54 protein-coding genes (1 of these 54 running past the window's edge) are annotated in these 56,831 nt (G+C 62.0%); 13 read left to right on the forward strand and 41 right to left on the reverse strand.

Annotated elements, in window-relative coordinates:
* The 5 genes from NKF25_RS21045 to NKF25_RS21065 form a co-directional block, all read right to left on the reverse strand.
* The coding region (locus NKF25_RS21045) for an ATP-binding cassette domain-containing protein (protein ID WP_253228603.1) at window positions 1-367 on the reverse strand (367 nt) is incomplete at its 3' end.
* A gap of 11 nt (window positions 368-378) precedes the next feature.
* On the reverse strand, window positions 379-1,362 hold the full coding sequence (locus NKF25_RS21050; RefSeq protein WP_066138443.1) for an ABC transporter permease: 984 nt from the start codon (window positions 1,360-1,362) through the stop codon (window positions 379-381).
* Between the two features lies 1 nt (window position 1,363).
* The gene (locus NKF25_RS21055) at window positions 1,364-2,362 is read right to left on the reverse strand and encodes an ABC transporter permease (RefSeq protein ID WP_253228604.1); all 999 of its coding nucleotides are present in this window, start codon (window positions 2,360-2,362) and stop codon (window positions 1,364-1,366) included.
* 39 nt (window positions 2,363-2,401) lie between these two features.
* Window positions 2,402-4,024 (reverse strand): ABC transporter substrate-binding protein, encoded by a 1,623-nt coding sequence (locus tag NKF25_RS21060; RefSeq protein ID WP_253228605.1) that lies wholly within the window; start codon window positions 4,022-4,024, stop codon window positions 2,402-2,404.
* Window positions 4,025-4,542: 518 nt separating this feature from the next.
* Window positions 4,543-5,298, reverse strand: coding sequence for a hypothetical protein (locus NKF25_RS21065; RefSeq protein WP_253228606.1), 756 nt, complete (start codon window positions 5,296-5,298; stop codon window positions 4,543-4,545).
* Between the two features lie 105 nt (window positions 5,299-5,403).
* Between NKF25_RS21065 and NKF25_RS24505 the strand changes: the two genes are divergently transcribed.
* The 3 genes from NKF25_RS24505 to NKF25_RS21080 are packed head-to-tail and all read left to right on the forward strand — an operon-like array spanning window position 5,404 to window position 7,510.
* Complete coding sequence (locus NKF25_RS24505) at window positions 5,404-6,672, forward strand: PQQ-binding-like beta-propeller repeat protein (RefSeq protein WP_253228607.1); 1,269 nt, start codon at window positions 5,404-5,406, stop codon at window positions 6,670-6,672.
* Window positions 6,669-7,160: a hypothetical protein gene (locus tag NKF25_RS21075; protein WP_253228608.1), complete on the forward strand. Its 492-nt coding sequence runs from the start codon at window positions 6,669-6,671 to the stop codon at window positions 7,158-7,160. The genes NKF25_RS24505 and NKF25_RS21075 overlap by 4 nt, the downstream gene beginning before the upstream one ends.
* 5 nt (window positions 7,161-7,165) lie before the next feature.
* The gene (locus NKF25_RS21080; RefSeq protein ID WP_253228609.1) at window positions 7,166-7,510 is read left to right on the forward strand and encodes a hypothetical protein; all 345 of its coding nucleotides are present in this window, start codon (window positions 7,166-7,168) and stop codon (window positions 7,508-7,510) included.
* A 6-nt stretch (window positions 7,511-7,516) separates the two neighbouring features.
* Here the strand turns inward: NKF25_RS21080 and NKF25_RS21085 are convergent, their stop codons facing one another.
* From NKF25_RS21085 to NKF25_RS21100, 4 genes are all read right to left on the reverse strand, one after another.
* Window positions 7,517-8,230 carry a DICT sensory domain-containing protein gene (locus NKF25_RS21085; protein WP_253228610.1) on the reverse strand — a complete coding sequence of 238 codons (714 nt, stop codon included), beginning with the start codon at window positions 8,228-8,230 and terminating at the stop codon, window positions 7,517-7,519.
* A 26-nt stretch (window positions 8,231-8,256) separates the two neighbouring features.
* Window positions 8,257-8,628, reverse strand: a complete 372-nt coding sequence (locus tag NKF25_RS21090) for a hypothetical protein (protein WP_253228611.1) — start codon at window positions 8,626-8,628, stop codon at window positions 8,257-8,259.
* 59 nt (window positions 8,629-8,687) lie between these two features.
* Window positions 8,688-9,299 (reverse strand): hypothetical protein, encoded by a 612-nt coding sequence (locus NKF25_RS21095; protein WP_253228612.1) that lies wholly within the window; start codon window positions 9,297-9,299, stop codon window positions 8,688-8,690.
* Window positions 9,300-9,633: 334 nt separating this feature from the next.
* Entirely contained in the window at window positions 9,634-10,836 is a 1,203-nt protein-coding gene (locus tag NKF25_RS21100) for a PQQ-binding-like beta-propeller repeat protein (protein WP_253228613.1), read from the reverse strand.
* A 42-nt stretch (window positions 10,837-10,878) separates the two neighbouring features.
* Between NKF25_RS21100 and solA the strand changes: the two genes are divergently transcribed.
* Window positions 10,879-12,069 (forward strand): N-methyl-L-tryptophan oxidase, encoded by a 1,191-nt coding sequence (gene solA / locus NKF25_RS21105; RefSeq protein WP_253228614.1) that lies wholly within the window; start codon window positions 10,879-10,881, stop codon window positions 12,067-12,069.
* Between the two features lie 11 nt (window positions 12,070-12,080).
* On the opposite strand, the gene NKF25_RS21110 is transcribed toward solA, so the two are convergent.
* The 6 genes from NKF25_RS21110 to NKF25_RS21135 form a co-directional block, all read right to left on the reverse strand.
* Window positions 12,081-12,749, reverse strand: a complete 669-nt coding sequence (locus NKF25_RS21110; RefSeq protein ID WP_253228615.1) for a dihydrofolate reductase family protein — start codon at window positions 12,747-12,749, stop codon at window positions 12,081-12,083.
* Between the two features lie 88 nt (window positions 12,750-12,837).
* Entirely contained in the window at window positions 12,838-13,968 is a 1,131-nt protein-coding gene (locus NKF25_RS21115; protein ID WP_253228616.1) for an FAD-dependent oxidoreductase, read from the reverse strand.
* A 125-nt stretch (window positions 13,969-14,093) separates the two neighbouring features.
* Window positions 14,094-14,492 carry a hypothetical protein gene (locus NKF25_RS21120; RefSeq protein ID WP_253228617.1) on the reverse strand — a complete coding sequence of 133 codons (399 nt, stop codon included), beginning with the start codon at window positions 14,490-14,492 and terminating at the stop codon, window positions 14,094-14,096.
* 69 nt (window positions 14,493-14,561) lie between these two features.
* Entirely contained in the window at window positions 14,562-15,128 is a 567-nt protein-coding gene (locus NKF25_RS21125) for a helix-turn-helix domain-containing protein (protein ID WP_253228618.1), read from the reverse strand.
* Between the two features lie 213 nt (window positions 15,129-15,341).
* Entirely contained in the window at window positions 15,342-15,938 is a 597-nt protein-coding gene (locus tag NKF25_RS21130; RefSeq protein WP_253228619.1) for a CoA pyrophosphatase, read from the reverse strand.
* Window positions 15,939-16,014: 76 nt separating this feature from the next.
* The gene (locus NKF25_RS21135; protein ID WP_253228620.1) at window positions 16,015-16,470 is read right to left on the reverse strand and encodes a hypothetical protein; all 456 of its coding nucleotides are present in this window, start codon (window positions 16,468-16,470) and stop codon (window positions 16,015-16,017) included.
* 133 nt (window positions 16,471-16,603) lie between these two features.
* Between NKF25_RS21135 and NKF25_RS21140 the strand changes: the two genes are divergently transcribed.
* Window positions 16,604-16,840 (forward strand): hypothetical protein, encoded by a 237-nt coding sequence (locus NKF25_RS21140; protein WP_253228621.1) that lies wholly within the window; start codon window positions 16,604-16,606, stop codon window positions 16,838-16,840.
* A 57-nt stretch (window positions 16,841-16,897) separates the two neighbouring features.
* Here the strand turns inward: NKF25_RS21140 and NKF25_RS21145 are convergent, their stop codons facing one another.
* From NKF25_RS21145 to dps, 11 genes are all read right to left on the reverse strand, one after another.
* The gene (locus NKF25_RS21145) at window positions 16,898-17,878 is read right to left on the reverse strand and encodes an isocitrate/isopropylmalate family dehydrogenase (protein WP_253228622.1); all 981 of its coding nucleotides are present in this window, start codon (window positions 17,876-17,878) and stop codon (window positions 16,898-16,900) included.
* Window positions 17,875-18,474: a 3-isopropylmalate dehydratase small subunit gene (gene leuD, locus NKF25_RS21150; protein ID WP_253228623.1), complete on the reverse strand. Its 600-nt coding sequence runs from the start codon at window positions 18,472-18,474 to the stop codon at window positions 17,875-17,877. Before leuD ends, NKF25_RS21145 begins: the two co-directional genes overlap by 4 nt.
* Entirely contained in the window at window positions 18,471-19,892 is a 1,422-nt protein-coding gene (gene leuC, locus NKF25_RS21155; RefSeq protein WP_253228624.1) for a 3-isopropylmalate dehydratase large subunit, read from the reverse strand. Before leuC ends, leuD begins: the two co-directional genes overlap by 4 nt.
* A complete protein-coding gene (locus NKF25_RS21160; RefSeq protein ID WP_253228625.1) occupies window positions 19,889-20,134 on the reverse strand; it encodes a hypothetical protein in 246 nt (81 codons plus the stop codon). The genes leuC and NKF25_RS21160 overlap by 4 nt, the downstream gene beginning before the upstream one ends.
* Entirely contained in the window at window positions 20,127-21,188 is a 1,062-nt protein-coding gene (ilvC, locus tag NKF25_RS21165) for a ketol-acid reductoisomerase (RefSeq protein WP_253228626.1), read from the reverse strand. Before ilvC ends, NKF25_RS21160 begins: the two co-directional genes overlap by 8 nt.
* 11 nt (window positions 21,189-21,199) lie before the next feature.
* Window positions 21,200-21,907 (reverse strand): acetolactate synthase small subunit, encoded by a 708-nt coding sequence (ilvN, locus tag NKF25_RS21170; protein ID WP_253228627.1) that lies wholly within the window; start codon window positions 21,905-21,907, stop codon window positions 21,200-21,202.
* Window positions 21,904-23,730 carry a biosynthetic-type acetolactate synthase large subunit gene (gene ilvB / locus NKF25_RS21175; RefSeq protein ID WP_253228628.1) on the reverse strand — a complete coding sequence of 609 codons (1,827 nt, stop codon included), beginning with the start codon at window positions 23,728-23,730 and terminating at the stop codon, window positions 21,904-21,906. Before ilvB ends, ilvN begins: the two co-directional genes overlap by 4 nt.
* Window positions 23,731-24,106: 376 nt before the next feature.
* Window positions 24,107-25,249: a 2-isopropylmalate synthase gene (locus NKF25_RS21180; protein WP_253228705.1), complete on the reverse strand. Its 1,143-nt coding sequence runs from the start codon at window positions 25,247-25,249 to the stop codon at window positions 24,107-24,109.
* 395 nt (window positions 25,250-25,644) lie between these two features.
* Window positions 25,645-26,262, reverse strand: coding sequence for a heme-binding protein (locus tag NKF25_RS21185; protein ID WP_253228629.1), 618 nt, complete (start codon window positions 26,260-26,262; stop codon window positions 25,645-25,647).
* 97 nt (window positions 26,263-26,359) lie between these two features.
* A complete protein-coding gene (locus tag NKF25_RS21190) occupies window positions 26,360-26,722 on the reverse strand; it encodes a 2Fe-2S iron-sulfur cluster binding domain-containing protein (protein WP_342766346.1) in 363 nt (120 codons plus the stop codon).
* A 63-nt stretch (window positions 26,723-26,785) separates the two neighbouring features.
* Window positions 26,786-27,412 (reverse strand): DNA protection during starvation protein, encoded by a 627-nt coding sequence (gene dps / locus NKF25_RS21195; RefSeq protein WP_253228630.1) that lies wholly within the window; start codon window positions 27,410-27,412, stop codon window positions 26,786-26,788.
* 444 nt (window positions 27,413-27,856) lie between these two features.
* On the opposite strand from dps, the gene NKF25_RS24295 reads away from it, so the two are divergent.
* Window positions 27,857-27,991, forward strand: a complete 135-nt coding sequence (locus NKF25_RS24295; RefSeq protein WP_256487781.1) for a hypothetical protein — start codon at window positions 27,857-27,859, stop codon at window positions 27,989-27,991.
* A gap of 9 nt (window positions 27,992-28,000) precedes the next feature.
* On the opposite strand, the gene NKF25_RS21200 is transcribed toward NKF25_RS24295, so the two are convergent.
* Window positions 28,001-30,070 carry a hypothetical protein gene (locus tag NKF25_RS21200; protein ID WP_253228631.1) on the reverse strand — a complete coding sequence of 690 codons (2,070 nt, stop codon included), beginning with the start codon at window positions 30,068-30,070 and terminating at the stop codon, window positions 28,001-28,003.
* Between the two features lie 93 nt (window positions 30,071-30,163).
* Window positions 30,164-31,057 carry a HalOD1 output domain-containing protein gene (locus NKF25_RS21205; RefSeq protein WP_253228632.1) on the reverse strand — a complete coding sequence of 298 codons (894 nt, stop codon included), beginning with the start codon at window positions 31,055-31,057 and terminating at the stop codon, window positions 30,164-30,166.
* A gap of 302 nt (window positions 31,058-31,359) precedes the next feature.
* Here NKF25_RS21205 and NKF25_RS21210 point away from each other — a divergent pair, with 302 nt between their 5' ends.
* From NKF25_RS21210 to NKF25_RS21220, 3 genes are all read left to right on the forward strand, one after another.
* Window positions 31,360-31,737 carry a hypothetical protein gene (locus NKF25_RS21210; protein WP_253228633.1) on the forward strand — a complete coding sequence of 126 codons (378 nt, stop codon included), beginning with the start codon at window positions 31,360-31,362 and terminating at the stop codon, window positions 31,735-31,737.
* 112 nt (window positions 31,738-31,849) lie between these two features.
* Window positions 31,850-34,168 carry a DEAD/DEAH box helicase gene (locus NKF25_RS21215; RefSeq protein WP_253228634.1) on the forward strand — a complete coding sequence of 773 codons (2,319 nt, stop codon included), beginning with the start codon at window positions 31,850-31,852 and terminating at the stop codon, window positions 34,166-34,168.
* 49 nt (window positions 34,169-34,217) lie between these two features.
* Window positions 34,218-34,664: a hypothetical protein gene (locus tag NKF25_RS21220; protein WP_253228635.1), complete on the forward strand. Its 447-nt coding sequence runs from the start codon at window positions 34,218-34,220 to the stop codon at window positions 34,662-34,664.
* A 1-nt stretch (window position 34,665) separates the two neighbouring features.
* Here the strand turns inward: NKF25_RS21220 and NKF25_RS21225 are convergent, their stop codons facing one another.
* From NKF25_RS21225 to NKF25_RS24510, 4 genes are read right to left on the reverse strand one after another with little or no spacing between them, the layout of a single operon-like run.
* On the reverse strand, window positions 34,666-35,676 hold the full coding sequence (locus NKF25_RS21225; protein ID WP_253228636.1) for a hypothetical protein: 1,011 nt from the start codon (window positions 35,674-35,676) through the stop codon (window positions 34,666-34,668).
* 60 nt (window positions 35,677-35,736) lie between these two features.
* Window positions 35,737-36,144, reverse strand: a complete 408-nt coding sequence (locus NKF25_RS21230; RefSeq protein WP_253228637.1) for a hypothetical protein — start codon at window positions 36,142-36,144, stop codon at window positions 35,737-35,739.
* A 38-nt stretch (window positions 36,145-36,182) separates the two neighbouring features.
* Window positions 36,183-36,920 (reverse strand): helix-turn-helix domain-containing protein, encoded by a 738-nt coding sequence (locus tag NKF25_RS21235; protein WP_066138353.1) that lies wholly within the window; start codon window positions 36,918-36,920, stop codon window positions 36,183-36,185.
* Between the two features lies 1 nt (window position 36,921).
* Entirely contained in the window at window positions 36,922-39,966 is a 3,045-nt protein-coding gene (locus NKF25_RS24510) for an MMPL family transporter (RefSeq protein WP_253228638.1), read from the reverse strand.
* Between the two features lie 241 nt (window positions 39,967-40,207).
* Between NKF25_RS24510 and NKF25_RS21245 the strand changes: the two genes are divergently transcribed.
* Complete coding sequence (locus NKF25_RS21245) at window positions 40,208-41,296, forward strand: hemolysin family protein (RefSeq protein WP_253228639.1); 1,089 nt, start codon at window positions 40,208-40,210, stop codon at window positions 41,294-41,296.
* Here NKF25_RS21245 and NKF25_RS21250 read toward each other — a convergent pair.
* Both NKF25_RS21250 and NKF25_RS21255 read right to left on the reverse strand, forming a co-directional pair.
* Window positions 41,293-41,499, reverse strand: a complete 207-nt coding sequence (locus NKF25_RS21250; protein ID WP_253228640.1) for a hypothetical protein — start codon at window positions 41,497-41,499, stop codon at window positions 41,293-41,295. The genes NKF25_RS21245 and NKF25_RS21250 overlap by 4 nt on opposite strands.
* Before the next feature lie 72 nt (window positions 41,500-41,571).
* A complete protein-coding gene (locus NKF25_RS21255) occupies window positions 41,572-42,294 on the reverse strand; it encodes a rhodanese-like domain-containing protein (RefSeq protein WP_253228641.1) in 723 nt (240 codons plus the stop codon).
* Between the two features lie 173 nt (window positions 42,295-42,467).
* Between NKF25_RS21255 and NKF25_RS21260 the strand changes: the two genes are divergently transcribed.
* Window positions 42,468-43,418 carry a phytoene/squalene synthase family protein gene (locus NKF25_RS21260; protein WP_253228642.1) on the forward strand — a complete coding sequence of 317 codons (951 nt, stop codon included), beginning with the start codon at window positions 42,468-42,470 and terminating at the stop codon, window positions 43,416-43,418.
* Between the two features lie 9 nt (window positions 43,419-43,427).
* Here NKF25_RS21260 and thiC read toward each other — a convergent pair whose 3' ends face one another.
* Window positions 43,428-44,882: a phosphomethylpyrimidine synthase ThiC gene (gene thiC, locus NKF25_RS21265; RefSeq protein ID WP_253228643.1), complete on the reverse strand. Its 1,455-nt coding sequence runs from the start codon at window positions 44,880-44,882 to the stop codon at window positions 43,428-43,430.
* A gap of 87 nt (window positions 44,883-44,969) precedes the next feature.
* On the opposite strand from thiC, the gene NKF25_RS21270 reads away from it, so the two are divergent.
* Entirely contained in the window at window positions 44,970-46,004 is a 1,035-nt protein-coding gene (locus NKF25_RS21270; RefSeq protein ID WP_253228644.1) for an NAD(P)-dependent alcohol dehydrogenase, read from the forward strand.
* 229 nt (window positions 46,005-46,233) lie between these two features.
* Complete coding sequence (locus tag NKF25_RS21275; RefSeq protein ID WP_066138334.1) at window positions 46,234-46,527, forward strand: hypothetical protein; 294 nt, start codon at window positions 46,234-46,236, stop codon at window positions 46,525-46,527.
* A gap of 207 nt (window positions 46,528-46,734) precedes the next feature.
* Here NKF25_RS21275 and NKF25_RS21280 read toward each other — a convergent pair whose 3' ends face one another.
* The 6 genes from NKF25_RS21280 to NKF25_RS21305 form a co-directional block, all read right to left on the reverse strand.
* Window positions 46,735-51,564, reverse strand: a complete 4,830-nt coding sequence (locus tag NKF25_RS21280; RefSeq protein ID WP_253228645.1) for a glycoside hydrolase family 2 TIM barrel-domain containing protein — start codon at window positions 51,562-51,564, stop codon at window positions 46,735-46,737.
* A gap of 177 nt (window positions 51,565-51,741) precedes the next feature.
* Window positions 51,742-53,022, reverse strand: coding sequence for an FAD-dependent monooxygenase (locus NKF25_RS21285; RefSeq protein ID WP_253228646.1), 1,281 nt, complete (start codon window positions 53,020-53,022; stop codon window positions 51,742-51,744).
* 5 nt (window positions 53,023-53,027) lie between these two features.
* On the reverse strand, window positions 53,028-54,104 hold the full coding sequence (locus NKF25_RS21290) for a phosphotransacetylase family protein (protein ID WP_253228647.1): 1,077 nt from the start codon (window positions 54,102-54,104) through the stop codon (window positions 53,028-53,030).
* Window positions 54,101-56,203, reverse strand: a complete 2,103-nt coding sequence (locus NKF25_RS21295; protein ID WP_253228648.1) for an acetate--CoA ligase — start codon at window positions 56,201-56,203, stop codon at window positions 54,101-54,103. Before NKF25_RS21295 ends, NKF25_RS21290 begins: the two co-directional genes overlap by 4 nt.
* Window positions 56,204-56,397: 194 nt before the next feature.
* The gene (locus NKF25_RS21300; protein ID WP_253228649.1) at window positions 56,398-56,802 is read right to left on the reverse strand and encodes a GIY-YIG nuclease family protein; all 405 of its coding nucleotides are present in this window, start codon (window positions 56,800-56,802) and stop codon (window positions 56,398-56,400) included.
* Between the two features lie 10 nt (window positions 56,803-56,812).
* Window positions 56,813-56,831: the end of a DUF4149 domain-containing protein gene (locus NKF25_RS21305; protein ID WP_253228650.1), read on the reverse strand. Its footprint extends 410 nt past the window's final position; only the last 19 of its 429 coding nucleotides appear in the window; the start codon falls outside the window, past its right edge; it ends in the stop codon at window positions 56,813-56,815.

The following is a 56,831-nucleotide window of genomic DNA, read 5'->3' on the forward strand; positions in this document are numbered from 1 at the left end:
CGGGATTCAGGCTCTCCATCGGGTCCTGGAAGATGATGGCGATTTCGGTGCCGCGAATCCGCTTCCGCATCTCTTCGTTCGACAGCATCTCCTCGCGTTCCCGCATCTCTCCATCCGGTCCCTCCTCGACGCCGAACAGCAGTTCGTCCCGGAAGCGGACTTCCCCGCCGACGATTTCGCCCGGCGATTCCACTAGTCGGAGGATGCTCTGTGCGGCGACGCTCTTCCCGGCCCCGGATTCGCCTACGAGACCGACGATTTCGCCCTCCTTTACGTCGAAGGAGATGCCGTCCACCGCACGGACGACGCCTTCCTCGGTGAAGAACTGTGTCTTCAGGTTATCGATGTGTAACAGTGTATCAGTCATTTTCGTCTCCGTCAGTTGTTGATTCGCGGATCGAGTGCGTCCCGCAGGCCGTCGCCGAGCAGGTTGAACCCCATCACGGTGACGAGGATGGCCAGTCCCGGCCAGAGGCTGAACCACGGGTCGGGTAGCATGTACCCGCGCGACTGGCTCAACATCTGGCCCCACGAGGGCGTCGGTGGCTGTGCCCCGAACCCGAGGAACGAGAGGCCAGCGACGATGAGGATGCTGATGCCGACCTGCAACGTGGCTTGGACGAGAACCGGTGCGAAGCTGTTCGGGATGACGTGACGCAGGATGATGTTCCGGTCGCGCACTCCCGCCGCTCTCGCCGCTTCGATGTACTCTTCCTCGCGCACACTCACGACCCGCGAACGGATGAGGCGGGCGAAGACGGGAATCGTGGTGATGCCGACACCGATCATCGCGAAGGTCAGGTCGCGGCCGAACGCGGCCATGAACGCGATGACCAACACGAGGAACGGAATCGCGTACAGCGTTTCAGCCAGCCGCATCAGTACGTCGTCGATCCATCCGCCGTGGTAGCCTGCGACCGCGCCGAGTATCGTCCCGCAGATGAGTCCGAAACCGGTCGAGATGATGCCGACCTGCATGGCGATGCGCGAACCGTAGACGAGTCGAACGAGGATGTCCCGTCCGCGGTGGTCCGTCCCGAGCGGGTACTCCCACAGCCCCTTCCCGAACGTGTTGCTCGTCATCGCCGGAGGGCGCAGGATCTTGGCGTTCGTCGGATCGTTCACCGGGTTGTGCCAGAAGCTGCTCACGATGGCGTAGTCGAACAGCTTCGCGTCGATCCACGCGAACACCGCGAGGACGACGATGAACCCGATGATGTAGAGGCCGATCCTCGCGGTGGTGTCCCGTCGGACCTGTTCGAGCGCATAGCGCCATCCGACGTTGGCCTCGACTTTCGCTTCCCCTCGGTCAGTCGCGTTGGCGTTTCGAACGTCCGTCGAATTTGCTTCTCCAGTTCCCATTTCAGTCCACCTCGTCGTAACTCACTCGCGGGTCGATGTACGCGTAGGAAATGTCGGTAATGACGACGCCGACGACGAACGTCAGGCCGAAGAAGATCGTCGTTCCCATGACCAGCGGGTAGTCCTGATTGTTGATTGCCGTGATGATGAGCCGTCCCATTCCGTTGATGTTGAACACCGTCTCGGTCAGCACCGCCCCGCCGAGCGCGGCGGTGAGTTGCAACCCGACGACCGTGATGACCGGCAGTTGGGCGTTCCGAAACGCGTGTTTTCGGACGATCTTTCGTTCCGCGACGCCGTAGGCGCGCGCCAGCTTCACGTACTCCTGCTGGAGCACTTCGAGCATCGAAGAACGCTCGATACGCATGATTGCGGCCATCTGGAGCGTGCCGAGCGTTATCGCCGGGAGCAACAGATGCATGAATGTCTGCCAAAAGACGCCGAGTTGCGTAGACGCACCCTCGACCGCGCTCGGTTTCTGCCATGGTTCGACCAGCCCCGTTGCCGGGAACCAACCGAGGTAGTAGGCGAAGACGATGATGAGCATCAGGCCGATCCAGAAGTCGGGCGTGCTGACGCCGATGAGCGCAACGATGCGCGTGACGTGGTCGGTCGGCTTGTTGCGCCGTTTCGCGGAGATGATACCGAGTGGAATCGCCACGACGAGCGCGAAGGTGAAGCTCGACAGCATGAGCAGGAGCGTCACCGGAAGCCGCTGCATGATCTTCGTCGTGACCGGAGTCCGGTAGTAGATGCTCTCGCCGAGGTTGCCCTGTGCGACGGAGGTGAGGTAGTGTACGTATCGCACCGGAAGCGGCTGGTTCAATCCGTACTGCGCGCGTATCTGGTTTACCATCTCGGCGCTCGGTGACGGTCCGAGCATGATCTGAACGGGGTCGCCCGGAATCGCGTTCGTCAAAAGGAACGTGATCGTCACGATGCCGAGCAGTACCGGAATGGCCTGTAGTAAGCGTCGAATCGTATAGCGAAGGATTCCCATGTGTATTGTCGTTGAATCGTATCGAAAGGGGGTGTCGCGTTACTGCTTCCCGATGGAAGCGTTGGTGTACTGCGTCGCGAGGACGAAGCTCAACACCGGATGCGGTTCGAACCCGTTCACCTTGTTTTTCACCCCGAAACTGTTCTTCAGGTTGTACGCCGGAAGGTGTGCCCGGTCGTGGAGCACCTTGTTGATGGCCTCGGTGTACAGCTTCTTCCGTTTGGCGTGGTCAGACGACTTCCGCGCCTCGACGATCTGCTTGTTGACCTTGTTGTAGTAGGTCCCGTCGTTCGTCCCGTGGGCGGACTTCGTGAAGAAGTAATAGAGGAAGTCGTCGGGGTCAGGGCCGCCCGACCAGCCGAGGGTGTACATGTTGTAGTCGCTCGTCTTGCCGGTGACGAACTTGTTGAGGAACGCACCCCAATCGAGCCGCTGGACGTTGGCGTTGTACCCCGCCTCTTTCAGTCCGTTGGCGACGGTGACGCCCAACTGTTGGCGTTTGTCGTCCGGGGGAACGATGATTTTGGCGTTCCAGTTGTCCGGAACGTTGTCCGAATTCTTGAGCAACTCCTTCGCCTTGTCGATGTTCTTGTCGTGTGGAATCTTCTTCCACTTGTCGAGCGGGAAGCCCCACTTCTTCGAAATCTGTTCCGGTAGCGGACTGTACTGTCGGACCCCGCTCGGTTCGACGAAGTTCGAGACCGCTTGGTCCATGTCGAAGCAGTAGTCGATGGCTTCCCGTACCTTCGGGTCCGTCGTCGGCCCGTTCTTGCAGTTGAAGGCGAGATAGAAGTAGCCCATCCCGATCTTCGACTCGATGGACGTATCGCTCATGTTCTGGACCTGTTTCCAGAGCTTCGGCGGGATTTCCTCGATGATGTCGTTTTCGCCTGTTTGAAGGCTCGTCAACCGGGTCGTCGGTTCCTCGACGGGAACCATTTTCACGTTTGCGAGGTTCGGTTTCGGCTTCCCCCAGTAGTCGTCCCACCGGGAAATCTTGACGTAGTTGCCTTCCTGCCAGTCATCGAATTTGAACGGTCCGGTGCCGATCGGATTCTTCTTGTTGAATTTCTTTTTGTCCTTCTCCCGAACCGACTTCGGGACGACGGAGGACGTCAGGACGTTCATGAACGGCCCGTATGGGTATTTCAAATCGAACTTGACCTTCCGTTTGCCCGCCTTCGAAACCGAGTCGATCATCGTGAACGTGGACGCGTTCTCGGTCTCCTCCTTGACGGGTGCCGTGAAGGAGTATGCGATGTCCTCGGCGGTCAATGAGTCGCCGTTCTGGAACTTGATCCCCTTCTGGTACTCGACGATGTACGTCTTGCCGCCGTTCTTGACCTCCGGCTTGCCCGTCGCCATCTTCGGAACGACGTTGATTCCGGAGTCGTACGTGTACAGACCCTCGAAGACGCGGTCTGATACCTGTGCGGAAGGAACGTCGTTGAGGACGATGGGGTCGAACTCCAGCGGGCTTTTCACCTGCGCGAGTTTCAGCGTCCCGCTGGTGTTGGCTCCGCCGCCCGAATTATTGCCGCCACCGCCAGAGTTATCTTGATTCCCTGAACATCCAGCCAGCGCCGCGATGCCGGTTGCACCGAGACCTTGCAGAAGCCGTCGTCGCTTGATCGAATCGGGTATCGTGCTTTTTTTCGTCATACTTTTTGTGATTTGTTGATGGGGGTCGCCGCTCGTCCGCAGTCCGCGGACATGTGAGCAACTGTCGAATATTTTTTACTGAGCCAACCATTGTTATTGGGTGCCTGAAACGAACTATCGGAAGCGGTAATCATTGCCTACGGAGGTGATGCTTCAAAATAAATTCGGGAAAGATTATAACTAAAATCGAGCGACAACTCGCCAACAGTTCACGAGTACTACTCCGGATACCAACCCCTATTGGCAATTTTATGATATTATTTCGGTCGGTCGATCACAGTGAGAAGGTTGAGCAAAAACGATCAATCGTATTGTATTTCATTCCGTCGAGAGTATTTAAAGACCGGACAGTTGATGCGAATTCCACACCACACTGTATGGTGTGCGTGAGGGTGAATCGATCCGTCGAAGACGGATACGAATCGGAAGCATCCCGGACTGGTACTGATCGCCATCGTCGGAATACGATGGAGTAATCCTGTCGTAAAAGTTGGATGACGGCCGCCGTTCAGTCATCGTCATCGAACACCGACCGAAGCTCCCATACGCCGGAATCGAAGAAGGGTGATTTCGGATAGCCCGCACCCCGCCAGAGTGCGTCGAGGGGGGGGCGCGAGTTGGGTTCGAACGTCGGCATCGAAGTTGTCGAGCGTGACGGGGAACGGTGCGAGCATCGGCTCTCGAATCGGGCGCGCGTCGTCGCTCGACTCGACCACACCGGTGTCGAGCAGACAGCCATCGACGCCGTACATCGTGAGCGTGACGTAAATCGGGGCCGTCCGCTGGTGGTACGCGAGCACGCGAAGGTACCGCCGGACGCTCCGTGTCAGGTCGAGTTCGAGCGCGCGTCCGTCGATTCGTGGCGGTTCCGTCCGGGATTCCTCGAACGGAATCGCGGCAACGGATTCGACGACACCGTTCGAGAAGAGATGTGCATACCCGGCACAGCCGTCCCGTTCATCCGACGGGACGACTGCCCCGAATCCGTCGGCGGTCCACGAACCGCGCGCACCGTCCCGCCCGAGTATGGGAAGCTGTTTCGGCCACATGGGATCGGCCTCGGGTAACACGCTGTGCTCGCCGAGGTCGATCGCGTAGCCGTCGTCGTACACGCCGGTCGGGACGACGTGAACGACGATACCCCGTGGCGCGTCGAAGTCGAAGTAGCCTTCCCCGTTCACGACCGCTTCGAGTCGTCGCTGATGAAGCGCCGTCGCCTGTTCGTTTGCCCCCCCGGCGTACTTGGCCGCCATGATCGCGTCTCGATAGCTCATTCGCTACCGACCAAACCCGGTGAAGATGGTTAAATGGACTGATATACCGAACGGACCTGTCGACAATGAAAATACTTTTTATTTCACCTAGAAATCTGACGCACAGTGACTGATCCCCGCCCTCCAAACGACAGCCCTCCCCGAAAGCGACCTCCCTCGCCCACCCGTCGACGATTTCTCGGCCTCACTTCGACTGCCATTTTTGGCACCCTCGGTGGGTGTAGCGCGCTGTACCCCGCCGCTTCCCGACCGGTTTCCGCGGACGATTGGCCGCTCGTCGGCTACGATTCGGCGGGCGCGGCATACAAACCGGACGGCCTCTCGCTCCGAGCGAAACCCGCGGTTCGGTGGAAACGGAAGCTTCCGAACGTGACAGGACGTTCGCCGACGCCGCTCATCTACGACGGGACCGTCTACAGCACGGCCGGGAGTTTCCTCACCGTCGATGCGACGGACGGAACGACGCAAACCCATCGGCGACAGCCGTTCGGGGTGACGCCAGCCATCGCAACGGAGACTTCATACCGCAACGAGACGGTCGTTTCGAACGACGGGCGTCGGGTTTGTGGCGTCAACCCGGGCACCGGCCCGCGCGGTGACCTCCGCTATCGCTGGCGGACGCCCAACCCGAAGTCGTCGTTCATTCAGTCGTTGTTACCGAGTGGTGACGCCGTCTCGCCGGTCATCGCCGATGGACACGTCTTCGTTCCACACGATACAGGTGTCGAGAGTAGCGTGCGCGCGCTCGACCCGAGTGACGGACGGGAACGGTGGCGCTATCGGTCTGACGGCCTGTCCTCACGAGTTTCCGTCTACGACGGCGTCGTCTACATCGCGACGTGGGTCAACGAATTCACCGCGCTCGACGCCGAAACAGGGGACGTTCGCTGGCGACGACAACCGTTCAAAGAGGTGCTCACGTGGGGGTACGTGACCGCCGCCGACCACGGCGTGTACGGGACGCGTGACGACTACGCCATCGCCTTCGACAGGAAGACCGGGAAGCGTCGGTGGCTCCGTCACCTCACCGGCGACGGAAAGTACGCGAGGATACAGGGAACACCGACCGTCACCGACGAGACGGTGTACGTCCAGATCACACGGGACGACGAGGACCACCTCCTCGCGCTTGACCCACGCTCGGGAACGACTCGATGGGAGAAGTCGGTTGGCGAGTACAAACGAACGCCCGTCGTCGCGGGCGACACGGTCTACGTCCCCGATTCGCGAGCCCTCCTCGCACTCGACGCGAAGACTGGAGACGAACGGTGGAAATCCGAGACCGAAAAAGCTCCGTCACCACCGGCAGTCGGTGCCGGGATGGTCGTCTTCACGGACGGGTTCGAACTGTACGCATTGGAGGCGTCCCGATGAGCCGAGACAAGCGAATCCGCGGCTCCGAGATCGATCGCGTCGGTTCCGATTCGCCGCCCGACGACTCCATCACGGCCTTCGGATTGCTCGTGGGTGTCCTACGGGACATCCGCTCGCGTCCCTCGCTCGCCGTGCCGTTTCTGGTGACGAGCATCGTGCTCGCCGCCTGTAACGTCGCCCGACTCCGTGACCCGGTAGCGACACAGGTCGCCACCGTCGCTCGGACGGGACTCGCCCATTTCGTCGTGCTGTTATATCCCGGTGACTCCTCCCTCGTTACCCGACCGGTCGGCGCGATTTTGGGGCTTCGGCTCCCGATCATGGCGGAGGTCGCCGCCATCTGGATCGTCACCCAGATAGCGATCGCAACCGCGGTTGCCGCCCTCGTGACCCGTTCGATGGTGATTCAGTCTCCGTTCGAAGCGTCGCGTCGCTCGTCGTCTTCCAATGTTGTCTGTCCGGTCTCGTCTGGGCGGTCGGCGCGATAGGAACGATGCTCGGCTTCGTCGTCCTGCTCGTCGGCGTACTCCTCGTCGCGTTCGTCTCGGCCCGACTGTTCGCCGTCCCGGTGTTGCTGGTTCGCGGGAGGTCGATGGGTACGGCGGTTCGGCGGAGTTACGGCTCGATCGCCGGGAACACCCTGTCGGTCGTCGTCTTTGCGGGAATCATCGGGACGCTCCAGTACTGGGTTGGGAGCGTTCCGATGCTCGACTCGCTCGCCTCGTACGGTGGACCCGAACTCCACGTCGCGCTCGGGACGGTTCTCGGAGTGTCTATCTTCGCCCCGTTAGGAGTCCTCGGCGCGATACGTGTAGCGGTGATCGCAACCGACGAGTGAGCTTCGTCAACCGTAGGTTTCCACGAGGTGGTCGAGCAACTCGTCCACCGTCGTCGGGTTGTACGTCCAGAATCCGAAGAATTCACCGTCGTCACGTTCCTCGGCGACCAACGCGCATTTCTGGTCGTCGTCACCGCCACCGTCGTAGACGAGGAACCACACCCGTCCGATCTCTCCCGAAGTTCTCGCACAAAACGTCGTGTTGGGAATTCGAGGCGGTTGCCAGTCCGCCCGTCCGTAAATGTGGATATCCAGATTCGTCTCGGACGCGAGTCGTCGATAGAGGTCCATCTGGTCCTGAAATGCCGAGAACGCCTGAAATCCGACGTGTAAGGAACCGACGGCGATACGCCACGCGCGGTCCTCGATTTCGCGGCTGGTCGACAACATCTGCCGTCGGTCGAACGACGTGAACAGGGTTTCATCGAGAAGAGTTCGCAGGTCGCGGAACGAGGACGGATCGAAATCATCGCTCCACGGGACGAGAACCGGCGGGGTGAGGAATTCCTGAAGCGCGGTCAACCCGATCGCTCCCTGAAAACCGTCTTCGTCCCGGATGACGAGGAATTCGTTCGGTCCGACGCTCCGAAGCCGTTTGTACTTCACCGTGACGTTTTTCGTCTCGAACTGCGCCGCGAGGTCCGTATTCGAGTCGCCACCGTACACTACGAGCGTCTTTCGTTCCCGCTCGACCGCGTCGATGGCTTCCCGGAAGTTCATCAGTGATTCCACTCCTTCGTCTCCACTCAATTCTCATACTCGTGTGCCAGCGCCCAATGGAGTAGCCGGACGACCGATGGGGAGAATTCGGACCTGACGAGCAGTTCTTCACGTGGATCGTAGTCGACGAGCCCCGACTTGCGTAGCATACGGATGTGTTGTCGCCGGAGTTCGGCCAGCAACTGTTCGCGGTCCTCGGCCGTCGCCATCCGATATTCGCTCGCGTACAGCCACCCCGTAAGCACGTCGGCCAGTTCGTCCAGCGAGATTCGGTCCCACTCCAAGAGCGTGTACAGCGTATATCGTCGAGGCGTACTCGACAGTGCTCGATACACGTCGTCGTCCAGCGACGTATCTAACAAAATTTCGTACAGAACGTCTTCGGAGTCATTCCCCATCTCGACTCCCCGATACTGCTACTATTCGGGAATGCCTAAATCTTCGGTCCCGACGTGTGTTACAGTCGTCGGGCGAGCAACCGACTGGTGACGAAGAGGACGGCGCTCATCGTGACCGAGGTGGCCGAGACGGCCAATACGCTCAGGCCGGTTCCCGACGCGTCAAAGGGACTTCGTCCGGCCGCCGTCGTGTACTGGTGGATCGTCTCCACGCCGTTGTAGCCCAGGAGGAACACCGCCAACGTGATGACGAGCAGGAGAGTGCCACCGATCAAGCCATAAAACGACGCTATCTCCTCGACACTCAGGAGCTGTTGCATCCGGCGCGTGCTCAGGTCCTCCTCGCCGGAGAGTATCGTCGCGGCGACGGCGACGTGTCCGGCCGCCGCTCCGAGTTCGAGGAGGAGGACGAGCGCACCCGGCATCAGGATGATCGGCGATGCCGTCAGTGGAGCACCACCCGGAAACAGCGCCGCAACCGAGTCGGAGTAGCTGAGCGTTATCGGTGCGATGAGGGCCAGCACGAGCAGCAGGGCGCTCTGCCAGGCGAGTTTCGTCGGGATTGATTGGTCGAAGAGGCTGTTCCGTCGGACGCGCAGTCGCTCGTAGGGCGAGCCGTTGAGAATTGCGTCCGCGATTCTGTCGTCGAGGTAGTCTGTCTGTTCCGTCACGGTACCACGACCGGGGAACGGTCGTTTTCAGCCGATATCATCCTCGGGGATATACCTGTATCGATTCGTCGAAACACCAATATTCGGACGTTTCAGAGCGTTAGGACAAAAATATCGCGTACCGTCGAATAGGGGACTGCGGTGGAATCGTCATCCAGAGGGGCCCCGAATCGCAGGGGTGAACGACGGATTTCGAGCGTCAGCACAACCACGACGTCCTGCCACGGCACCATTCCGGGATAGATTTAGCCGCGTCGCGGACGAGGTTCGGAAGTTCATCGACGGGAAATCGGATTCGGGGTCCGAAGTGTGATGCCGTTGATCGCGGAACCGTTCAGGCCGATTCCAGACAGTACAGCGCCGTCGATTCTCCCTTTCCAGGGCGGCAGGCCACGAACAAGGCACCGTCGGCGACGGCGAGTCCTTCGACGGCCAACGAGGTCGAGTGTGACCACTGCTTTGCGTCGTACCGGTACCCTTCCATGCCGATACCGCCGTCGAGCGCGAACCCGTGGACTGCATCGCCGCTGCTGACGTACAGGGTGTCACCGGCCGCGACGGGGTCGGCCCGATCGAACCGCCCGTTGTAGCGCCACTTGGTCTTCTTGTCGTAATCCCGGTGGGCCGAAAGGGAGTCGTATCCGGCCGCGAAGACTGTGTAATTGCCGTAAACGGGTGCCGAGTTCGCCTGCTTCGCGGGCACTTTCCACCGTGTCGTTCCCGCGTGCGCACCGTCTTGTAAACAGCGGAGCGGCCCACCGAACGTATCGACGAGAATGCCCTCCGAGGTGGGTACCAACCCCTGGATTTGTGCCCCGACTTTCCGTCGCCATTGCTCGCCGAACGGTCGGTCGGTACCGCGTTCGAAAAGCGCATACACTTCACCACTGGACGTTCCGACGTAGAGGATGGGAAGCCGGTATGCCATCGTCGTAATCTCGCCGAACAGGTCCGTCCGTCGGAGAATTCTGCCCGTCTTCAGATCGAGTTTCAGCAGTTTTCCGTTCTCTGTTCCCACGAACAGTTTCGAGGGAGAAACGTGCTCACCTGCGACGAGGTGTGGGGAGGTGTTGATGTCCTCGACATCGGTGAGCGACCACGCTTTCTCGCCAGTCTTCACGTCGAGAGCGTGAAGATCGCCGAGCGCGTTGACGTAAACGAGTCCATCGTGGACGACCGGGCCGTCGGACCATCCGTGGTCGAGGTCGAACTGCCACAGTACGCCCCCGCTACTCGAATCGAGCGCGACGAGCGACTTCCCAGTCGGGAGGAACACCCGACCGTCCACGATGGCGGGCGTGCCCGTCGCCGAAGCGCCCTCGAACGTCCATCGTTCCAGGACGCCGTGACGTGGGGCTTTCGCTTCGGGATTGTAGGCGGTGTTGGTCGTATCGAATCGCGGCATCGGCCAGTCGGTGTCCTTCGCGGTCCCGTTGTTGGAGGAGCCACCCGAGGACCCCGAATCGCCAAGACATCCGGCGAGTCCGGCGGTTAGCGCGCCGCCGACACCGGCGAGAACGTGTCGTCTGGAAGTCATTTTTGGAGTTTTAGTGCCGGATTAGATAAGTTTTCTGAAAATATGGGTGATGAAATCCTCCGCGCCGAACTACCCACGTTCATTGTCACCGCCGATCACGACACGAGTATGACCGAATACGATACCATCGTCGTCGGCGTCGGCGGCATGGGAAGCGCGACGGCGGCCCACCTCGCAAAGCGCGGCGAGAACGTTTTGGGCCTGGAACGCTACGATATTCCGCATTCGATGGGGTCGTCACACGGCGTGACGCGGATCATCCGGAAGGCGTACTACGAACACCCGGACTACGTCCCGCTGCTGGAGCGTGCCTACGAACTGTGGGACGAGTTGGATGCCACGCATCCCACGGAACTCCTCCACACGACCGGTTGTATCGTCGCTGGCCCGGATGGCAGCGAGAAGGTCGCCGGTGCGCGCGAATCCTGTGAGACACACGGATTGGCGTACGAACGGCTTTCCGCCGAGGAGGTGGGCGAACGATATCCGGGCTACGACCTACCCGAGGACTTCGTCGCGATTTTCGAACCGGACGGCGGTTTCCTCCACGTCGAACAGTGCGTCGTCGCGCACGTGAACGAAGCACACCGACACGGCGCGGATATTCGCGCCCGGGAGGGCGTCCTCGACTGGGAGCCAACCGCCGACGGCGGTGTCCGCGTCGAAACGAGGGAGGGAAGCTACACCGCCGACACGATGGTCGTCACGGCGGGCGCGTGGGCCGCGAACCTGCTGCCGATGCTGCGGGTCGAGGCGAGACCGGAGCGGCAAGTGCTGGGCTGGTTCCACCCCGACGACTCCGAGGCGTTCCAACCCGATTCGTTCCCGGTCTTCACCATGGGTTGCGAGGAGGGCTACTTCTACGGCTTCCCGGAGTACGGCGTGCCCGGGTACAAGGTCGGCAAGTACAACCACTTCCACGAGAACGTCTCCCCGGACGACGTGGCCGACCCGACGCCCGCCGACGAGCGCGTCCTCCGCGATTTCACGGAGCGCTACTTCCCCGAGGCGGCCGGACCGACGATGCGCTTGGAGACGTGTCTGTTCACCAACTCGCCGGACGAACACTTCATCATCGACACGCTTCCGGACCACCCGCAGGTCGTCGTGGGCGCGGGATTTTCGGGTCACGGGTTCAAACTGTCGAGCGTCGTCGGCGAGATTCTGGCCGACCTCGCCATCGACGGCGAGAGTCGCCACGATATCGAGTTATTCTCGCTCGACCGGTTCTGACTTCGATCCGATCACCGTTCGACGCGGTACCACAGGTGAGTCACGTCGGGCGAATCCACTACCCTCGTCTTTTCGAGTTCGAGCGGTTCGAAGTCGAGATGGTCGAACAAGCGAACCCCATCCCCGAGCAGGACGGGAACGATGTGAAGCCGAATCTCATCCAGAAGGTCCGCACCGAGAAACCCCTGAACGACGTTCGCCCCGCCCGCGACCGACACGTCGTCGGTACCCGCGGCCGCTCTTGCCCGTTCGAGTGCGCTCCCGACGCCGTCGGTGACGAAAGTGAACGTCGTGCCACCCCGTCGTTCCTCCGTTCCTCGATGGTCGTGCGTGAGGACGAACACCGGAACGTGAAACGGCGGGTCGTCACCCCACGGTTCCTCGCCGGTATCGAACATCCGTTTTCCCATCACGACCGCGCCGACGTTCTCGAACGATTCGGCGAGGATGTCGTCGTCGATACCCGTTTTCCCGCCGTCGAGACCGTGTAACTCGCGCCAACTCGCCAGTTCGTACACCCACTCGTGGAGTCGCTCGCCGCCGTCCCCCAGCGGGTTGTCGATCCCCGCGTTCGGCCCGGCGATGAACCCATCCAACGACGTGGACAGTTCTGCGACGACGTTTCCACTCGTTTCCTCAGTGTCGGTTTCCGACGACTCGGAAATCCCTCCGTTTGTCATCGTCTATTTCCCCCAGGACATTCGGGACGCCGGCAACCCCCTTAATTCTCGCCGCCGTGCGGCCCGGCCACTGGGGTCGTTCGTCCCGCTACTCGAACCGCTCCACGCTGAACCCCTCGATATCGACCGGTTCGCCCATGATCTGATCGGCGACCAGTTTTCCGCTGTAGGGGCCGAGTTGGAGTCCGGTCGCGCCGTGACCGGTCGCCAGGTGGACGCCCTCGACGGTCGGAATTCGCCCCAAAACGGGCAGTTGGTCGGCCGAGCGCGGACGGAGGCCGACACGGATCTCCTCGATCGCCGCGTCGCCGAGTCCGGGCGCGACGCGAAGCGCTTCGCCGAGCACCTCGTGAACACCTTCGGCCGTCGTGTGGGGTTCGAAGCCCGACCCGACTTCACGGGTCGCGCCGACGGCGACGCGGTTGTCCGACCACGGGACCATGTAGTGGCTGTGATACGGGCTGAGGATGGGCCACGAGGAGGTGTCGGTGTCGCCCAGATCGAGGTGGATGATCTGCCCGCGTTGGGGTTCTACTGGGATCGACACGCCGAGCGAGTCGGAAAATCGGTCGGACCACGCGCCCCCGGCGATCACGACCGCCGGTGCCTCGTAGGTCGTCGCGTCGGCGGTTTCGACGCCCGTGACGGTCCCGTCCTCGTGGTGAATCTCGGTCACGTCCTTTCCGAAAACGGTGAGTCCGTGTTTCTTCGCCCCCCGGAGCAGCGCGCCGGTGAACGTCCGGGCGTCCACCCGCGCGGCACCGTCGTAGGCGCGACAGCGCCGAGTTTCGGCGAGGGCCGGGAATCTCGATTTCGCCTCCGCGGACGATATTTCCTCCGTCGTTCCGGGTGCTGGCTGGCCGTATTTCTCCTGTCGCTCCCGAATCCGTTCGGATGCCGCGTCGTACTCCGGTACTTCGTCCTCGTCCACCGCGACCGAGAGCAGGGGACAGTCGGAGTAGCCCGTCTCTCCGTCCTGTTCGTTTTCGAGGTGTTCGACGATTTCCGGATAGTACGCCGCGGCATCGAGTGCGAACTCGAACCACTGGGTCGAGGCGGTTCGACTGCTGGTCGCTGGAGAGATGATGCCCGCACCGGCATCCGTCGCTCGTCCGGTGTCGTGGCGGTCGATGAGAAGCGTGTCCACGTCCTCACGTGCCAGGTGGTAGGCGACGGAGGCACCGACGATTCCGCCCCCGACGACGATTGCGTCGTACATGGGAGATGGTCGCATGCCGTTCACTTTGACGTATGGATACCGACAATCCGGACGGTGGGTCGATGCGAAAAGTATGCCCTGATAGTCACGGGAGAGAATGCCAGCACCGATTGATACCCGATCGATTATTGACGAATACGTTCGATGATCAATCTCAACAGCGTTGAGACGGCGAGCAGGACGCCGGTAATAAGTGGGAAAAATCCTGCCCAGTAAACCCCACCAGGGGCAGTGTTCAGGTTCCAGATCGCATACAGACAGAGTATGAGCGTAATGGCCGCGAACGCCGTGAGCGCGCGGCGACCGATTCCACGCGGATTGGTGGAGCGTCCCCTGAATAGAAGTATGGCTATCGAGAGTATCATCGGTGCAATGGCGCTTGGCGGCAGTGTGAGTGGTCCGGTATGTATCCATTCCGGATACCACGGGTTGTAGTCCAGGGACAGGTCAGTGCTAACGAGGGTGGCGAGCGCGAGGAGTGTTTCGAGTAGATGCGTAGTGCGGTCGGACGGCCAAGTACTCATATGTTCTTTCGGCGAGTTGGAAGGAAATACTTCTGGGAGACGTAAAACGAATTTTAAGCCCGAAACGAACTAGCGGAGTCGCGCCCAGATCCCCCAGCAGAGCACGAGCACAAGAACGAAGAATCCGCCTGTGAAGAACGTGATGAACGAGATATCGAGGAGGCCGTGAGATGTCGGATCGCTCCCGGGTGGCCCGCTGCTGTACTCGAACGTCCGGTAGAGGACGTAGATAGTCGCGCCAAGGAGTAGTATCCCAGCACCAAATACGCGCGCGAACAGATCACGCAGGCCGTTTTTCCGGTTTTCGGTGCCGACGAAAAGCACGACCGGATCGTCGGGTGCCGCGTACACCGCCATCTCTCGCCCTTGATCCGAGTACCGAGTATCTGCGACGCGAACGAGACCTGCGTTCTCAAGCTTCCCCAAATGATACGAAATCGTTTGCAGCGAGTTGTCAGTACGGTCGCGCAGGTCACTAGGAGTTACCGGATCGCTGTAAATCTCCGTGAGTAGTGTGCGAGCAGTGGCCGAAGAGATCGCGTCGAGTGCTTCGTCGATATTCTCGTCGTCAAGGCCGATGAGACGTGGATCACCACGTTGTGTCCCATCCACATCGCGGGCGGGCAGCCAATCCATATCCAAGATGGTTGGTTAATTGCCATAAAAATATGGATGCTTTGGATGGATACTTCCATCACTGTACAACCGCTACTGGCGACGAGTCTCATAGCCTGGATACACCCTGTACTCAACACGGGGACAACCTACCCGACCAAGAGACAAAACACGGACGAGAGTTGCCGATCAGTTTATCCGAGTTCTGGGATTCGACTCTCTGAAAGCCGACTGTCAACTCAAATCCGGGTCGGTGTCGACGAACCGGTCGATTTTCTCCGGCGCGCACCAATCCGTCGCCAGTTCCAGCAGTTGCACCAGCATCCGTCCCGTCGCGCCCCAGACGGTGAAGCCATCGACGTGGAAGTAGTGGATTACCACCTCGCCGTAGTGGGGGTGGTCGCGGTGTTCGTTCTCGTAGTTGTCGAAGTTCGTCAGTTCCGACACCGGGAGGATGGCGATTTCCGCTACCTCGCGCTCGTCGGGGTCGTACTCGCGGTCCGGGATTCTGACGACGAACGGGCTGATGGAGTAGCCCGTTATCGTCCGGATGTCGTCCAGTCGCCCGACGTGCTCGACTTCCTCGGGTCGAAGTCCGATTTCCTCGTGTGCTTCCCGGAGTGCGGTCTCCCAGAGGTCGTCGTCGCCCGGTTCGTGTCCCCCGCCGACGAAACTCATCTGTCCCGGATGTTCGCCGAGGTGGTCCGCGCGCTTGGTGAAGAGGAGGGCGGGACCATCGTCGCGGTCGATAATCGGCACGAGGACGGCCGCCTCGCGTTGCTCGTCCGTGACCAACCGTGGTTCGTGGTCGGCCACCCGACCGAGGTTCATGTGTTTTCGTCGGTCCGTCCGGCCTTAATTTGCCCGGTCGGCGTGCGACTCGTTCTCGGAGCGCAATCGTTCGACCTCATGACTCGTCCAGTCTGTCACGCACGTTGCCCGCCTCCACGGGTGCCCACGCTTCGAGGTCGTAGCTCACGTCCACGAGGTACTGCGCCCGCTCCTCGTCGGCCGTTTCGGCCTCCGCGGCGAGTCGCTCCTTCACGCGTTCGCCCAACCCCTCGCGGTCCGTGGTCCGCTCCGGGACGTCCATGATATGCGGCAGGTCCTCCGCGTTGTCGGGCAACGCCGGGAACGCCACCGGACCGGGCACAAGAACCGTTTCGCCGGTGTCGGTATCGGCGCGTGCTTCCACGAGATAGAAGTCCCGCACGCCGTCCTCGATGACCGACTCGAACGCCGATTCGTCCACCTCTTTTCCCTGCTTGAACGCCAACTCGGCGAGCGCCTCGGCCAGTTCCGCACGTGTCAGTGCCCCGAACAGGTCCACCACGCCCGCGAGTTCGTCTTTCGTCTCACTCATTTCGTCTCACTCGTTACCGGGAAGCATCGGGCCACCGATATTAGTGTTCACTTTCCGGCACCGGGAACGATGAACCCGGTCGACCTTCGTTCAGAACAGAAAGCATTTATTGAAATGGAAATATGGACTGAATATGGTCTCCCTCAGCATGATGCTCACCGGACTCGGTGTGCTCGCCCTCGGTGCCCTCGGCGTTAGATACGGGTACCAACTGTCGACGCCCGACGAGCAATCCGACTCCATCGGCAGTACGAACCCGGTCGATGAGGTCGAACCTGCGGGTTGGCGGGTGGCACTCACGCGACTTTGTTTCGGAATACTCGGTACGACCGGCGCGGGGATGATCGTCATGTCGATGTTTTCCTTCTGACCCGCGAAAACAACGATCGAACGAACAAAAAGAGCGATCGAACGAACAGTAGAGAAGCTACATCCGAGACAGCACTGCCTCGGTGACGTCCGCGGTGGTCCCGTCGCCGCCGAGGTCGGGCGTTCGCGGCCCGTCCGACAGCACGGATTCGACCGCCTCACGAACCGCCGCGCCCTCCTCGTCGTACCCCAGATGCTCCAGCAGCATCGCGGCCGAGAGGATGGTTGCCGACGGGTTCGCCACGCCCTCGCCCGCGATGTCCGGCGCGGTGCCGTGGACGGGTTCGAACAGCGCGTTGTCCGGCCCGATGTTGGCCGAGGGGAGCAGTCCCAATCCGCCGACTAATCCGGCGGCGAGGTCCGACAGCACGTCGCCCGCGAGGTTCGGGCAGACGATGACGCCGAACTCGTCGGGGTGCAAACAGAGGTGAGTCGCCAGCGCGTCCATCAGCATCTCGTCGTGTGAAACGCCCTCGCCGTCCGCCACGCGGTCCACCGTGTCGCGGAACAGGCCGTCGGTCTCGCGCATCACGTTCGCCTTGTGGGCGATGGTGAACTCCTCGTCGTCGCGTCCCTCGACGTACTCGCAGGCGAATTCGGCGAGTCGCTCGGACGCGGATTCGGTGACGACGCGGGTCAGTGTCGTCACGTCGTCGCTCAGGTTCGACTCGTGGCCCGCGTAGACGCCCTCCGTGTTCTCGCGGAGGAAGACGAGGTCGGTCTCGGGTCGGAGCGCTTCCGTTCCCGGATACGCCCTCGCGGGGCGCACGTTGACGAACGAGTCCACGACGCCGCGAAGCGGCAAGATGACCTCCGCCGCCGTCTCGCCCGCCGCGCCGAACAGCGTCGCGTCGGATTCCGACACGAGACTTCGGGTTTCCTCCGGCAACGCTTCGCCGGTTTCCGCCTTCACGGCGTCGCCCGCGTCGCCTTCCACGAACTCGAACTCCGGTCCGACGGCTTCGAGGACTCGCCGTGCCGCTGGTACTACTTCCTGTCCGATTCCGTCACCGGGGATGACAGCGATTTGTTCGCTCATTGTTCGACGTAAGGGAGGCTCTCGGCCGTTTTCTCGATTTCCGCTTCGTTCGACTTCATCAGCGCCGTCGTGTCCCAGACGCCCTCCACGAGCGCCTGTCGCTGGGCGTCGTCAACGTTCGCCTCGACGGTTCGGCCGTCGTAGCGTACGGTTTCCTCCGCCACGTCGACCTCGATTTCGGCGTCTGGGTTCTCCTCGACGAAGTCCTGCAACGCCTCCACGGTCTCGGCGTCAGCCGTGACGGTCGGGATGCCCAGCGCGAGGCAGTTCCCGGCGAAAATCTCGGCGAAGCTCTCGCCGACGATGGCGTCGATTCCCCAGCGAGCGAGCGCCTGCGGCGCGTGCTCGCGCGAGGAACCACAGCCGAAGTTACCGTTGACGACCAGTATCGACGCGCCCTCGTGATCGTCCTCGTTGAACGGGTGCGGTTGCGGGTTGTCGTCGGAATCGAACCGCTGGTCGAAGAACGCGAACTGTCCCAGGCCGTCGAAGGTGACGACCTTCATGAACCGCGCCGGGATGATCTGGTCGGTGTCGATGTCGTTGCCGCGCACCGCGATGCCGGTTCCGGATTCGTAGGTGATCTCTTCGGTCATGCGCTCACCACCTCCGACAGTTCGCGTACGTCGGTCACTTCGCCGCGAATCGCGGCGGCCGCGACCATCTCGGGACTCATCAACACCGTCCGGCCGTCCGGACTGCCCTGTCGTCCAACGAAGTTACGATTCGAGGAGGACGCGCTGGCCTCGTCGCCGTCGAGTTGGTCGTCGTTCATACCCAGACACATCGAACACCCGGCCTGACGCCAGTCGAAACCGGCCTCGCGGAAGATTTCGTCCAACCCTTCCGCCTCGGCGGCGGCCTTCACACGCTGGCTGCCGGGGACGACCATCGCCCGTACGTCGTCGTGGACTTCGCGTCCCTCGACGACTTGCGCCGCGCGGCGCAGGTCGGGCAGTCTGGCGTTGGTACAGGATCCGACGAACGCCACGTCGATGTCGTAGCCCGCCATCGTATCGCCGGGTTCGACGCGCATGTGTTCCTGTGACTGTCGCGCCGTCTCCCGCTTCTCCTCGGGCAGGTCTTCTGGTGCGGGAATCGGTTCCGTGATGCCGACGCCCTGTCCGGGCGTCGTACCCCACGTCACCATCGGTTCGAGTTCGTCGCCGTCGATGACGACCACGTCGTCGTACTCGGCATCCTCGTCGGAGCGCACGGACTCCCAGTAGGATTTGAGTTCCTCGAATTTTTCAGGATTATCCGCGAATGCGTCCGTTTCCCGCAGGTACTCGTAGGTGGTCTCGTCGGGGTTGACGTAGCCCGCGCGAGCGCCGCCCTCAATGGACATGTTGCAGATGCTCATCCGGCCTTCCATGTCCAGATTTTCGATTGCCTCGCCCGCGTACTCGTACACGTAGCCGACGCCGCCGTCGGTGCCGAGTTGGCGGATGATTTCGAGGACGATGTCCTTCGCCGAGACGCCGGGCCCGAGTTCGCCCGTGACCTCGATCTTTCGGACCTTCTGTTTCTCCATCGCGATGGTTCCGGTCGCCAGCACGTCACGAATCTGGCTCGTACCGATACCGAACGCCAGCGCGCCGAACGCGCCGTGCGTCGCGGTGTGGCTGTCGCCACAGACGATGGTCATGCCGGGCTGAGTCAGTCCCTGCTCCGGACCGATGACGTGAACGATTCCTTGGTCGCCCGATTTCGGGTGCGAGAACTCGATACCCGCTCCCTGCACGTTCTCCTCCAACTCCGACATCATCTCTTCCGCTGCCTCGTCGGCGTACGGACGCGACTGGTCGGCCGTCGGGACGATGTGGTCCACCGTCGCGTGGGTGTTCTCGGGATACGCGACCTCCATGTCGCGCTCCTCCAGCATGCCGAACGCCTGCGGACTCGTCACTTCGTGGACGAGATGCAGACCGACGAACAGTTGGGTCTGTCCGGTCGGCAGTTCCGTTACCGTGTGGCGATCCCACACCTCGTCGTAGAGCGTTCCCTCACTCATCGGTACTGTACCCGATATTCGTGGCCGCGCTCGAAAACGCCCACCGAGTCAGCGGCACCCGTCGGCGGCTCGTGCGATATTTCGGCCATCGTCTTCATCGTCGATTCCTCGTCGTCCCCGCCATCGGTGGCGACCTGTCCACGGCTGAACAGCTGTGTCATCGCGCCGCGGTCGGCGTGGGGATGGACGTGGTTCACGTCCGCCATCGTTTCCGTCCGTCCGTTCCGGTTTTCCTCAGTCATCTGCTGTCACTCGCTCTTGTTCTCCTTCCTCGGATTCTGATTCCTCGTCTTCCGTTTCCGACCACGAGAACAGTTGGCGGAGACGGTCCCCGACCTCCTCGATTTCGTGGTTCTTCTCGGCCTTCCGCTTCTGACGGTACGACGGCCGCCCGGCCTGATTCTCGACGATCCACTGGCGAGCGAACTCGCCGTCTTGTACCTGCTGGAGGACCGTCTCCATGTTCTCACGGGCGTGGTCGTCGACGACGACCTCACCGCGCGTCAGGCCACCGTATTCGGCGGTGTCGGAGACCGAATCCCACATCTCGCCGAGGCCGCCCTCGTACATCAGGTCCACGATGAGTTTCATCTCGTTCAGGCACTCGAAGTACGCCATCTCGGGCGAGTAGCCCGCATCGACGAGCGTCTCGTACCCGGCTTTGATGAGTTCCGTCACGCCGCCACAGAGGACGGCCTGTTCGCCGAACAGGTCGGTTTCCGTCTCCTCCTGGAACGAGGTCTCGACCACGCCTGCGCGGGTACAACCGATGGCTTTCCCGTAGGCGAGCGCCTCCTCCTTCGCCTCGCCGCTCGCATCCTGATAGATGGCGAGCAGTCCCGGCGTTCCCTCGTCGGCCTCGTAGTTCCGGCGGACGAGGTGGCCCGGCGATTTCGGGGCGATCATCGTCACGTCCACGTCCTCCGACGGTTCGATCTGGCCGTAGTGGATGTTGAACCCATGGGCGAACTGGAGCGTGTCGCCGGGTTCCAGTTCGGATTCGATGTCGGCGTACACGGCCGGTTGAACGGTGTCCGGCACGAGCACCGAGACGACCTGTGCTTCACTGGCCGCCTCTTTCGGCGTCGCAACGCGCAGGCCGTCGGCTTCCGCGGCCTTGCGCGAGGACGAACCCTCTCGCAGGCCGACCACCACGTCCACCCCGCTGTCAGCGAGGTTCTGTGCGTGGGCGTGGCCCTGACTGCCGTACCCGAGTACGGCCACCGTCTTGTCGTTCAGATAGCTGTCGTCCGCGTCTTCGTCGTAGTAGATCGTTGCGTCGTATTGGTTCGTCATTGTCGTATTCCTCAGTTGTCTGCTTCGTCGTTCGTCGCGCTATGCGGGTCCTCGGGTGGTTGGGTCGAATGACCCGGTTCCTCGCCCGGCGTCGTCGGCGTGTCGCCGCGCGCCAAGGCGGTCTGGCCGGTCCGTGCGATCTCGATGATGCCGAACTGGCGGAAGGCGTCCACCGCGTCGTCGATCTTCTGCTGGTCGCCGGTGATCTGAACCGTGATGGTTCGCGGCCCGGCGTCCAGCGTCTGGCCCTCGTACATCTGCGTGATGGCGTGGACCTCGTCCGGCTTGTTGCCCCGAACTTTCAACAGCACCAGTTCGGCGCGCACGGCGGGGTCATCGACCTCGCCCACCTGAATGACCGGCTTGAGTTTCGCCAACTGTTTTTCGACTTGGTCGATACCGGATTCGGTCTCCTCGACCACGAGCGTGATACGGGCGTGGCCGTCCACGGTCGTCTTCCCGACCGTCAGACTCTCGATGTTGAACCGTCGCCGGGAGAACAACCCGGAGACGCGCGAGAGGACGCCCGGTTCGTGTTCGACCAGCGCGGAAACCACGGCGGTTCGCCGTTGCGGTTCGGCCTCCGCCTCCGGGTCGATGCGGATGCCCTGCTCGTTCCGGCGACCCTCGGGATGTGGTCGCTCGTCGGGAGCCGTGCCGGGCATGCCCGCGGATGAGGTTTGAGACGGGGCGTCGTCCGTCGATTCTTCGCCGCTCATAGTTGGTCCTCCGAGAGGGCGAACTTTCCGTTGGCACCGCCGCTCGGCACCATCGGATAGACGTTTTCTGCGGGATCCACGTGGAAATCGATGACCGACGGGCCGTCGTAGGCCAGCGCCTCCTCGATGGTGTCGGCCACTTCGTCGTAACAGTCCACGGCGAACCCCTTCGCGCCGAACGCCTCGGCCAGTTTGTCGAATTCGGGACACCAGTCGTAGTCGGCGGCCATCCGCCGACCCTCGAAGAAGGCGTCCTGCCACTGGCGGACCATCCCGATATACTCGTTGTTCAGGATGGCCACGGTGATGTCGAGGTTCTCGCGCACGGCCACGGAGAGTTCCTGCATCGTCATCTGGAAGGAACCGTCGCCGTCGATGCAGACGACCTGCTGGTCGTCGTCCGCTCCGAAACGTGCGCCGACTGCCGCAGGCAGTCCGTAGCCCATCGTTCCCAGTCCGTGACTGGACACCCACGTGCGCGGGCTTCGATACGTCCAGAACTGGGCGGCCCACATCTGGTGCTGGCCGACGCCGGTCGTGACGACGGCGTCGTCGTCGGTGGCCTCGTCCAGCGCCTCCACGACGAACTGCGGCTTCAGCGGTTCGTCCTCGGGCGTGTCGTAGGTCAGTGGGAACTCGTCCCGCCACGTTCGACACCGCTCGCGCCATGCCGTCCAGTCGTCTCGGTCTTCGTCCCCGTCCGTCGAGAACGCCGCATCGACCTGTTCGATGACGGTCCCCGCGTCGCCGATGAGCGGGTAATCCGCGTGGACGTTCTTCGAAATCTCGGCCGGGTCGATGTCGATGTGGACGACCTCTGCTTCCGGGGCGAACGTGTCGATACCACCGGTCAGTCGGTCGTCGAATCGGCAGCCGACGGCTATCAGCACGTCACAATGCGTGACGGCCATGTTGGCGTAGCCGGTTCCGTGCATGCCCGCCCACGAGAGACAGAGGTCGTGGTCTTCGGGCATCGAGCCGATGGCTGGCATCGTCGTCACCACGGGAATCCCGTGGTCGGTGGCGAAGTTTCGCGCTTCCTCGCAGGCGTTCCCTTTGACGACGCCGCCGCCGAACAGCAACAGCGGTTTTTCCGCGTTCTCGATGGCTTGCGCGGCGGCTTCGACGTTTGCCGCGTCGGCCTCCATCTGCGGCGAGCAGGTCGAAGGGATTTCGGTCTTCCCCGGTTCGTTCTCGGTCTCGCCCATCGTCGCGTCCTTCGGCAGGTCCACGAGCGTCGGGCCGGGTCTGCCGGTTTCGGCCAGCGCGAACGCCTCGCCGACCATGTCGCCGATGGCGTCCGACTCGTCCGCGAAGTAGTTGTGTTTCGTGATGGGGGCCGTCACGCCCGTGGTATCGGTCTCCTGGAACGCGTCGGAGCCGACCAGTTCGGACGGGACCTGTCCCGTCAGCGCGACCATCGCGTCCGAATCCATGTTCGCGTCCGCGATGCCGGTGACGAGGTTCGTCGCACCCGGTCCCGAGGTCGCCAGACAGACGCCCGGTTCGCCGGTGACGACGCCGTAAGCATCTGCGGCGTGGGCCGCACCCTGCTCGTGAGCCATCGTCACGTGATGGATGTCAGAGTCGTACAGCGCGTCGTAGACGGGCATGATGGCCCCGCCTTGCACGCCGAACATTGCCTCGACACCGGCCGATTCGAGCGTCGAGACGACCGCGTGAGCGCCAGTCACTCGCGCGGGCTCGGTCGATCCGTCATCGGCGGCCGAGTCGTCGGTTTTCGGGGCGGCCGAGTCCGTGACACCCGTTTCCGGGTCCTCGTCCCCCTCACGGGAGACGGGTTGTGCCGTGTGCTCGCTCACGCCTTCGTCACCTCTGTTCGCGTGTCGGCCGACGGCTGGTGGGCCGTCGGTCGATAGTCGTTCGTCGGTCGATACGTGCCGGTTTGCTGTCGTGTGCCTGTCATCGGTTTGGACCTATGCGTCGTGCTGTTGGGTTGCGATTCGTTCGAATTCGGGGTGAAGAATAGATGAGGGGTAGCTAGACCCCTACAATAATGAGCACGCGCTCCGCGGCCGCAACGCTCGACACCGCTGAACCGTGGGTCAAGCGTCCTCGTGGCATCTGTGTTATCACCGTTCGTGGTGATACCCAAATAATCCTTGCGTGACGGGCAATTCTTGCACCCGCGTGTCAGCGGCCGCTCTCCGTCCGTGTAAAAAACGCGAGGGGACATGGTTATGCCTTGACCTCCTCGTGAGAATCGACGCCCAGTTCGCGGGCGAACCGTTGTACGTCGCTCACCGTCACGCGGTTCTTCGCCGCGCCGCGGTCCTTGACCTTGCGGGTGATCTGCCGGACTTCGGCCTCCGTCGGGACGAACCCTGACTGCCGGAGGTGTTTTCGCACGGCGTGCGTTCCGGTGTGTTTGCCGAGGACGAACTCGCGTTCCGCCCCGACCATCTCCGGCTTCATCACGCCAGTCTCGAACGTGTCGCTGTTCTCGATGACGCCCGCCGCGTGAATCCCGCTCTCGTGAGCGAACGCGTTCGCGCCGACGACGGGTTTGTTGACCGGTGTCTCGACCTCGCTGTACTCCGCGATCATCTCTGACAGCTCGGTGATTCGTTGCGTGTCGATACCGGTATCGACACCGTAGACGCTCTCGACGGCCATGACGACCTCCTCGAAGGCCGCGTTTCCGGCGCGCTCGCCGATGCCGTTGACGCTGACCTGAACTTGGTCGGCACCGGCCTCGACGCCGGCAATCGCGTTCGCCGTCGCCATGCCGAAGTCGTCGTGCGTGTGCACGTCGATACGCGCATCGGTGTGCTCACTGACGTGGGCCACCAACTCCGCGAAGCGACTCGGCGTCCCGACGCCGCAGGTGTCAGGGATGTTTATCCACTCGGCACCCGCCTCGCTAACGGCCTCGACGATCTCGGCCATGTATTCGGGATCCGTTCGCGTGGCGTCCATCGGCGAGAACATCGGAATCGCGCCCGCCTCGGCGACGCGTTCGACCGAGCTGACGGCGCGTTCCAGCACGTCCTCGCGCGTAGTGTGCATCGAATCCTCTATCTGCACGTCGCTGGTCGAAGCGAAGACGTGCACCATCTCCGCGCCGGTGTCCAGCGCGGTTTCCACGTCGCCGTCGACGATTCGTGCCAAAGCACACGTCGTGGCGTCGGTGGACTCCGCGATGTCGCGGACGGCCGCGAACTCGGCGTCGCCGTTGGCCGGGAAGCCAGCCTCGATGACGTGGGTTCCCATCTCGTCCAGCATCGCCGCGATCTCACGCTTCTCGTCGGGCGAGAACGAGGTGCGTGGCGTCTGCTCCCCGTCGCGGAGCGTCGTGTCGAAAATTCTAACTGATTCAATCTCGTCGGTGTGGGCTAGTGTGCCCTCGAAGAACTCGACCCCCCCTTTTGGGGGTCATGTCGTTGTGTGACATTGTACTCGATGTGAGAGCCATCCTCCTATTTATAAGTAACGCTAAGACAGGAGATGACAATGAATTTTAATTTGTGGTGCTCCAGCCCGGAGTGTGGAAACCGCACGACATCGTCGTGATGGTATGTGTATAAGGTAACTAAGGTACTCCGGACGATGCGGCAGTATTCATACTGCCGACACCGCCCTGATCACGCTCCAGTCCCCGATATTCCGACTATATTTGCCGTGAAAATCGTCGCGCGCACAGTGCGCCCTCGCCGAGGACGACACACATCGCCCACGTTAGCACAACTCGTATCAGCGAAAGTTGGATCCCAGTTTCACTCCAACTCAACGGCAATCTCGTTCCGGCGCATGAACGGCGGTGTCCACGGGTCGTCGTATCGCAACAGGAACGGTTCTCCGTTCGGCGTCAAGTCGTGTGCCGAAAGGGTGTCGAACAACCGCCGTCGGTTCTCCTCGACCCGATCCGCCGTCGCGTACCACGAAAACGGGCGTACCGCGAGGGTTCGCGCGCCGACGGCTTCGACCGAGACGTCCTCGTCGGTCGGTTTGGGTGCGCCTTCCGCCGTGTACTCGCCCGGCAGGAAGAATGACATCTCCATGCCCGCTTCCGATCGTTCGGACGCGACGGGTGCCGTCATTTCGATCGTCTCGGAGTCGGTGGACACCGGCGCGGTCATCTCGATCTCCTTCCCCAACCGGTTGTCCCCCTGAATGTAGCGGAACAACCGTTGGAACGCTTCGTTCTGGGTGTCGGCCGTCGTCCGCGCCACTACGGTGTCCGGATACCGTCGAATCTCCACCCCATCGACGTGTAGCGCGGTCGTGTACGGCACTTGATCCGTCTTCCGTCGAATGTACGCCCCCCATCCGACCCACGCGGCACCGAGCGCCACGGCGGTCCCGAGCGCGAGCGTTCTGCTGATTCGTGCCATCGAATGGCATACGCCGGGGACGGGCAAGTACCTACTCCCCAACTAGAACGAGACAGAAACGGCGACCGAATCTTTTCGAGAGGTCGGTCTCACATCGTCATCGTTTCGAGGTGCCGGGCGGCTTATCGTGTTCGGCCCGATGATCCAGCATCTCCTCGTACTGGCAGGCTTCCAGCGAGAGGTCCGAGCAGGGTTTCGCGGTGCACGGGAGGATCATGTCCTCCTCGCGGTCCACGTCGAAGTAGCGCTGGGAGTCGGACTGGTCCACATCGCCGGAGAGCAGTTCGGCCGCACAGGTGGTACACCACCCCTGTTGGCAGTCGGCGGGGAGCCAGATATCCTGATTTCGGGCGACGGCGAGGATGTACTCGTCCTCTGGAACGTCGATTTCGACCGTCTCGCCTGCCTGTTCGATGTCGCAATCGGCGGGGACTTCGATTTCGACGGTGTAGGAACTCACGGGCACAGTTACGGACGGGAGAAAATGTGGTTGTCGGCCGGAAATCGGTCGGGAGCCGAACGCTTACGCGGAGTCGTTGAACGAACGGTTCTTGGAGTAGGGCGCGTCGCCGGGCTGGTCGCGGACGAAGTGACCGGCGGGGTTGACCTCGCCGTCGCGCTCCATCGAGAGCAGTTCGATGAACCACGCCTCGTGGTCGATTTCCTCCTGCAGGATCCGGCTCGCCATGTCGTAGGTGCGCGGATCACAGTCCTGCGTCATATCACAGACTTCGGACCACGTTCGGATCGCACAGCGCTCCGCTTCGAGGAGGACTTCGAGGATGTTCTCCGCCGTCGGATCGTCCGGCAGTTCGGCGTGCGGGCAACTCGCGCGGTTCATGAAGTCGCCGATATCGACGGGGATGTGTCCACCAAGTTCGTACACGCGCGGCATCACGAGTTCGAAGTGCGAACGGTCTTCGAGTCGCGCGTCCTCGGTGATCTCCTTGTAATCCTCGTGGCCCGCGAGATGGGTTCGGAGATTGGTGTAATAGTAGTACGTGGAGAACTCCGCCCCGATGGCGTCGATGAGCGTCTCACGGATCTCCTCCGGATTTCCACCCCGCTCACGGATTACCTGCATTCCCACTCGATCGCTCGTGTCCGCCGGCGATACGCTTCCGGAGCCGTGATTTTTACTATCTGACATAGTTTCTAACCCCCAAAAACCACAATTGGTTCCCATTTCCTTAAAATTTTCTTCGGAAATCTGGGCGAAGTTTTGAAGTACTCCTACTTTTTTGGGCGATATACGTTTTGGCGGGTCGTCGTGATTCGAGACGTTACCGACCAGTAGTGGAACGTGGAACGGCACGAGTCCCACGTTGAGCGGTCCCCTTATCCCGAAAGGGGGCGCGACAGCCAGACAACGTGCCGTAATCGGTGGTTACTCAAGGGGATAGCCAACATTAGGGGATACACAGCATTGAGAACGTCGCGTCGAAAGGGAAATCACCCCATTCGAAACGTCCGTGAGGGGCTACTTCCCGGCACGGTCTAGTTTCTCTTGGTATGGGTGGACATATTCCAATTTATTTCCTCTAGTTATCATTTAGAAAAAGCTATTCTTCCTGGGTGCCTGGGGCTATATACGATGTCCGAAAGCAATGACACGTTAACGACGTACCTGACTGAGAACCCGCGAATGATCGGCGTGCTGTTCACCATCTGCCTGCTGCTCACCCAGACGGGGAACGTGGCCGCCGCTGGCGGCGGAACCATCCGATAACGGGCGTTTTTACAGCGATTCGAGATTTAATTCTGTCGACCACGTGAGTTCATCGTCGATAACGACTGGAGACTGTTCGAGGCGGAGGAACTGGACCAGCGTCTCCTCGTCGACGTGGAACGTGTCTATGACCCCACCGCTCAAGAAATATTGCTCGATGTCGGTGATGAAGGGAGTAAACAGGGAACCCATTCCCGAATCGACGGTCGGATAAGTCATCAAACGCAGTTCGTATCCTCCCTCCGGGTCGACGTCGAGACGACAGAGGTACGGCGTCCCACTTTCGCTCTGAGCGATCTCGATGCTGCCGTCGCCGACGACGATGTACTGATTGCCGACCAGTTGCTGTTCCCGAACGACCACGAGAGCGGATCGAAGCGAGAAGCCCCGGTTGAGAAGGCGCGCGATGGTTCGACCGATGGGTATCGCGCTTTTGTTCGCGATTTCGCTGTAGGTGACGATGCCGCCGATGCTCCCGGAGTTGATGAGTTGGATTCCCGGTTCGTACGACCGACAGCCGTTCAACAGGAACGTATCGACCGCGACATCCTCGACCGATTCGATATCGAGTTCCCCGTCGGCACAGATGAAACGGCCCTCCTCGATGTGACCGATGTAGTGAAGGAAGTCGGTGGGGGTGGTAAGCACCGACTCCAGTTCGTCGGTCGAGAGGTTCCGATGAACGTCGATATCGAACGCGAGTTCGTCCCGTTTGCCGTAGAGGTCGTCCCCGGCGTCGAACTCCGGACTCATCTCCTGTTCGTTACAGACCACCGTGATGTCGATACCGTCCGTCGATGACGACCGCTCAAATTTGTTCTCGAAGGCGCGTTTGATCAGTTTGTTCGCACCGATAGGCATCCCGTGACCGAGCCACGCGTGTTCCAGTGCGTCCGTCGACGTCGGTGCGACGTACGGGTCGGACGTCGTTTGTTGTTGCCCTCTCTGTGTTTCCGTTCCTCGCAGGAAACTGTCGATCGGCTCCGGCGTCTTCGGTATCGACCGGCGATGGTTCTCGTCCGGCGTCGAGATGAGCGACAGGTTGTTCACCAGATACGGAATCGTCTCGACGTTGGCGATATCGTTCGTGACGGTCGTCGATAACAGCCACGTCGGCACGTGTTCTCGGATAACGTCGAACGGGATGTCGAGATAGGTCTCGACTTGTTCCGCGAGGTCGCGTTCGTACAACTCCTCGAACGACACGTCGAGGAACGGTTCGACCACCTGCCGCTCGTGAAGCGGTATCTGGTACAACCCTTCGGTTCGCGTCACACAGTCGAAGAACAACGATTGGACGAGCACTCGTTCGATTTCACCCTCGTACCCCCGTTCCGGGTGGTCGAGCGGATGAACGAAGCCCCGGTCCGTCACGAGCCTCGGTTCCTCGCCCGGAACGATGGTCGCTCCCAGATAATAGGCGAGCGAACTCGCCGAATAGATCATCGGCAGTTCCGGAGGGAGTTCTATCCGAACACCTGTCTCCGGCGGCGTCAGTTCGTCCGGAACGTGTAGTTCGTCCCCGAGTTCGATCTTCGGGGGATGTCCCCTGAGCGACGGCAACGACCGCTCACAACTCAACGTCTTCAGCGACGATCCGAACGTGGAGACGGCGGCCATCACGTCCGCCGGTTCCGCCGTCGTCGTAACGGTCCCCTCGGGGTGTTCGTGATACGACCGTGCCCCGATTCGGACCACCGTCTCCGTCCCGAAATCGAACTCCATCCGGTCGGCCGATGACGCGATGGTCAACTCACCGGCAACCCGCAGATAGATTCGAATCGGTGCGTTCAGTTCGACGAGATACTCGCCTTCGGGGAACTGTTCGTACGAAAACTCACCGGCTTCCGCCAGAACCGTGCCGTCCAACGAACGGACGTGCGTGATGACGATGTACGGGAGGACGAGTTTGTCCGTCCTGATTTCCGCCGCGTTGTCGACCGGGAAGTAGAACTGGTCGTCGTCCGCCGGAAGCGGACTGACGGAGGTCGGCGTCCGAATCGGGAACTGGCGTCGGTGAATGGGGTCGACGATGGTCAACCCCGTTTGCTCGACACTCTGTCGAAATATCGGTTTCATTTCACTTTGAGGGCTCGGTTTCGGGCTGTAGCGCTACGACGATACCGTCGACGGTGGGGGTGCGAACTCCGTCGGCACCCCGGCCGAAAAACGTCAGAGCGGGAACCACGTCGTCGTGTGGCTCGTCTCGTGCAGATGCCATCGCTGCTTCGGTCCGTCCGGGTCGAGCTTCAGTTCGATCGTTACGTCGAACAGCGGCTCTACGGCTTGAACGGAATCCGAATCGAACGCACCCGGGAAGATGTACTGACCGATTCCGGACAGTTCCTCGACGGTTTCCGTGATCTTCCGCAAGGAACGTTCCACAGCAACCGACCCTTCCTCGTTCGAAAGCAACTGTAGCGAATCCAAACAGAACCGTAGCTCCCCGGGCTCGAATCCCCGATTCCCGTACTGGAGTTCCAATAATTCGTCCTGTATCGCGGTTTGGAAGTCGTCGAGTGACCCCTCCACGGACGAGGCGGACGGTCGGTCCGGATACGCGTTCGATTGTGCTTGTGTCGCCGAGCGCACTGCCACTTCGTGGGTCAGGATGTGCGCTTGAGCGGGGTCTGCGTTGGCACGTGAAAGACGCTTCCGAGCCACGTCCACATCCCGCCCGAACAGCGCGAACAGGTGGGTCCTGTCGTTGGACGGCGCGCCCAGGAACTGCACGCTCAACTCCTCGAACAGATCCGCCGGAACGTCGCCGGTGAGCAGTAGGTTCCCACCGGTCCGTTTCAACCGACCGAGTTCGGATTCGATTTCGACCGTCCCGTCGCTGCTGGCGGTGATGTAGTGACCTGCGAACATGAACGTCAGCTTTCCGCTCGCGCGGGCCGTTCCGTCGGCGAGCGGTTGGAACAACTCCTCCAACGCGTCGGGGTCGATACACCCGTACAGCGGCTCCGGAATTTCGGTGGAACTCACCCCCGAACACTCAACCATTCGCTGAACGATAAACGAACCGAGCGCTTCCTCACTTCCCCAATCGTAGTGGAACCTCATCGGCTCCTCTACACCACACATGAACGGCGATGTAGCACTCTCCTCCATTGAACCCATAGCTCTGTAATCGTACTACCCCGACAGTCAAAAGCGCTTTTGGTGTTTCAAATCGAGATTCGATACCGTATGAGTTCTCTATCCGATATGAAAACCGGTCCCAATTACTACCGTTTTGGATCGGCGTTTTCCGTCACCCCGCCACGCCATATTCGAATTCTATTCTAAAAAACCAATATTATTTGTTTAGCAAATAAATCCTCGTGTATCGGGTGATTCATACTTCCGAGCGTACTAAAACGGGTATGGGTAACACGTCGAACGACGGGCAGGGGACCCTCATGGAGTTACTACAATTTTTGGATACGGTGGGTCCAGACGTGCTCCTCTCCACACCGGACGCGGTGTACGAGTTGCTCAAAAACGAACAACGGCGCCACCTCGTACTGTTCCTTTCCGAGCAGGAAACCGCGACCCCGATTTCACTGCTCGCGACGAACGTCGCGAGTCGTTCCCAGGGAATACCCATGACGGACGTAACACAATCCGAGCAGGAATGGGTACGGATTCGCCTGGAACAGGAACACCTGCCGCGACTCGCCGACTACGGTATTCTCTCCTGGACGTACGGGGAGGATATGGTCGACCCGATTCCGTCCGTGTTGCCCTCGGACGAAGAGTGACGGCCGACGGTTCCCACTCAAACCGTTCCACAAATCGCGCTGTTACTCGTTCGTATCGTGTGGTTCACCAGTGACGAAACCGGTTAGAACGTTCACTACCAAACACCCCACAGTGCAGAACACCATCGACTGGCTGCGCGGGCGACCCTACTACGAGGGGCAAATCGCCCGCCACGAGACGCTCCCGGGGAACGACGGTGAATTTCGGGATATCCCGCTCGAATCGCGGTTGGAATCCGCCCTCGAAACCCGTGGCATCGACCGACTCTATCGCCACCAAGCCGAGGCAGTCGAGGCGGTTCGCGGCGGGGAAAACGTCGTCATCGCCACGCAAACCGCGAGCGGGAAGAGCCTGGGGTACACCATCCCGGCGTTCGAACGCGCGATGGACCACGGCGGGCGAACGCTCTACATCGCACCGCAGAACGCCCTCATCAACGATCAGGAGGAGACATTGGACGGCCTCGCCCGCGACTTGGGGTTCGGCAGTCGCGTCTCGGTCGCCCAGTACACCGGCCGACTCGACAAGAACGAAAAGCGGGACGTGCGAAACCGACAGCCAACCGTCGTCCTCACGACGCCCGACATGCTCCATTACGCCCTGCTTCCCTACGCCCACCGGCTCTGGGATTGGTTTTTCAAGGGCCTGGAAACGGTCGTCATCGACGAAGTGCACGAGTATCGCGGCGTCTTCGGGAGCCACGTCGCGCTCGTCCTGCGCCGACTCGCGCGGATCTGTGACCGATTCGATTCGAATCCGCAGTTCGTCTGCTGTTCGGCGACCATCGGCAATCCGGTCGAACACGCGAGCGCCGTGACCGGCAAGTCCGAGTCCTCGTTCGCCCTCGTGGACGAGAACACGAGTCGCACCGGACCGACCCACTGGCTCCTCTGGAACCCGCCGGAGTACGAGGACGACCGCTACGGCGGCGCGAAACGCAGAAAATCGAATCACGGCGAAACCAAACGCATCTTCGCCGACCTCGTCACCCGCGACTGCCAGACGCTCGCGTTCACCCGTTCCCGGCAGGGTGCCGAACGCTACGCGATGGAGAGCGCGGACGAACTCAGGAACAGAGGGGAGCGCTCGCTCGCCAACGACATCGCCGCGTATCAGGCGGCCCTGCGGAACGAGCGCCGCCGGGAACTCGAAGGAGGGCTTCACTCCGGCGAGGTTCGCGGCGCGTGGAGCACGAACGCGCTGGAACTCGGCGTGGACATCGGCGGCCTGGACGCCGTCCTCCTCGACGGCTATCCCGGTACGCGCATGGCGGCGTTCCAGCAGGCCGGACGGGCCGGGCGCGGAACCGAGGCCAGCCTCGTCGCGTTCGTCGCGGGCGAGGATCAGTTGGACCAGTACCTGATGGCAAACCCGGACGAGTTCTTCGCGGGCGACCCGGAGCGGGCGGTCGTCAACCCGGAAAACGAGGAGTTGCTCCCGGAACACGTGGTCTCCGCCGCCCGCGAAACGTGGCTCTCGCCCGAAGACCGGGCGTACTTCGGCGAGAACTTCCCCGACCTCGTCGCCGCCCTCGAATCGCGGGGGGAACTCGAACGCCGCCAAACGAGCGGTGGCATCCGCTGGACGTACGATGGCGACGGAAGCCCGCAACACGATATGAGCTTGCGAACTATCGACGACCGGGAGATCGACCTGTTGGACCGTTCGAACGGGAACGTCATCGCCTCGCTCCCGTTCAGCGACGCGCTGAACGACGCCCATCGCGGCGCGATCTATCACCAGCAGGGGCAGTCCTACGAGGTCGTGGACCTCGATCTGTCGCGGGACGTGGCCGAACTCTCGCCGACGTGGGCGGATTATCACACCAAGACGCTCACTGACAAGGAGATAACCGTCGAGGAGGACCTGTCGGAGAAGACGCTCTCGACCCGCGAGGACTGTACCGTCCGCTTCGCCGAGGTGACGATGCGCGAGCAGATCACCGGATTCGAGCGACGGGACGCGAAGCGAAACGAGACGCTCGGCCGCGAATCGCTCGACCTGCCGGAACTCACGCTCCGGACCAAAGCGCTCTACTTCACGATTCCGGACGACATCGAGCGCGAGTTACGGACGATGGACGGCGATTTCAACGGCGCGATTCACGCCGCCGAACACGGGATGATTTCGCTCTTCCCGCTGGATTTGCTCTGTGACCGTAGCGACATCGGCGGTCTCTCCACGCCGCTCCACCCGCACACCGGCACGAGCACGATTTTCATCTACGATGGCTATCCCGGCGGCGTCGGACTGACCCGAGAAGGCTACGAAACCGTCGAATCGCTCATGAAAAACACGCGGGAGATGATTCGCGCCTGCGACTGCGAATCGGGATGTCCCTCCTGCGTACAGTCGCCACAGTGTGGCAACGCGAACGATCCGCTCGACAAGGAACTCGCCGAACACCTCCTCTCAGATCTCACGGACTGAGTCGGAAGGCTTTTAGGCAACCCTAAACCTAAATTAGGTTAGCCTAAACATGGACGACATCCTCCGGCAAACCCGACGCGAGATCGAGGAGTTGGCCGCTGACTCCGGTTCGTTTTCAGTCACCTGTGCCGAAACCGGCGAATGCCCGACGCCGATTACGGGTACCCGATTCGAAACACACGACGACGCCGCGCGTGCCGCCGACCTCGCACGCGAGTACCGAACCGCGCTCCGAGAACACGACCCCGACGTTCCCGAATATCGGTTCGTCGTCACCGAACTCCCGACCGATTCCCTCCAAATGGTCGGCGTCCGCGAGCGAACGAACGACGTTCGAGCCAACGGGCTTCCGCAAACCGAGCGCTCGGTCACCGTCACCAGCGACCGTGACGGAGCGTGGCTTACGATGAAAAACGCGCCGCTCGTCCATCTCGCACGGGACTGTGGTCCGGTCGGCGACGCCGCCGTCGGTCGTCAGCTCGAATCGAAACTCTAAGCTATCGAATCCGCTCCCGAAGCTCCGGGATGAGGTCGAACTCCCCGTTCGTATCGCCCAGCACGAGCAGAGAGAAGTACCCGGTGTATGCCTGAATCGGCACTCGAACCAGCGCCAGTATGAAGATGGCACAGACGATGTAGGCGACGAGGAGCACGACAAACACGGCTACTATCGCCGGATTCGAAAACATCACAGCGAGCGCGCCGAACCCGCCGAACGCGACGATCAGCAGGATTGCGACGATGGCGAACGGAATGAGGACGACGATGGACAGAAAGCCGCCCACGAGCGAAACGACGAAACTCGCCGCGATGGCGATGAAAAACCGGAGGACGAGATATATGCCGTACTGTTTCCACTCGCGCTTGAGCGTCGGCCAGAACGCCTTCCACCCGGCGAGCACACCGCCTCCTCGAACCATCATCACGGGAACGACGAACGCCTTCGTCAGCGTGTCGACTAGCGCGACGAAGAAACCGAGGACGAACAGCACCGGCACGAGGAACAGCAACGGTCCGAGCGCGACGTTTTCCGGTCCGTTGAACAGTGCTGGAACGGTGACGAGTACGATACCAGCCACCGGCAGGAGGACGATGAGAAAGAGGACGAGTTGGAAGACGAACAGCGACAGCCCTTGGCCGAGATACGACTTCGCGTATCGGCGGACGTGAACCCGTTGCGTTCGAAGCGACTCCACGAACGCGAACTCCATTATCGCCCCGATTGCGGTGAAGAGCAGGCCCAAGAACACGGCGACGACGGCGAGGACGACGAGTACCGTCGCGACGCTTTCCCAGGGAATCGAGAGGTTACCAGGGGTGACGGGGAACGAACCGCCCGACTGTGGGGAGAACTGCATATTGGTTTGCACCGGCGACGCCGTACTCGTTCCTCCGAGAAAGAACACGATGACGGCGAGCCGAAGCCACGTTCCCGCATCGAAGGGGAAGAGCAATTCGCGTGTCCCTTCGATGGCGTCCTCTAACGCGTCGACGGCGTACCAAGACATACACAGCTGTTGTTCGTCATGACTGATAAACTATCGGACAGTCAGAGTCCGAAAACGCCCTCAGACGGAGCGATGCCACAGGTGAGCGATGTACTCCTCGGGCAACAACAGTACGTTGTAGGTGAACGTCGTCTGTACCCCGACGACGAGAAAGGCGAGCAGGCCGTGCAGCACGAACGTGAGGAGGTAGCTGACCAGCAGGTTACCGATGGTGGCGAAGACGTGGACGAACGACGTGGCCTTCGTCTTCTTGTCCATGTCCGGTTCGGCAGTTACGTCGCCGAACGTGAGGAGCGCAAGCAGTCCGAACGCCACGATGGCACCGCCGACGTACGCGAACACCTCGGCCGCCGACGGGGTGCCGAACTGGCTCAGCAGGAGCCCACCACCGCCCCAAATGGAAAGCGTGTAGCCATATGCCCGTGCTTCCGAGAGTAGGTTTCTGGAAAGCCGGCGCTGCGGGTTCATACCTGCTATTGATTCGACTGAAAGAAAGGCGTATTGGGTTATTCGCCGATCGCGTCTTCGATCTGTGAGCTGACCGTTTGACACAGGATCGCCGAGAATCCCGTTTGGGAACTCCAAATCGCACTTTCGTGATCACCGAGGATGCTGATGAGGACGGTATCGTCGTCCACGATGAGCATGCGTCCCGCGGGTTCGGCGTGGGGTTTGTCGTGGCGGATGACGACTCGGAGATCACTGAAGTGTTCCTGCATCGATGGGTCCTGGGAGATGATGAGGACATCGACGCCCGCATCCGACCGCTCGTGGAGGATCTCGACGAGCCGATCCGTATACAGCGACTCGTCGTGGAGACCGAAGACGATCCTCGATTCGGCCTCCTCCATCAGCTGTTCGATTCGACTGGTGACGGCGTTCTCGCCGTCGATGGACCAGACGTCCTCCCGCTCGCTCTCGGTATCGACGAACTCGTTCTGTGCCGATTCGAGATAGTCGAACGCGCGTTGCTGTGCGCGCTCGAAGCGGTCGCGGAGGTGCGATTTCGCCGCCGCCAAACTCACGGGGCGATACTGGATCGGCTTCGACTGTTTTACCTCCACGAGTCCGCGCTCCTGGAGGTCATCCGCCGCACCGTACACCTGTGACCGTGGCACGTCGGTGACGCCATGGATGTCCCGAGCGGTTCCGATCCCCAACTTCTGAAGCGCGATGAACACCTTGGCCTCGTAGTTCGAGAGGCCGAGGTCGGTCAGCGCGTCGATGGCGTCAGTTTCGTCCATGTCAGTCCTCACTTGGGGATGTGGCTGCGTCGGACTTGGTTTCGATGGTTCCGCGCGCACCCGGTCCGAAGTAGCGCGTCCAGACGACGAGCAGGCTCGGGAGCACCAGCACGCTCGCGATGAACGCGTAGATGATGGTCAGTCCGGTGATGATACCGAACTGCTGGAGCGCGGGCAGGATGGCGAAGGCGAGAACGCCGAAGCCACCCACGGTCGTCGCCGCACTGCCGAGCAGTGCGCCGCCGGTACCGGTGAGGCTGACGTGCAACGCTTCCCAGACCGAACCCTGTCGTTCGAGCTCCACGTTGTAGCGTTCCGAGAGGTGGATGCTGTACGCGACGCCCAGCCCGACCGTGAGGCTCGTAATCATCCCGGTCAGGATGTTGAACGGCATGTCGAGGAGGTACATCGTCCCCAGAATCCACGCCACGCTGAACACGACCGGGAGCAGGGTGACCGCTCCGAGGGTCGCGCTGCCTTCCGTGAGGCGGTAGATGAGCATCAGGAAGGCGAACACGGCGACCATCGTGATGATGAGACTTTCGATGACCGTGTTCAACAGGTCCTTCTGGATGATTTCGAAGACGATGGACTGTCCCGTCGCCGTCGCTTCGAGGCCGTCGAAGGAGTCAGCCACGTCACGCATCTGCGTCGTGACAGCCGAACTCGACGCGCCGCCCTTCAGCGAGATGGCGACGCGAAGCGCGTCGTAGTCCCCGTTATCGCGGTGAATCACACCGGCCGCTTGGTCCGGTGCGGCGGCGAACAGTCCATCGTACACCTTCTTCAGGTTCTTGTCGGGTACGCCATTGCCGTCCGTATCCGCCGTGGTGAACGTTTTGTTGAACGTCGCGTTCTCGGCGGCGACTTGTTCCATCACCGACAGCGGACCCTCGACCTGCGGTTCGTCGTTCGAGAGCTTGATCGTCACGTCCTTCTTGCCCGCTTTCTCCTTCGCCCGATGCACCTGTTCGAGGGTGTTATCTTTCGTAATATCCCCCTGTACCAGTATCTGTGCCTGTGAATCCTGCCTGACGAAGTTGTCGTTTACGTAGTCGAGGTTTTTCTTGGCCGAGTAGTTCCCGGGCTTGAACGGTTCCGGAAGCTGTTTCGTCCAGTGTGGCGGGCTGTCCGCGAGGAAGTCCGTCTGCGAGAAACTCGTGTCCACTTTGGTCGCCCCGTAGCCACCCGCCGCGCTGACGAGCAGGGTGAGGACGATGACCACGAGCGGCGCTTTACGTGCCGCCGTCGCACCGACCGTCAGGACGCGTCCGAGGACACCGCCGCCGGTTCCGAACGCATGCTTCCGGCGGTCGAAGCCGCGCGATTCGAGGAACTCGTCGGATTCGACTTTGAGCGCCGGAATCAGTCCGCCGAAGATGACGAGCGCTGCGATGATACCGACCGAACTCACGACGCCGAAGTCCTGAATCGGTGGGAGCGGGCTGACCATGTTCGAGAGGAAACCGATGACCGTCGTCGCGGTCACCCACGTCAGCGCCGCACCGACGCTGATGAGCGCGACGCGCATCGACCCGCGAACGTCCGCATCAGGGTGCTCTTCGCGCTCCTCGCGGTGACGCATGAAGACGTGAATCGCGTAGTCGATGGCCAGCCCGATGAGCAGGACCGGCACCGCGATGAACATCTGGTTGAAGGTGATACCGGCCCATCCCATCGCGCCGAACGTCCAGACGAGGACGAAGACGATGCCCACCACACCCAGAAGGATGTCGAGCAGGTCGCGGTACGCGATGATGAGCGTCAGGATGACGAACAGAAGCGCCAGCGGGCCGACGATGGCGAGGCTGTCGGTCATCGACTGGTTGATCTCCTCGCTGATGATGCCGCTCCCGAAGACGAGCGCGTCGTCGTCGAACTCGTCGTTCGCGATGGTTTTCATCCCCTGTTGGGTCGAGACGAGGATATCGGACGTGTCACCCTCCATCGACGACTGGCTCTTCTGTTTCTGGAAGACGACCATCATCGTCGCGTTGGCCGTGGTCGATCCGGGGTCGTAGGAGGTCGGCATGAACGCCAACGCCTGGCTCGCCATGCCGCTCGAACCGCTGCTGTCGCCGGAGAGAACGGTCTTCGTCACGGAGTCGATCTGCGACTGGTTCATCGACTGCAACTTGTCGATTTCCTGGGCAAGCGTCGGCATCGAGCCGTTTTGGAGCGCCTCCTGTCTCTGTTGCAGTTTCTTGCTCTGCTCGCCGAGTTTCTGGTACTCGTCGGCCAGCACGCCTTGCGTGCCGAGTTTGTACACCTTGCCGAACTGCGACTGAATCTCCCCTGCCTGCTGCTTGTAGGTCGATTGGTTGATCTGACCCTGCTGGTAGGAGGCGTTCAAGCCGTCGAGTTTGGCCTGCAAGCCGCGTGCCTGCGTCGCTGATTTGTTGAACGTCGCTCCCTGTTCGGCGGAGAGGTTTGCGGTCGCCTTCGTACGCACCCCGGAGAGTTGGGCTTCGATCCTCGCGGACTGGTTTTGGTACGCCGCGTCGTCGACCTGTCCGGATTCGTGGGACGCGTTCAACTGATCGTATTTGGCCTGCAGCCCGCGTGTTTGGTTGAGCGAGTCACTCAGCCCCTGCGCCGTTCGATTGAGCTGTTGGCCCCGCTGTTTGAGTTCCGCACCATCGGCACGGAGTTTCGCGACCTTGTCCTGTTGAATCGCGGCGATTGCGATGACGTTTGCGACGCCGCTGGTCGACGTCCCGTTCGACAACGTCGCGTTGATGGTCTCGTTCTCGTGCAGGCGCTGTTGGAACTGCAACGAGTTCACGAGTTCCTTCTTGCTCAGAACGTTATCGCCTTTGACGATGACCTGTACTGTCGTGGTGTTCTCGTTTCCGGTCGAGAAGTTCGAGTTGATGAAATCCAGCTTCTTCGCGGCCGCACTGTCGCTCTGGAACTGGTCGAGCGACGACGACTGCTCGATCATCGGTGCCCCTGCACCGAGGAGCACAGTGATGACGAGGAGCACAGCGATGACCGCGCGGCTGTGCTCGGTTACGTTTCCGAAAACCCGGTCGAGGAGGCTCACGAGCGCCCTCCAGGGCCATGACGGTGTTGAATCATAGCTGTTGTTAGAATACTACTGACAGCGTTGTCAAAAAGGTGGAGGTTTCCATTCGGACCATGACATGAAGACACAGACCACTTTCTCGAAACGCGAGTTGTTGGCGAGATAAAGGGGCAGACATCACAGTCGTCGAACGGTTTGCCACCAATGGTCGGACGGTTTGCCACCAACGTTACCACCGTGCTCGATGGAGAGTCACCTAATGATAGATCTGCTCACCGTCCTCGGGATACTCGGTGGAATATTCCTCCTACTGATGAACGGCTTCTTCGTCGTCACGGAGTTCGCCATGACGCGGGTTCGGCAGTTCGACAAGGCCGAGTTCGACGAGTCGAAGGGACTCCAACGCGCGTGGGAGATGACCGACCGCCTCGAAATCTACCTCTCTGGGTGCCAGGTCGGAATCACTATCGCCAGCGTCGGACTGGGCGTGGTCGCCGAACCGGCGGTCGTCGCGGCGTTTCATCCGATCATCGAAGCCGTCGGGATCGGTAGCGGGTCCACCGAGGCCTTTTCGGCGGTCCTCGCGCTCGCCGTCATCAACCTCATGCACATCATCATCGGCGAACAAGCGCCGACCTACTTCGGCATCGAGCGAACGAAGTTCGCGGCGCGATACGGGTCAGGAGTGCTGTACTGGTGGACGAAACTGATGTACCCCGTCATCATCCTCGCCGACAAAACCGCGAAGGGACTGCTCTCGCTGTTCGGTATCGACATCGAACGCTCCTGGACCGAGGGCGAAGAGGGCGAGGACGGCGAGCAGGAAATCGCGAGCAGGGCCGACCTGCATCGGCGGATGGGGGACGTTCTCGCCGCAGTGGAGGACCTCCCGGAGGAACGGGAGCAAGAAATCTTGGCCGCGCTCCAGATCGAACGCGTTCCGGTCCGGAACATCATGATCCCACGCGAGGACATCGTGGCCCTCTCGACCACGGAGCCGATCGAGGAGAACATCCGACGGATGCAAGAGACCCCAGTCGTTCGATTCCCCCTCATCGACGGGTCGCTGGACGAGTTCCGGGGCATCATCTACGCACCTAGCATCATCGGTCAGTACGACGAACTCAGGGACGGGGAGGTCTCCCTAACCGACATCGCACACGACCCCATGACGGTCGCTGGCGACACGAGCGTCGCCGACGCCATCGACCTGTTTCAGGCGCAACATCAGGAACTCGCGTTGGTGTTGGACGGAAGCGACGTCATCGGGTTGGTGACGGCGACGGACGCGTTCGAGGAGGTCCTCGGGGAGTTGGAGGATCCGACCGACAGAGAAGTCCCGGCTTAGTCGTGAAACTCACGCGCGTCTTCCGCCCGCATCGTCTTCCACTCGCCGTCCTCGGTTCGTACCTGCACGTATCCGTCCGGAATCTCCGCTTCGACCGTCTCGACGTGCGTTTCGAGGAGATGCGATTCGTACTGATTCAACGCGGCTCGCTCGGATGGCGCGATGGCCACCCAACCGCAGTCCGCTTGACTGCACCGAATCATCGAGTGTCGCCAACACACCACGGGTACTATAAAGGTTGAGAAACGCCTTTGAAATAGATTGGTGGTTGAAATCTACGTTCCGGTGATGGTTCCGGAGGAGAGGTCCCCGATAGTCCCCTTCACGGTGTAGTCCGGCGTCTGAACCGTAATCATCGACTGCGGTGTCACGTCGTAGAATTTGAGGTCGAGCGAATACGTGCTGTCCCCTCGGATTCCCGTTGCTTCCCGTTGGCCCGTCTTTGGATGGCGCGCCCACGCCGTTTTTCCGGCGGAGACTGAATCAGCGACGCCATCGATTTCGTAGGATTTGGGCGAGTTTGACGTATCTGCCCCCTCGATGGGATAGCCCTTGTCGTGCCACACCCAGAATCCCTCGTCGATGACGTAGACGTTTTCATATCCGTCGTTCATCAGCTTTCCTGCACGCATCGACGAGAGGTGGTGGGGACAGCCACAGTAACAGACGATTCGGTCTTTTTTCCCCCACCGAGAGACCGGGTCGTCCTTCTCGAATCCGTCCGGCGCAGGACTGAGCACCGCACCCTCGATGTGGGACGTGTCGTACTGCGTTTTTCCACGGGCGTCGGCGAACTCGGCACTGCCTTTTTCGTACCACTCGTGAACGACCGATATCGGTGCGAGCGGTACGTGAGCACCATATCGTTCCACCGTATCGAACCCCTCCTCGGATTTCGGATTCGAGTCCGAATCCGAACCAAACACGGTTCGGCCGAGACAGCCGCTCAATCCCGCGACCGGAACGGCACTCGTTGCCAGAAACTCACGCCGATTCATTACCGAGTCCGTAGCAGTTGCTTGGCAATTAACTTTATTGATGATATTTTGGATCGTATTTCAATCCTTCAAACGCCCCAAATCGGCAAATGAGGACAGTAACCTAACTGGTTTGGGATCGTCTTTTTTCAAAATAACGACGTACCAACTACTATTCTCGGGGCACATACGCCATGAAAGACACACACGTAGAAGCCGGGAAGGCGATACAGCAGCAAACCGGGAAGACGTTTCACCTCGCGACTCGGTTACTGCCCGAGCGAGTGCGCCATCCGACCTACGTGTTGTATGGCTTCTTCCGGATCTGTGACGAAGTGGTGGACGACGCTGCCGACGTTCCACCTGAAGAACAGGCGAAGCGACTGGAGTCGCTTCGAAACCAAGCGCTCGGGTCGAAACCGCCCGACGACCCCGTGCTGGAGGCGTTCAACGACCTCCGCGAGTCGCACGGAATCGCGGACGAGGAAGTGGCCGTCTTCATCGACGCGATGGCCGCCGACATCGAGAAATCGCGCTACGAGAACTACGAGGAGTTGGAGGAGTACATGCGCGGGTCGGCCGCCGCCGTCGGCCAGATGATGACCTCGGTGATGAACCCGGCTAACCCCGACCGGGCGCGACCGCACGCCACCGCGCTCGGCGAGGCGTTCCAACTCACGAACTTCCTGCGGGACGTGCGCGAGGACGTCGAAGACCGGAACCGGATTTACCTGCCACGGACGACGCGGGAACGCCACGGCGTCACGGACGAGCAGATCGGACGACTCGAATTCACCGACGGGTTCGCGGCCGTCATGCACGACGAACTCCGCCGCGCGGAGGCGCTGTATCGGGAGGGCGTCGCTGGCATCCAGTATCTCCCCGAGGATTGCCAGTTCGCCGTGTTGCTCGCGGCCGTGCTGTACGCCGAGTACCATCGCGTGATTCGAGCGCAGGGCTACGACGTTCTCTCCCGGGAACCGTCGTTCGGGACCACCAGAAAACTCGTGTTGCTCGCCAAGACTCGCTGGCACTGGCGAAAGACGGGCGACCCGGAAACCGTCTTCCGCGCCGTGAGTCCGGTCGGAACGCCCGAGCATCGAGGGTCGGACGTGGAGCGCCGGGATACGCTTCCGACGCGGTAACGACGACGTTCAGTCGTCGGAACGCGCTTCGTCCGGTCGCCCCCCGTCAGATTCGCTCGCGAAGTCCGGCAACTCCGGAACGGCAGTCGTATCGTGTGAACCGGTCGGCGGGAGGTTGACCGCCGCTGCGGGGGAGCCGTCGAGATCGGTTTTCGTGTTCAACGCCGTCATCTCGCCGTCGGCTTCGCGGGCGTCCTGGTCGATTCGCATCGAACAGAACTCCACGCCACACATCGAGCAGAAGCGAGCGTCCTTGTAGTTGTCCCCGGGGAGCGTCTGGTCGTGATACGACATCGCGCGTTCGGAATCGAGCGCGAGGTCGAACTGGCGTCGCCAGTCGAACTCGTAGCGGGCCTCCGAGAGGGCGTCGTCCCAGTCCCGCGCGCCGGGCAACCCGTTCGCCACGTCCCCGGCGTGAGCAGCGATACGGTAGGCCGCGAGTCCGTCCCGAACGTCCTCTTCGTCCGGAAGCCCGAGGTGTTCTTTCGGAGTCACGTAACAGAGCATGGCCGCACCGGCGCGGGCCGCTTCGGTCGCGCCGATGGAACTCGTGATGTGGTCGTAGCCGGGCGCGATGTCGGTGACGAGCGGCCCGAGGACGTAGAACGGCGCACCGTCACAGACCTCCTGCTGGCGTTCGACGTTCATCGCTATCTTGTCCATCGGAACGTGGCCCGGTCCCTCGACCATTACTTGGACCCCGTGGTCCTGTGCGACCCCCGTCAGTTCGCCGAGCGTGTCCAACTCGGCGAACTGCGCGTCGTCGCAGGCGTCGGCCAGACACCCCGGACGGAGACTGTCCCCGAGGCTGAACGTCACGTCGTGTTCGGCGAATATCTCGCAGATCTCCTCGAATTTTACGTACAGCGGGTTCTGCATCCCGTTTTCCTCCATCCACTGTGCGAGAAGCGAGCCGCCTCGGGAGACGATGCCCGTCTTTCGCCCGTCCGTGAGCGGCAGGTGTTCCATCAGGATGCCCGCGTGAATCGTCATGTAATCGACGCCCTGCTCGGCCTGTTTCCGGATGACGTCAAGGAGCAGTTCGTGCGTGAGGTCCGCAACGTCATCGACGCGCGTGACGGCTCCGTAGAGGGGAACCGTGCCGACAGGAATCGGGGAGTACCGGACGTTCGTCTCCCGTATCTCGTCGAGGTTTCCGCCGGTACTCAGATCCATCACGGTGTCCGCCCCGTAGTGAACCGCCGTGTGCAGTTTCCGGAGTTCGCCTTCGAGACCGCTCGTCGTCTCGCTGTTGCCGATGTTCGCGTTGACCTTCGTCGCGAACTCGCGGCCGATTATCATCGGGTCGAGCGCGTCGTGGTCGTGATTGGCCGGAATGACCGCCTGCCCGTCCGCGACCTGTTCGCGGACGAACTCGGCGTCCCTGTTCTCCCGCTCCGCGACCCGCTCCATCGCCGCGGTTATCTCCCCGGCGCGAGCGCGTTGGAGTTGTGTTTTCGGCATCGATTACTAGGTCATATTACTCGGTGATAACTCTTGCCGATGACGACGGGCACCAACGTTGACGGCGATTCGGCACGAAGCGGGGGTATGCACGTCGCAGTCCTCGACGAACCCGGTTCGTTCGTCGTCGAAGAGCGAGAGAGACCGAACCCAAGTCCCGACGAGGTGGTCGTGAAGATAGGCGAGGTCGGCATCTGCGGGTCCGACGTTCACTACTACGAACACGGCCGAATCGGCGACTACGTGGTCGAATCGCCGCTCGTCCTCGGGCACGAGAGCGCGGGCGAAGTCGTCGCCGTCGGTGAGAATGCCGAGGGTGATTTCGGCGTCGGCGACAGGGTGACGCTCGAACCCGGCGTCCCCTGTCGGCGCTGTGCCCACTGCAAGCGCGGCGAGTACAACCTCTGTCCCGACGTGACGTTCATGGCGACCCCGCCCGACGACGGCGCGTTCGCGGAGTTCGTCGCGTGGCCCGCCGACTTCACCTATCGGCTTCCGGACGACGTTTCGACCCGAGAGGGTGCACTCTGTGAACCGCTCAGCGTCGGGATTCATGCTGCTCGACGCGGAAACGTCGACGTCGGCGACTCCGTGCTCGTTACCGGGTGTGGACCCATCGGTCTATTGGCGATGGAAGCCGCGAACGCGGCCGGGGCGACCGAGGTGTTCATCTCGGACGTCGTCCCCGAAAAACTCGCGCTGGCCGAGTCGCGGGGCGCGGATGCGACCATCGACGTGAGCGAGGAGGACCTCGGCGAAGCGGTCTCCCGACTCACGGACGGCGAGGGCGTGGACGTGGTCATCGAAGCCTCCGGCGCAACCCCGGCGATTCGAACCACCATCGATGCGGTGCGGCGGGGTGGGACCATCGTCCTCATCGGCCTTTCACAGGACGACGAAATCCCGCTCGCCACGGGCGACATCATCGACAACGAACTCGACGTTCGCGGGTCGTTCCGCTACCGGAACACGTACCCTGCGGCCATTCAGTTGCTGGCGGACGGCGCGGTCGACGTCGAAGGTATCGTGGATTTCGAGATGGAACTGTCGGATGTCGGCGAGGCGTTCGAGCGAGCGAAGGCGTTAGGAACCGTGAAAGGAATGATTTCGATTTCCGACTAGCGCGTCCTGAAAACCGGCCGGAGGAGTAGATTTTTTCGAAGTACAACGTCCAATGTCTGTGAAGTTAGGACATGGTCAGCGACAACACGATTCTAAGAGACGCTTTACCGTGGTAATCTCTGTCGAAATTTTTACTCGCTAATGAGTAAACCTTATCAACGTCAGTCCGCTACGGTGCGTTGATGAACGAAACGAGCAACAAAACGAGCACAGAGGAGGTCGAACGATAATGTGGCAAGACATCGTTTTCCTGTGCGGGAGCGTCTTTTCGCTTCTCGTCCTCGTGCCGACCCTCCGCGATTCCATGGCGAACGTACCGCTCGGAACGTCCCTTCCATCGGCCATTATCGGTATCATCTACGGGACTGCGTTCCTCACGCTCGGTATGCAACTCTCCGCTGGCGGGTCGCTTCTCACGGGAATCATGTGGAGTCTCATCGCGTTCCTTCGGTCGCCGAATCCGCTCTCCGATTCCGAGCCAGAAACGCACGCCGGATATTCTACCCCGCAACACGCGGACTGAAGTCGCGAAAACACGCGGACCGACACAACGAACGACGAAAGCCGAAACGGCAATTCTCGATTTTTGTCGACCGAAACCACGACGACGAGCGGTCGCGCTGGCCACAACCAACACGACCACCGATCATCGTCCGCAACCGCCGATTACCGTCCGCAACCGCCGATTACCGTCCGCAGCGACTCGTTTTCCGATTTTGCCAGGTGAGCCTCATTCGTCGACCGGCAACGAGCGGTTCGCGAGCGTCATCAGGTCGCCATCGTCGGCGGTGAACGGCCGCAACAGGACGCTGAACTGCGTCGATGTCGCCTGAACCTGATACTCGTCGTACGGTTCGACGGGCGTCCCGCCGACGCCCGTCACCGCGTCGTCCAGATTGAACGCCACGCTGTCGGCTTCTTCGAGTTCGTACTGGTGGCCCGCCTCGGCCAAGTTCGAGAACCGGTTCGTGCTCACGTTCATCGATCCATCGGTCGCGACGCCGAGCAGGCCCGCGCCGTCGTCGTTCGCGAGCGCGGCCCAGCGCGTTTCGGCCTTGTTGCCGTTGTCCGTCGGCGGAACGTACGGGACGTACTGCTCCTCGACCGTTCCGGAGTACCGCCCGATGTCGGCACCCCAGCGGCGGTCGGGATACGTCTCGACGGAACCTCGGCCGTACCACTCGAACGTGTCGAGCGACGTCGGCGTCCGTAGTTGGACGCCCATCTTCGGCAGGTAGTCCGTGACGGTCGCTTTCAGTTGGTCGTTCGGCGTGGCCGCGACGTTCATCACCACGTCGCCGCTTCCGAACACGTGGTAGCTGTAGGTCGTCTCGAATCCGTGACCCCTGGGGCTGGACTGGGAGTCGTAGAACTCGTCGAAGCCGTACCACAGTACGGCGTCGTCCGACGGCGAGTCGGGTTGTGATGCGACCTCGTCGGCCGACAGCGCGCGGTCGTACACACGCACCGAATCGACCGTCGTGGCCGTGGCGCGCTCGCCGTGCTCCGAGTTGTGCGCGACTTGGAGCGGTTCGTCGGTTCCATTGACCGACGAGGCATCGTGCGTTCGGGAGGCAAAGAGTTCGCCGTCAAGATACAGACGGAGTTCGTCCGTATCGCAAACCCCGGTGAGCGTGTGCCAGCCATCGCTCAGGTCGCTCGGAATCGTGTCGTTGACGGCGACCCACGTCTCGTCGTAGATGAAAAACGAGAACTGGTCGTCGTTCACCTTGAGCGCGTACTGGTGGTCACCCTTGGCGACGAGCGGGTGGTCACCACCGGTCTCGACTCCGTCGAACGTGATGCTGACGGTGAAGCCCGGACTCGTGAAGTCGAGCGCTTCGGGTGAACCAGCATCGACGTAGTCGTCGCTGTCGAGTTGCACCGCCGACCCGCTCCTTCCGGAGACGATTTCCGGATCGCCCACGAGCGTGCCGTCGCTTCCGGTCGCGCTCGCATCGGGCGTCTTCCGGACCGTCGTCGGCGGCGCGCCTTGGACGAAGCCGTCCACGTCGATTCGGACGTGTGGATCGGAAACCCGCTCGACGGACACGTCGTCCACGAGCTGCGTGAGATGATCCAATCCCGCCGCGTACCAGCTTGACGCCTGCTCGCTTCCCCAGCCCTGAACCTCGTTCATGATCGGGGCGCGCCACGCGTTGAACTGCGGGCCGCGGTCCACGACGTCCGTCCCGCCGTAGTTCATCGCCGAGAAGGTTCCGGCGTCCGTGTCCAGCGCGTACTCGAACCCGTCACCGGAGACGGTAACGGCGTCGTCCGCCGTCGAGACGTCGAGCGCCGGAAGGTCGCCCTCGGCGACCGTCGGCGTGTCCGGAACGTCGAACGGGATTTCGAGTTGGTCGCGGGCCACGTCGTGGCCCGCGTCGGCGTAGGCGGTCGGTTCGCGGAGAGAGAACGAGACGTTGAGTCGGTACGCCGCGCCAGCATCGAGGTGGCGCGGTTCCTCGAACGGGATTCGAACCCGTCGGGTTTCGTCGGGATCCAAATCGAGGTCCAGACGGCCCGAATCGAGAACCCTGTCGTCCTCCACGAGTTGCCACTTCCCGCGCACCGCGCGCATGTCGGTGAACGCGAAGTGGTTGGTGACGTACACCTCCCCGTCGGTCAGTTCGGCGGTCGGCGCGACTTTGACGGGTTGGTGGCTGTGTTTCAACTGCGGCACGTCGGGTTGGACGCTCCGGTCGGCCCAGACGAGGCCGTCGAGACAGAACGGGTTGTCGTCGTAGAACGTGTATTCGACCTCCTCGCCGTCGACCGTTTTCGTGCGCGTGACGGCCTGGTCCTCCCACGCCCAGACGAACCCTCCTTGGAGGCTCTCGTCCCTGAGCAGTGCGGCGAACGTGTAGCCCAGAACGGGGTCCGTGGTGTCGCCCGATACCTCGTCGGCCGACAGCGGACGGTCGAAGACGCGAACCGAATCGAGCGTTATCGTTCCGCCGTGGCCGTGACCGTGGTTCCCGCGGTGGTCGTGGTCGTCGTGGTCACGACCCCATTCGTCACGATTGCCACGATGGTGTCCGTCGTGGTCGCCGTGATGACCGCCGCCGTGGTGATGACGGCCATCGTGATGATGCCCACGGTGATGGTGGCCGCCGTGGTGGTTTCCGTCGCTTTCGCTTCCGATGACGAGCGCCCCGTCGCCTCCCGGCAGTCGCCCGCCGTCGTGGTCGGTGGCTGCCAGGCGCTCACCGTCGAGGTAGAGGGCCAACTCGTCGGAGTCGCCGGTTGCGACGAGGGTGTGCCAGCCATCGCTCGCGTCCCTGGGAAGGCGGGCAGTGACGGAGTCCCGCCCCTCGCCGTGAACACTGAAGGTGAGTTTCCGCCCGCGGTCGAGGGTGAGCGCGTACTCGTCGTCCTTCGAGACGAGCGTCCGTTCGGTTCGGGAATCGACCCCGCTCAGTGTCAGCGCGAGCGTGAATCCGTCCTCGAAGTCGAGCGCCGGGGACGTTTCGACTTCGATGGAGTCGTCGTCGTCCAGCGTAATCGCGCCGCCGTCCTCCCCGATTCCTATCGTGGGCGTGCCGACCAGCACGCCGTCGTTGTCGTTGCCGGTTTCGTCGCTGGCCGTTCTGACCGGCGGTTGGATGTGTTCGGACCACATCGCGTGGACGAGGCCCAAACTGTTGCCCATCGCGTGGTTGTACTCGCCCATCACGACGGGACGTTTGCCGTCGCCGATGCTGGAGCCATCCGCGACGGAGAGCAGACTGTCCACGTCCGGGTAGCGCGGACCGAGCATGTCGCTGTACTCGACGTTCCACCCGCCGCCGTTCGGTTGGTGGTACATGAGACGGTCGGGCGCGAGTCCGTACACCGGGCCGTCGTAGGATTCGACGGCGCTGACGCCAGCGACGTCGCTGGTGTCCTCGGGGAGGTACTCCTTGGAATCCATGGCGAGCGCGGCCATGTTGAGGTGTTCGTTCCCCGTTCCGGCCTCGTTGCCCGTGGACCACGCGAAGATGGAGGCGTGGTTGCGGTCCCGGAGCACCATCCGTCGGAAGCGCTCGACCATCGCGTCGTGGTAGGCCTCGGTGTTCGCCGCCAAGCCCTGCCACCAGTGCGTTTCGACGTCCACCTCGTCGGCGACGTAGATACCGTACTCGTCGGCGAGTCGGTAGAACGTCGGGTCGTTCGGGTAGTGGGAATTCCTGATGGCGTCGATGTTGTTCCGCTTCATCAACGTCAGGTCTGTCTTCAGCGTCTCCAGTCGCACCGCACGTCCGGTTTTCGGGTCGCCCTCGGGCCGGTTGACGCCTCGAATGTTGACCGGCCTGCCGTTGACGAGCACCTGCGCGCCGGGCTTTCCGCGCGTGGTTTCGTACGTTCTGAATCCGATCTTGTCGGTCATCGCCTCGGTCGTCCGGCCGTGGCGAACGAGTTCGAGACCGACCGTGTAGAGGTTCGGGTGTTCGGCGGACCACTGCTCGGGTTTTCTGACGTCCGTTTCGAGCGTTACCGTCCCGCCGTCCGAATCGACGCGAACGCCGTCCCATAGCGATCTGACACGCCGCCCGTCGGGGTCGAAGAGGTGCGCCCTGACGGCGTATCGTCCCGCCGGGTCCTCGTCGTAGTTCGCGATCTCGGCGTCGATCCGGAGCTGTCCGTCCTCGTAGTCGTCGTCGAGTCCGGAGCGGACGTAGAAGTCCCGGAGGTGCACTTTCGGGGTGGCAAAGAGGTAGACGCTCCGATGGATGCCGGAGAATCGGAACATGTCATTGGTCTCCATCGCCTCCCCGTCCGAGAACCGGTACGCTTGGACGGTGACGGTGTGGTCGCTTCCCGCCGAAACGTACTCGGTGATATCGAACTCGCCCGGCGTCATCGACCCCTCGTGGAAGCCGACGTACTGGTCGTCCACCCAGACGAAGTACGCCTGTTTCACCGCCGCGAAGTGCAGGAACACCTCGCGTCCGTCCCAGTTCGACGGCACGGAAACCGACCGTCGATACGTTCCGGTCGGATTGGTATCGGGAATCTCGATATCGTATCGCGGATCGAGGTTGCCGTCGAGTGCGGGGTCGTAGCCCTCCCACGTGATGGAGTTGTTCAGGTAGATGAGTTGGTCGTACCCCTGCGTCTGCCAGTTACCCGGTACGTCGACCTTCTCCCAGTCCGTCACGCCGTCGTAACTCTCCGGCCTACTTGCCGGATGCGTGTAAAACCTGAAATCCCACTTTCCGTCCAGTAGTTCGACGTACTCGGATTCGGCGAACCGCTCTTCGAGTTTCGTGAACGGTTCGTCGGCGTCCATCGCCGCACGGACCGACCCGAACGGCACCGCCGCGGTGGCGTGTGTCGGTTCGGTCCCTTGTTCGAACAGTCCGGGGTCCGCGATGTAGTCGGCCAGGTTCCCGACTCGTCCGGGGCCGGACGCCGTCTCCGGGGCGAGCGTCGAATCCGCCGCCGCGATCCCGATCGCGCCGTTCGACGCCGTCGCAGCGGCGAACGTCGCGACTCCGGTCGCTTGTAAAAACTCACGCCGTGACGTGCCTATCTTCGATGTCTGTTCCATCCGTCGTTCCTCGATTTTCTCACTCATTGATGCCTTCACCGCGATTGTCATGGGAAATCATGACACACGGAGTACATAGCAACATCATTCGTGAAACAATAAATTTACTCGTTGAGGAAATATAAAATTCTCTCGAATAACGTAATTTAACGGGAATATTTTGGAGGACGAGAGTCCGGAGAAAATTCGGCGTCCGTGCAACTCCTACGACTGGAACAGCGTCGTATCGACGGCGACGGGTTTCGGGCCGAGCGCGAACGTCTTCCACGCCTTCTGGACGAGCGGCGTTTGCGGCGCGACCGAAAACGCCGCCCGCGCGAGCGGTTTCTCCAACCACGGCGGAACGGAATCGGCGTGCCGGACGTACCACGAGATGGCCCGCTCGCCGCGCCGCTGGAGGGAGATCACCTCCTCGATCGCGGGCCGTCGAATCGACTCGAACCGACGAAGTCGCTCGGCCGGTATCGGCGCGTCGTCCGCTTCGAGCGCGTGGACGAGCGTCGAATGAGCGACGGCGGCGTCCTGAATCGCGAGTCCATTCCCCTGTCCGCCGACCGGCGACGCGACGTGCGCCGCGTCGCCGAGCAGGAGGAGACCGTCATCCACCCATTTCTCGGTGAGGCCGGGTTCGATGTGAAGGAGAGAGCATTGGTCGAAACCCTCCAAATATCGGGCGATGGTCGGGTCCACCGTCGCGATCTTTCGCCGAAAGGCATCGATGCCGCGCTTTCTGATGTCCGGGTACGTCCCTTTCTCGATGAACCACCCGGCCTGTGCGTCCTCGGACCCCAGTCCGAAGTAGAGCAGGATCCCGTTTCGGTCGATTCGCCCCTGTGCGGCGGTGTCCACGGCATCCGCCGGAAGCTTGAACCACAGCAACTCGATGGACGAGTCGAACAGGCCGGGGTCGAGTCCGGCCGCCTTCCGGACCGTCGAGAACCGACCGTCCGCGCCGACGACGAGTCGGCTTCGGAATTCCAGGTCTTCGTCGTGCTCGCGGTCGGTCGCCGTCACGCCGACGACCTGCCCGCCCTCACGAACGAGGTCGGTGACGCCGGTCGAGTGACGAAATTCGAAGTTCTCGAACTCGTCGGCCCGGTCGATGAGCAGGCGAAGCAACGCCGGTTGCTCCATCAGCAGGCCGTAGTCGTACGGTTTCGGCAGACGCGAGAGGTCCACGAACTCGTATGACCGCTCGAAGACGGTTATCTCCGGCCGTTGCACCTCGTCGTGGTCGAGCGCCAACACGTCGTCCAACACGCCCATCTCCGCGAACAACTTCACCGCGAGCGGTTGGAAGAAGTAGCCCCGAAACTCGCGGTCGAGGTCCGCGTGGCGTTCCAGCAGAACCACCTCGACGCCGCTTCTGGCGAGCAGATAGCTCAACACGCAACCGCCCGGTCCGGCACCGACGACCACGACGCTCGTTTCCTCGGTCGTGATGGAATCGTCGGGCTCTTCGGCGTCGGTGTCGGCGTCGGGCATCTCGTTTACTCCTCGTCGCTCCCTTCACCGTCGAGAAGCGCGCCCACGTCGGCGTGGTCGTGGAGCAGTTCGCCCATCCGCTCGACCGTCTCCTCGTTTCGAGTGCGTCCGCTCCGAATCACGTCCTCGGCGCGGTCGATGGTCGTCAGCGTGTCGGCCTGCACGAGCATGATCGGAACGCCCTTCTCCTCCGCCTTGCCGATGACGGCACCCGGCGGACGGAATCCGCCCGTCAGGATGAGACACTTCACGCCGGGCGCTTCGAGCGCGACGGTTTGCAAGTCGGGACGGTCGCCGCCCGTCACGAGGGCGGCGTCACGCGTCCGGCGGAGGTAACGAAGCGCCTTGTCGCCGCTCATCGCGCCGACGAGGAACCGTTCGACGAACTCGTCGGTGTCCGCCCGCGTGAGCACCTCGGCGTTGAGTTCCTCGGCGAGGTCGCCGACCGTGATTCCGGCAAGGTCCTGCTGGCGCGGGACGACGCCGAGCACCGAAATTCCCCTCCCTTCGAGGAACGGGACGACGTCCGTATCGAGCGGGTCGAAGTTCGTATTCGACACCGCGTTGAACAGCACACCCGCGAGTCGGTCGCCGATGTCGTCCACGGCGGCGAGCAACTCGTCCACGTCGGCCGGTGTTTCGTAGCCGGAGAGGAGGAGAACCTCCGCGTCGAGCAGTTCCGCGACTTCCGGATCGGTGAGACCGACGATGCCGCCGGTCGTGAGGTCGCCGCCGCCTTCGACGATCATCACGTCGTGGCCCTCGGCTATCGAGTCGAAGTTCGTTCGAATCTCCTCGCGGAGTTCGTCCGGCGATTCGCGGCCGCGAATCGCCCCCTCGATGAACGTCGGCGAGTAGACGACGGGTTCCATCTCGTGTACCTCGGCGTCGAGGCCGAGCAGTTCGCGGGCCAGCATCGGGTCCTCGTCCAGCGTCTTGCCGACGTTGCTCTGGAGGCGGGTCCCCTTCGGTTTCATGTAGCCCACCGACAGCCCGCGTTCCTGTGCGAGTCGTGCCAGCGCGAGGGCGACGGCGGTCTTGCCTGTACTTTCTTCGGTTGCGGTGACGAGTATCGTGTTCATAGTTCGTCCGTATCCACGGTCAGTCGAATGTCGATCGCTCGCGCGCCGTCCGGGGTGGCGACGAGTGGATTCACGTCCAGTTCCAGAATCGCGGGGAAGTCGGTCACGAGTTGCGAGAGCCGTTGCACGCACTCGACGACGGCGTCGATGTCGGCCGGTTCGCGTCCCCGCGCACCCCTCAGGAGCGGTGCGGCCTCGATGTCGTTCACCATCTCGCTCGCCTCGCGCTCGCTGATCGGCGCGACGCGGAAGGTGGTGTCCTCGATTATCTCCACGAAGATGCCGCCCAGTCCGAACAGCAACAACGGACCGAACTGCGGGTCGCGGTTCATCCCGATGATGGTTTCGGTCCCCGAATCGAGGTCAACCATCGCCTGCACCTGCACGCCGAGAATCGTCGCGTCGGGTTGGTAGTTTCTGGCCCGTGTCACGAGGTCCTCGTAGGCGTCCTCCACCTCGTCGTCCGCGACGCCGACTTTCACCCCGCCGATGTCGGATTTGTGCAGGATGTCGGGACTGACTATCTTCATCACGACGTCCCCCTCGATGTCCATCGCGGCAGTTGCGGCCTCCCCCGGCGAATCCGCGATGACGCCTTCGGGCGTCGGGATGCCGTACGCGTCGAGCAACCCCATCGCCTCCACGCCGAGGCGGTTGTCGCCGCGTTCCTTCGCCCGAAGGAGAATCTCCTCGGCGCGTTCTCGGTTCACGTCGAAGGTCGTCGGTGCCTCGTACTCGCGCTCGCTGATGTCGCGGTACGTGGTGAGCGCGTCCAGACTCCGGACCGCGCGGGCCGGGTCGAAGTAGTTCGGAATCCCGCCCTCGTGGAGGACGTCCGCCGCGGCTTCCGTCCGTTCGCCGCCCATCAGCGCCGCAGCGACCGGCTTGCCGTGTTTCTCCTGCAGTTCGACGGTGACCTCGGCGAGTTCGCCGTAGTCGATGACGGCCGTCGGCGCGGCGAGCACGACCGCAGTCCCGACGTTCTCGTCGCCGAGCGCGATGTCGATGGCCTCGCGGAAGCGGTCGAGACCGGCGTCACCGATGGCGTCGATCGGGTTGTAGATGTTCGCCTCCTCGGGTAACGCCTCGGCGAGCGCATCCAGTGTTTCATCCGTGAACGACGCCAGCGAGAGGGTCGAATCGCCCACCGCGTCGGTGGTCATCACCCCCGGTCCGCCCGCGTTCGTGATGATCGCCACGTCATCCCGTTCGGGCAGGGGCTGGCCCGCCAGAATCTGGGAGAAGTCGAACAGCCCTTGGACCGAATCGACCCGCAGGACGCCCGCCTGTTCGAGTCCGGCCTCGTACGCCCGGTCGCTCCCGGCCAGCGTGCCGGTGTGCGAGGAGACGGCCTGCGCCCCGGCGTCGGTGCGCCCGGATTTCACCATCACGATCGGAGTAGTTTGGGTGACCTCGCGGGCCGTTTCGATGAACGTCGCACCGTCCTCGACGCCTTCGAGGTAACCCAGTATCACGTCCGTTTCAGGGTCCTCGCCCCACGCGCGGATGAAGTCCGTCTCGCTCAGCACGGCCTTGTTGCCGAGCGACACCACGTCCTTGAAGCCGAGTCCCTCGTCGTTGGCCCAGTCGAGAACCGCCGTGATGAACGCCCCCGACTGGCTCATGAAGGACATCGACCCCGTGAGCGCGTTCTCCGGGCCGAACGTCGCGTTCATGCCGACCGGCGTGCTCATCACCCCGAGGCTGTTCGGGCCGACGAGGTTCAGGTCGTATTCGTCCGCAATCTCCTGTAACTCGCGCTCCCGCGACGCTCCCTCGCTCCCGGTTTCGCCGAACCCGGCGGTGATGACCACGACGTTTTTGATTCCGGCTTCGCCCGCCCCGCGAACCACATCCACCGCGACGTGCGGCGGGACGACCACGACCGCGAGGTCGATGTCCGGCGCGGACGCGAGGTCCGGGTAGCAGTCCAGTCCGAACACCGAATCGTAGTTCGGATTCACGGGCACCGTCTCGCCGTCGAACTCGTCGCGGAGGTTGGTCACGATTGCGCGACCGATGGAGCCCTCGCTCTCGGTGGCTCCCACGACGGCGACACGAGACGGCGCGAAAAGGTCTGTGAGTACGGTATCACCCATCGTCCTGAAGGTTCGTCGAGAGCGGGATTAAAACTAGTGTCCCCTACGGCGAAGTGAGAAAGAACGAATGGGAAGGGTTTGAAAGCGGTCGGTCGTGTGCTGCGAAGGAATTTCTGCTTCTCGGAGACTGCAACTACCGATCCACATGGATACTGCACCGTAACCTGTGGCGGTTTCCCAGATTCAGTCTCGTATCACTCGTGCGCTCGCCGAATCACGGTTTCAAGCCGCTCCCTCTCATTCGAAAAATGCAGATGCGTATCACAGTCACAATCCGAAGCCCCGATTCCCGAAACCGCTTCGACCTCTTCACCCAATTCCCTCGCAACTGCACACTCCACGTCCTCGCCCTCCGTCCGAACATCATCCACCAATGCCGACCCATCGTGCCCAAGCAAATAATCGATGTGCCAGTGACGAGCGTCGTTTTCGCCCGACGCGACCCGCCCGTGACGAGCGATACGCGAGAAGCCACCCTGTCCGAAGGCGCTTCCCGTGTAGGCGTACCATCCCGAGTCGAGTTTCCGGGTGCCTTTCGCGCCGAACTCCACCTCTACGGGGGCGGCGAGTTCGACCAACAGCGTGTAGGTTCCTTTCATCGTATCGAGGTCAGACCGTCGCGGCCACG

Source organism: Haladaptatus sp. AB643, from assembly GCF_024136975.1.
GTDB lineage: Archaea > Halobacteriota > Halobacteria > Halobacteriales > Haladaptataceae > Haladaptatus.

What these genes read in the sequence shown, in the direction of transcription:
- NKF25_RS21280 (WP_253228645.1), bottom strand. Translation starts at nt 51,564, where the DNA reads ATGAGTGAGAAAATCGAGGAACGACGGATGGAACAGACATCGAAGATA.
- NKF25_RS21130 (WP_253228619.1), bottom strand. Translation starts at nt 15,938, where the DNA reads ATGAACCTCGGTCGGGTGGCCGACCACGAACCACGGTTGGTCACGGAC.
- NKF25_RS21160 (WP_253228625.1), bottom strand. Translation starts at nt 20,134, where the DNA reads ATGACTGAGGAAAACCGGAACGGACGGACGGAAACGATGGCGGACGTG.
- NKF25_RS21140 (WP_253228621.1), top strand. Translation starts at nt 16,604, where the DNA reads ATGGTCTCCCTCAGCATGATGCTCACCGGACTCGGTGTGCTCGCCCTC.
- NKF25_RS21225 (WP_253228636.1), bottom strand. Translation starts at nt 35,676, where the DNA reads ATGTCTTGGTACGCCGTCGACGCGTTAGAGGACGCCATCGAAGGGACA.
- leuC (WP_253228624.1), bottom strand. Translation starts at nt 19,892, where the DNA reads ATGAGTGAGGGAACGCTCTACGACGAGGTGTGGGATCGCCACACGGTA.
- thiC (WP_253228643.1), bottom strand. Translation starts at nt 44,882, where the DNA reads ATGCCGAAAACACAACTCCAACGCGCTCGCGCCGGGGAGATAACCGCG.
- NKF25_RS21135 (WP_253228620.1), bottom strand. Translation starts at nt 16,470, where the DNA reads ATGAGTGAGACGAAAGACGAACTCGCGGGCGTGGTGGACCTGTTCGGG.
- NKF25_RS21145 (WP_253228622.1), bottom strand. Translation starts at nt 17,878, where the DNA reads ATGAGCGAACAAATCGCTGTCATCCCCGGTGACGGAATCGGACAGGAA.
- NKF25_RS21075 (WP_253228608.1), top strand. Translation starts at nt 6,669, where the DNA reads ATGAGCCGAGACAAGCGAATCCGCGGCTCCGAGATCGATCGCGTCGGT.
- NKF25_RS21255 (WP_253228641.1), bottom strand. Translation starts at nt 42,294, where the DNA reads ATGAATCGGCGTGAGTTTCTGGCAACGAGTGCCGTTCCGGTCGCGGGA.
- NKF25_RS21185 (WP_253228629.1), bottom strand. Translation starts at nt 26,262, where the DNA reads ATGGCACGAATCAGCAGAACGCTCGCGCTCGGGACCGCCGTGGCGCTC.
- NKF25_RS21275 (WP_066138334.1), top strand. Translation starts at nt 46,234, where the DNA reads ATGTGGCAAGACATCGTTTTCCTGTGCGGGAGCGTCTTTTCGCTTCTC.
- NKF25_RS21085 (WP_253228610.1), bottom strand. Translation starts at nt 8,230, where the DNA reads ATGAACTTCCGGGAAGCCATCGACGCGGTCGAGCGGGAACGAAAGACG.
- leuD (WP_253228623.1), bottom strand. Translation starts at nt 18,474, where the DNA reads ATGACCGAAGAGATCACCTACGAATCCGGAACCGGCATCGCGGTGCGC.
- NKF25_RS21230 (WP_253228637.1), bottom strand. Translation starts at nt 36,144, where the DNA reads ATGAACCCGCAGCGCCGGCTTTCCAGAAACCTACTCTCGGAAGCACGG.
- NKF25_RS21200 (WP_253228631.1), bottom strand. Translation starts at nt 30,070, where the DNA reads ATGAAACCGATATTTCGACAGAGTGTCGAGCAAACGGGGTTGACCATC.
- solA (WP_253228614.1), top strand. Translation starts at nt 10,879, where the DNA reads ATGGGTGATGAAATCCTCCGCGCCGAACTACCCACGTTCATTGTCACC.
- NKF25_RS21100 (WP_253228613.1), bottom strand. Translation starts at nt 10,836, where the DNA reads ATGACTTCCAGACGACACGTTCTCGCCGGTGTCGGCGGCGCGCTAACC.
- NKF25_RS21115 (WP_253228616.1), bottom strand. Translation starts at nt 13,968, where the DNA reads ATGTACGACGCAATCGTCGTCGGGGGCGGAATCGTCGGTGCCTCCGTC.
- NKF25_RS21065 (WP_253228606.1), bottom strand. Translation starts at nt 5,298, where the DNA reads ATGAGCTATCGAGACGCGATCATGGCGGCCAAGTACGCCGGGGGGGCA.
- NKF25_RS21125 (WP_253228618.1), bottom strand. Translation starts at nt 15,128, where the DNA reads ATGGATTGGCTGCCCGCCCGCGATGTGGATGGGACACAACGTGGTGAT.
- NKF25_RS21210 (WP_253228633.1), top strand. Translation starts at nt 31,360, where the DNA reads ATGGGTAACACGTCGAACGACGGGCAGGGGACCCTCATGGAGTTACTA.
- NKF25_RS21285 (WP_253228646.1), bottom strand. Translation starts at nt 53,022, where the DNA reads ATGCCCGACGCCGACACCGACGCCGAAGAGCCCGACGATTCCATCACG.
- NKF25_RS21250 (WP_253228640.1), bottom strand. Translation starts at nt 41,499, where the DNA reads ATGATTCGGTGCAGTCAAGCGGACTGCGGTTGGGTGGCCATCGCGCCA.
- NKF25_RS21090 (WP_253228611.1), bottom strand. Translation starts at nt 8,628, where the DNA reads ATGGGGAATGACTCCGAAGACGTTCTGTACGAAATTTTGTTAGATACG.
- NKF25_RS21270 (WP_253228644.1), top strand. Translation starts at nt 44,970, where the DNA reads ATGCACGTCGCAGTCCTCGACGAACCCGGTTCGTTCGTCGTCGAAGAG.
- NKF25_RS21260 (WP_253228642.1), top strand. Translation starts at nt 42,468, where the DNA reads ATGAAAGACACACACGTAGAAGCCGGGAAGGCGATACAGCAGCAAACC.
- NKF25_RS21205 (WP_253228632.1), bottom strand. Translation starts at nt 31,057, where the DNA reads ATGAGGTTCCACTACGATTGGGGAAGTGAGGAAGCGCTCGGTTCGTTT.
- NKF25_RS21110 (WP_253228615.1), bottom strand. Translation starts at nt 12,749, where the DNA reads ATGACAAACGGAGGGATTTCCGAGTCGTCGGAAACCGACACTGAGGAA.
- NKF25_RS21120 (WP_253228617.1), bottom strand. Translation starts at nt 14,492, where the DNA reads ATGAGTACTTGGCCGTCCGACCGCACTACGCATCTACTCGAAACACTC.
- NKF25_RS21080 (WP_253228609.1), top strand. Translation starts at nt 7,166, where the DNA reads ATGCTCGGCTTCGTCGTCCTGCTCGTCGGCGTACTCCTCGTCGCGTTC.
- ilvC (WP_253228626.1), bottom strand. Translation starts at nt 21,188, where the DNA reads ATGACGAACCAATACGACGCAACGATCTACTACGACGAAGACGCGGAC.
- NKF25_RS21055 (WP_253228604.1), bottom strand. Translation starts at nt 2,362, where the DNA reads ATGGGAATCCTTCGCTATACGATTCGACGCTTACTACAGGCCATTCCG.
- NKF25_RS21235 (WP_066138353.1), bottom strand. Translation starts at nt 36,920, where the DNA reads ATGGACGAAACTGACGCCATCGACGCGCTGACCGACCTCGGCCTCTCG.
- NKF25_RS21050 (WP_066138443.1), bottom strand. Translation starts at nt 1,362, where the DNA reads ATGGGAACTGGAGAAGCAAATTCGACGGACGTTCGAAACGCCAACGCG.
- NKF25_RS21220 (WP_253228635.1), top strand. Translation starts at nt 34,218, where the DNA reads ATGGACGACATCCTCCGGCAAACCCGACGCGAGATCGAGGAGTTGGCC.
- dps (WP_253228630.1), bottom strand. Translation starts at nt 27,412, where the DNA reads ATGTCAGATAGTAAAAATCACGGCTCCGGAAGCGTATCGCCGGCGGAC.
- NKF25_RS21300 (WP_253228649.1), bottom strand. Translation starts at nt 56,802, where the DNA reads ATGAAAGGAACCTACACGCTGTTGGTCGAACTCGCCGCCCCCGTAGAG.
- NKF25_RS24295 (WP_256487781.1), top strand. Translation starts at nt 27,857, where the DNA reads ATGTCCGAAAGCAATGACACGTTAACGACGTACCTGACTGAGAACCCG.
- ilvN (WP_253228627.1), bottom strand. Translation starts at nt 21,907, where the DNA reads ATGAGCGGCGAAGAATCGACGGACGACGCCCCGTCTCAAACCTCATCC.
- NKF25_RS21245 (WP_253228639.1), top strand. Translation starts at nt 40,208, where the DNA reads ATGATAGATCTGCTCACCGTCCTCGGGATACTCGGTGGAATATTCCTC.
- NKF25_RS21060 (WP_253228605.1), bottom strand. Translation starts at nt 4,024, where the DNA reads ATGACGAAAAAAAGCACGATACCCGATTCGATCAAGCGACGACGGCTT.
- NKF25_RS21290 (WP_253228647.1), bottom strand. Translation starts at nt 54,104, where the DNA reads ATGAACACGATACTCGTCACCGCAACCGAAGAAAGTACAGGCAAGACC.
- NKF25_RS21295 (WP_253228648.1), bottom strand. Translation starts at nt 56,203, where the DNA reads ATGGGTGATACCGTACTCACAGACCTTTTCGCGCCGTCTCGTGTCGCC.